The 57,671-nt window shown below is 53.1% G+C and carries 54 protein-coding genes and 1 tRNA gene (1 of these 55 running past the window's edge); 8 read left to right on the top strand and 47 right to left on the bottom strand.

What is annotated here, in order from left to right; all coding sequences use genetic code 11:
- Both frsA and gpt read right to left on the bottom strand, forming a co-directional pair.
- A protein-coding gene (frsA, locus tag V5P19_RS21700) for an esterase FrsA (protein ID WP_334407425.1) crosses the window boundary here: on the bottom strand, positions 1–1,221 show its 5' portion. Its footprint begins 24 nt before the window's first position; only the first 1,221 of its 1,245 coding nucleotides appear in the window; it begins with the start codon at positions 1,219–1,221; its stop codon lies beyond the left edge, outside the window.
- 104 nt (positions 1,222–1,325) lie between these two features.
- On the bottom strand, positions 1,326–1,784 hold the full coding sequence (gpt, locus tag V5P19_RS21695; RefSeq protein ID WP_010427903.1) for a xanthine phosphoribosyltransferase: 459 nt from the start codon (positions 1,782–1,784) through the stop codon (positions 1,326–1,328).
- A 260-nt stretch (positions 1,785–2,044) separates the two neighbouring features.
- Between gpt and pepD the strand changes: the two genes are divergently transcribed.
- A complete protein-coding gene (pepD, locus tag V5P19_RS21690; RefSeq protein ID WP_334407422.1) occupies positions 2,045–3,502 on the top strand; it encodes a cytosol nonspecific dipeptidase in 1,458 nt (485 codons plus the stop codon).
- A 41-nt stretch (positions 3,503–3,543) separates the two neighbouring features.
- On the opposite strand, the gene dinB is transcribed toward pepD, so the two are convergent.
- The 8 genes from dinB to V5P19_RS21650 all read right to left on the bottom strand — a co-directional run bounded on the left by dinB (position 3,544) and on the right by V5P19_RS21650 (position 10,748).
- Positions 3,544–4,602 carry a DNA polymerase IV gene (gene dinB / locus V5P19_RS21685; RefSeq protein ID WP_334407420.1) on the bottom strand — a complete coding sequence of 353 codons (1,059 nt, stop codon included), beginning with the start codon at positions 4,600–4,602 and terminating at the stop codon, positions 3,544–3,546.
- 105 nt (positions 4,603–4,707) lie between these two features.
- Entirely contained in the window at positions 4,708–4,911 is a 204-nt protein-coding gene (nqrM, locus tag V5P19_RS21680) for a (Na+)-NQR maturation NqrM (protein WP_334407417.1), read from the bottom strand.
- Positions 4,911–6,134 carry an NADH:ubiquinone reductase (Na(+)-transporting) subunit F gene (gene nqrF / locus V5P19_RS21675; RefSeq protein WP_334407415.1) on the bottom strand — a complete coding sequence of 408 codons (1,224 nt, stop codon included), beginning with the start codon at positions 6,132–6,134 and terminating at the stop codon, positions 4,911–4,913. The genes nqrM and nqrF overlap by 1 nt, the downstream gene beginning before the upstream one ends.
- 10 nt (positions 6,135–6,144) lie before the next feature.
- The gene (gene nqrE / locus V5P19_RS21670; RefSeq protein WP_334407413.1) at positions 6,145–6,741 is read right to left on the bottom strand and encodes an NADH:ubiquinone reductase (Na(+)-transporting) subunit E; all 597 of its coding nucleotides are present in this window, start codon (positions 6,739–6,741) and stop codon (positions 6,145–6,147) included.
- A 6-nt stretch (positions 6,742–6,747) separates the two neighbouring features.
- Complete coding sequence (locus tag V5P19_RS21665) at positions 6,748–7,386, bottom strand: NADH:ubiquinone reductase (Na(+)-transporting) subunit D (protein ID WP_334407411.1); 639 nt, start codon at positions 7,384–7,386, stop codon at positions 6,748–6,750.
- Positions 7,379–8,173 (bottom strand): Na(+)-translocating NADH-quinone reductase subunit C, encoded by a 795-nt coding sequence (locus V5P19_RS21660; RefSeq protein WP_334407409.1) that lies wholly within the window; start codon positions 8,171–8,173, stop codon positions 7,379–7,381. The genes V5P19_RS21665 and V5P19_RS21660 overlap by 8 nt, the downstream gene beginning before the upstream one ends.
- A complete protein-coding gene (locus V5P19_RS21655) occupies positions 8,166–9,401 on the bottom strand; it encodes an NADH:ubiquinone reductase (Na(+)-transporting) subunit B (RefSeq protein WP_334407407.1) in 1,236 nt (411 codons plus the stop codon). Before V5P19_RS21655 ends, V5P19_RS21660 begins: the two co-directional genes overlap by 8 nt.
- Before the next feature lie 3 nt (positions 9,402–9,404).
- Positions 9,405–10,748, bottom strand: a complete 1,344-nt coding sequence (locus tag V5P19_RS21650) for a Na(+)-translocating NADH-quinone reductase subunit A (protein WP_334407405.1) — start codon at positions 10,746–10,748, stop codon at positions 9,405–9,407.
- A gap of 301 nt (positions 10,749–11,049) precedes the next feature.
- Here V5P19_RS21650 and dpaA point away from each other — a divergent pair, with 301 nt between their 5' ends.
- Positions 11,050–11,790, top strand: coding sequence for a peptidoglycan meso-diaminopimelic acid protein amidase (gene dpaA / locus V5P19_RS21645; RefSeq protein WP_334407403.1), 741 nt, complete (start codon positions 11,050–11,052; stop codon positions 11,788–11,790).
- Here the strand turns inward: dpaA and V5P19_RS21640 are convergent.
- Complete coding sequence (locus tag V5P19_RS21640) at positions 11,761–12,528, bottom strand: class II glutamine amidotransferase (protein WP_334407401.1); 768 nt, start codon at positions 12,526–12,528, stop codon at positions 11,761–11,763. The genes dpaA and V5P19_RS21640 overlap by 30 nt on opposite strands.
- Before the next feature lie 52 nt (positions 12,529–12,580).
- Positions 12,581–13,159, bottom strand: coding sequence for a D-sedoheptulose 7-phosphate isomerase (lpcA, locus tag V5P19_RS21635; protein WP_334407399.1), 579 nt, complete (start codon positions 13,157–13,159; stop codon positions 12,581–12,583).
- Positions 13,160–13,398: 239 nt separating this feature from the next.
- Between lpcA and fadE the strand changes: the two genes are divergently transcribed.
- Both fadE and V5P19_RS21625 read left to right on the top strand, forming a co-directional pair.
- Positions 13,399–15,843 (top strand): acyl-CoA dehydrogenase FadE, encoded by a 2,445-nt coding sequence (gene fadE / locus V5P19_RS21630; RefSeq protein ID WP_334407397.1) that lies wholly within the window; start codon positions 13,399–13,401, stop codon positions 15,841–15,843.
- Between the two features lie 108 nt (positions 15,844–15,951).
- The gene (locus V5P19_RS21625; RefSeq protein WP_334407396.1) at positions 15,952–16,722 is read left to right on the top strand and encodes an amidohydrolase; all 771 of its coding nucleotides are present in this window, start codon (positions 15,952–15,954) and stop codon (positions 16,720–16,722) included.
- A 42-nt stretch (positions 16,723–16,764) separates the two neighbouring features.
- Here V5P19_RS21625 and V5P19_RS21620 read toward each other — a convergent pair whose 3' ends face one another.
- From V5P19_RS21620 to dnaQ, 30 genes are all read right to left on the bottom strand, one after another.
- Entirely contained in the window at positions 16,765–18,366 is a 1,602-nt protein-coding gene (locus V5P19_RS21620) for a gamma-glutamyltransferase family protein (RefSeq protein ID WP_334407451.1), read from the bottom strand.
- Between the two features lie 9 nt (positions 18,367–18,375).
- Positions 18,376–19,251 (bottom strand): ABC transporter permease, encoded by an 876-nt coding sequence (locus V5P19_RS21615; RefSeq protein WP_334407395.1) that lies wholly within the window; start codon positions 19,249–19,251, stop codon positions 18,376–18,378.
- Between the two features lie 2 nt (positions 19,252–19,253).
- A complete protein-coding gene (locus V5P19_RS21610) occupies positions 19,254–20,195 on the bottom strand; it encodes an ABC transporter permease (RefSeq protein ID WP_334407393.1) in 942 nt (313 codons plus the stop codon).
- An 18-nt stretch (positions 20,196–20,213) separates the two neighbouring features.
- Complete coding sequence (locus tag V5P19_RS21605) at positions 20,214–21,728, bottom strand: ABC transporter substrate-binding protein (RefSeq protein WP_334407390.1); 1,515 nt, start codon at positions 21,726–21,728, stop codon at positions 20,214–20,216.
- A gap of 2 nt (positions 21,729–21,730) precedes the next feature.
- On the bottom strand, positions 21,731–22,813 hold the full coding sequence (locus tag V5P19_RS21600; protein WP_334407388.1) for an oligopeptide/dipeptide ABC transporter ATP-binding protein: 1,083 nt from the start codon (positions 22,811–22,813) through the stop codon (positions 21,731–21,733).
- Positions 22,810–23,823 (bottom strand): ABC transporter ATP-binding protein, encoded by a 1,014-nt coding sequence (locus tag V5P19_RS21595; RefSeq protein ID WP_334407386.1) that lies wholly within the window; start codon positions 23,821–23,823, stop codon positions 22,810–22,812. The genes V5P19_RS21600 and V5P19_RS21595 overlap by 4 nt, the downstream gene beginning before the upstream one ends.
- On the bottom strand, positions 23,820–24,539 hold the full coding sequence (locus V5P19_RS21590) for an FCD domain-containing protein (protein ID WP_334407384.1): 720 nt from the start codon (positions 24,537–24,539) through the stop codon (positions 23,820–23,822). Before V5P19_RS21590 ends, V5P19_RS21595 begins: the two co-directional genes overlap by 4 nt.
- A gap of 350 nt (positions 24,540–24,889) precedes the next feature.
- Positions 24,890–25,441: a tyrosine-type DNA invertase gene (locus V5P19_RS21585; protein ID WP_334407382.1), complete on the bottom strand. Its 552-nt coding sequence runs from the start codon at positions 25,439–25,441 to the stop codon at positions 24,890–24,892.
- Between the two features lie 837 nt (positions 25,442–26,278).
- Positions 26,279–26,956, bottom strand: coding sequence for a hypothetical protein (locus V5P19_RS21580; protein ID WP_334407380.1), 678 nt, complete (start codon positions 26,954–26,956; stop codon positions 26,279–26,281).
- On the bottom strand, positions 26,953–27,624 hold the full coding sequence (locus tag V5P19_RS21575) for a LuxR C-terminal-related transcriptional regulator (protein ID WP_334407378.1): 672 nt from the start codon (positions 27,622–27,624) through the stop codon (positions 26,953–26,955). Before V5P19_RS21575 ends, V5P19_RS21580 begins: the two co-directional genes overlap by 4 nt.
- Positions 27,625–27,692: 68 nt before the next feature.
- Positions 27,693–28,319 (bottom strand): response regulator transcription factor, encoded by a 627-nt coding sequence (locus tag V5P19_RS21570; protein ID WP_334407376.1) that lies wholly within the window; start codon positions 28,317–28,319, stop codon positions 27,693–27,695.
- Positions 28,320–28,497: 178 nt separating this feature from the next.
- On the bottom strand, positions 28,498–29,043 hold the full coding sequence (locus V5P19_RS21565; protein ID WP_334407375.1) for a fimbrial protein: 546 nt from the start codon (positions 29,041–29,043) through the stop codon (positions 28,498–28,500).
- Positions 29,044–29,077: 34 nt separating this feature from the next.
- Entirely contained in the window at positions 29,078–30,148 is a 1,071-nt protein-coding gene (locus V5P19_RS21560) for a fimbrial protein (protein WP_334407373.1), read from the bottom strand.
- 14 nt (positions 30,149–30,162) lie between these two features.
- The gene (locus V5P19_RS21555) at positions 30,163–32,625 is read right to left on the bottom strand and encodes a fimbria/pilus outer membrane usher protein (RefSeq protein ID WP_334407372.1); all 2,463 of its coding nucleotides are present in this window, start codon (positions 32,623–32,625) and stop codon (positions 30,163–30,165) included.
- A gap of 183 nt (positions 32,626–32,808) precedes the next feature.
- The gene (locus V5P19_RS21550; RefSeq protein ID WP_334407370.1) at positions 32,809–33,495 is read right to left on the bottom strand and encodes a molecular chaperone; all 687 of its coding nucleotides are present in this window, start codon (positions 33,493–33,495) and stop codon (positions 32,809–32,811) included.
- A gap of 76 nt (positions 33,496–33,571) precedes the next feature.
- Positions 33,572–34,093 carry a fimbrial protein gene (locus V5P19_RS21545; RefSeq protein WP_334407368.1) on the bottom strand — a complete coding sequence of 174 codons (522 nt, stop codon included), beginning with the start codon at positions 34,091–34,093 and terminating at the stop codon, positions 33,572–33,574.
- Between the two features lie 493 nt (positions 34,094–34,586).
- Positions 34,587–35,135 (bottom strand): tyrosine-type DNA invertase, encoded by a 549-nt coding sequence (locus tag V5P19_RS21540; RefSeq protein WP_334407365.1) that lies wholly within the window; start codon positions 35,133–35,135, stop codon positions 34,587–34,589.
- A gap of 709 nt (positions 35,136–35,844) precedes the next feature.
- Entirely contained in the window at positions 35,845–36,579 is a 735-nt protein-coding gene (locus tag V5P19_RS21535; RefSeq protein WP_334407363.1) for an SDR family oxidoreductase, read from the bottom strand.
- Between the two features lie 3 nt (positions 36,580–36,582).
- Positions 36,583–36,831 (bottom strand): acyl carrier protein, encoded by a 249-nt coding sequence (locus V5P19_RS21530; RefSeq protein WP_334407361.1) that lies wholly within the window; start codon positions 36,829–36,831, stop codon positions 36,583–36,585.
- 46 nt (positions 36,832–36,877) lie between these two features.
- Positions 36,878–37,690 (bottom strand): MaoC/PaaZ C-terminal domain-containing protein, encoded by an 813-nt coding sequence (locus V5P19_RS21525; protein ID WP_334407359.1) that lies wholly within the window; start codon positions 37,688–37,690, stop codon positions 36,878–36,880.
- Positions 37,690–38,961 carry a beta-ketoacyl-[acyl-carrier-protein] synthase family protein gene (locus V5P19_RS21520; RefSeq protein WP_334407357.1) on the bottom strand — a complete coding sequence of 424 codons (1,272 nt, stop codon included), beginning with the start codon at positions 38,959–38,961 and terminating at the stop codon, positions 37,690–37,692. The genes V5P19_RS21525 and V5P19_RS21520 overlap by 1 nt, the downstream gene beginning before the upstream one ends.
- Before the next feature lie 3 nt (positions 38,962–38,964).
- Positions 38,965–40,359 (bottom strand): TolC family protein, encoded by a 1,395-nt coding sequence (locus tag V5P19_RS21515; RefSeq protein WP_334407355.1) that lies wholly within the window; start codon positions 40,357–40,359, stop codon positions 38,965–38,967.
- Complete coding sequence (locus V5P19_RS21510) at positions 40,356–42,302, bottom strand: ABC transporter permease (protein WP_334407353.1); 1,947 nt, start codon at positions 42,300–42,302, stop codon at positions 40,356–40,358. The genes V5P19_RS21515 and V5P19_RS21510 overlap by 4 nt, the downstream gene beginning before the upstream one ends.
- On the bottom strand, positions 42,295–43,470 hold the full coding sequence (locus V5P19_RS21505) for an efflux RND transporter periplasmic adaptor subunit (protein ID WP_334407351.1): 1,176 nt from the start codon (positions 43,468–43,470) through the stop codon (positions 42,295–42,297). The genes V5P19_RS21510 and V5P19_RS21505 overlap by 8 nt, the downstream gene beginning before the upstream one ends.
- Positions 43,471–43,478: 8 nt before the next feature.
- A complete protein-coding gene (locus tag V5P19_RS21500) occupies positions 43,479–45,620 on the bottom strand; it encodes an ATP-binding cassette domain-containing protein (RefSeq protein WP_334407349.1) in 2,142 nt (713 codons plus the stop codon).
- Positions 45,621–45,682: 62 nt separating this feature from the next.
- Positions 45,683–46,630 (bottom strand): ABC transporter, encoded by a 948-nt coding sequence (locus tag V5P19_RS21495; protein WP_334407347.1) that lies wholly within the window; start codon positions 46,628–46,630, stop codon positions 45,683–45,685.
- Between the two features lie 2 nt (positions 46,631–46,632).
- Positions 46,633–47,304, bottom strand: a complete 672-nt coding sequence (locus tag V5P19_RS21490; RefSeq protein WP_334407345.1) for a DsbA family protein — start codon at positions 47,302–47,304, stop codon at positions 46,633–46,635.
- Positions 47,305–47,443: 139 nt separating this feature from the next.
- Positions 47,444–47,635 (bottom strand): DUF4762 family protein, encoded by a 192-nt coding sequence (locus V5P19_RS21485; RefSeq protein WP_119935421.1) that lies wholly within the window; start codon positions 47,633–47,635, stop codon positions 47,444–47,446.
- Positions 47,636–48,164: 529 nt separating this feature from the next.
- Positions 48,165–48,241, bottom strand: a tRNA-Asp gene (locus V5P19_RS21480).
- A gap of 132 nt (positions 48,242–48,373) precedes the next feature.
- A complete protein-coding gene (gene dnaQ, locus V5P19_RS21475; RefSeq protein WP_334407342.1) occupies positions 48,374–49,105 on the bottom strand; it encodes a DNA polymerase III subunit epsilon in 732 nt (243 codons plus the stop codon).
- Between the two features lie 64 nt (positions 49,106–49,169).
- Here dnaQ and rnhA point away from each other — a divergent pair, with 64 nt between their 5' ends.
- The gene (gene rnhA, locus V5P19_RS21470) at positions 49,170–49,637 is read left to right on the top strand and encodes a ribonuclease HI (RefSeq protein WP_334407340.1); all 468 of its coding nucleotides are present in this window, start codon (positions 49,170–49,172) and stop codon (positions 49,635–49,637) included.
- Here rnhA and V5P19_RS21465 read toward each other — a convergent pair whose 3' ends face one another.
- On the bottom strand, positions 49,638–50,354 hold the full coding sequence (locus V5P19_RS21465) for a class I SAM-dependent methyltransferase (RefSeq protein WP_334407338.1): 717 nt from the start codon (positions 50,352–50,354) through the stop codon (positions 49,638–49,640). It lies immediately after the preceding gene.
- Positions 50,355–50,386: 32 nt separating this feature from the next.
- On the opposite strand from V5P19_RS21465, the gene gloB reads away from it, so the two are divergent.
- The gene (gene gloB, locus V5P19_RS21460) at positions 50,387–51,145 is read left to right on the top strand and encodes a hydroxyacylglutathione hydrolase (protein WP_334407336.1); all 759 of its coding nucleotides are present in this window, start codon (positions 50,387–50,389) and stop codon (positions 51,143–51,145) included.
- 68 nt (positions 51,146–51,213) lie between these two features.
- Positions 51,214–52,578 (top strand): murein transglycosylase D, encoded by a 1,365-nt coding sequence (mltD, locus tag V5P19_RS21455; RefSeq protein ID WP_334407334.1) that lies wholly within the window; start codon positions 51,214–51,216, stop codon positions 52,576–52,578.
- 52 nt (positions 52,579–52,630) lie between these two features.
- Here mltD and V5P19_RS21450 read toward each other — a convergent pair whose 3' ends face one another.
- From V5P19_RS21450 to V5P19_RS21440, 3 genes are all read right to left on the bottom strand, one after another.
- Positions 52,631–53,404 (bottom strand): methyltransferase domain-containing protein, encoded by a 774-nt coding sequence (locus tag V5P19_RS21450; protein WP_334407332.1) that lies wholly within the window; start codon positions 53,402–53,404, stop codon positions 52,631–52,633.
- Between the two features lie 76 nt (positions 53,405–53,480).
- Positions 53,481–54,281: an endonuclease/exonuclease/phosphatase family protein gene (locus V5P19_RS21445; protein WP_334407329.1), complete on the bottom strand. Its 801-nt coding sequence runs from the start codon at positions 54,279–54,281 to the stop codon at positions 53,481–53,483.
- Between the two features lie 137 nt (positions 54,282–54,418).
- Complete coding sequence (locus tag V5P19_RS21440; protein ID WP_334407327.1) at positions 54,419–55,594, bottom strand: MFS transporter; 1,176 nt, start codon at positions 55,592–55,594, stop codon at positions 54,419–54,421.
- 104 nt (positions 55,595–55,698) lie between these two features.
- On the opposite strand from V5P19_RS21440, the gene yafC reads away from it, so the two are divergent.
- Positions 55,699–56,613: a DNA-binding transcriptional regulator YafC gene (gene yafC, locus V5P19_RS21435; RefSeq protein ID WP_334407325.1), complete on the top strand. Its 915-nt coding sequence runs from the start codon at positions 55,699–55,701 to the stop codon at positions 56,611–56,613.
- 22 nt (positions 56,614–56,635) lie between these two features.
- Here yafC and dkgB read toward each other — a convergent pair whose 3' ends face one another.
- Positions 56,636–57,439: a 2,5-didehydrogluconate reductase DkgB gene (gene dkgB / locus V5P19_RS21430; RefSeq protein ID WP_334407323.1), complete on the bottom strand. Its 804-nt coding sequence runs from the start codon at positions 57,437–57,439 to the stop codon at positions 56,636–56,638.
- Between the last annotated feature and the right edge of the window lie 232 nt (positions 57,440–57,671).

Raw genomic sequence — 57,671 nt, 5'->3', positions numbered from 1 at the left:
GCAGGTAATCTCTTTTAACGCTTTGTCAAAATTCTGATACACCGGGCTGAACGGAACCTCAAGCAGCTTGCCATCCGCAGATGACGAAGTGATTAACCTCGACTCTTCTTCCGGGCTGAAAGGATCGTTTTTCCAGTAACCTGACAGCATCGGCGTTGGGCATCGGCGTCCCAGTAAACCCTGCGTTTTTAACGAATAGCGATTGAGCTCAACGCGCAGCGCTTCATCTGATGCATCATGCATGCCAAGACGGCTGGCCAGCACGTCGAGATACATCTCTGGCACGCTGCCCTGACGCGCCGGGTCGCTAAGCAAGGCGTGGACCACCGGGCCAAGGCAGGCTACGGCCTTCAGGCGCGACGATTCAAGATACGCCAGACGTACCGCGACGTTAGCGCCAAAACGGAAGCCAAATGCCGCCACGCGCGTATGGTCAACCCAGGGAATATTTTCCAGCGCTTTTAACGCATGCTGGTGCAACAGGCTCGAATCCTGAGTCAGCTTCCACTTTGATGAGAAACCAATTGATGGCATATCAAGCGTCAGCATCGCGATCCCTTTTGGTGCGAAGTAACGCTCAAACAGGCTGTAGTAGTCGATTTGCAGAGAATCCAGACCGCCGCACATGAGCACGGTCGGGAATGGGCCGTCGCCTTCGGGCATATGCAGGAATCCGGTGACGGGCGCACCGTCGGGGATCGTGAACTCAAGCTCGCGCATTTGACCCGGCAGACGCTGGGCCGCCTCTTCATAGGCACGATTCGCCAGCGCCTGAGCCTGTTCAGCCAGTTCATCACCTTTTAAATGCGGATACGCGGCGATGGCGTAGAGGTTGGCCGCATGCAGCCACTGTTTTCCGCTGAGCGCGGCGTCCTCCTCCTGGCTGGCTTTCTGCTGCCAAAGCATCGCCTGTTTGGACCATTCATAGATCCAGTTGCCGCCGCGATAGCCGACAACCGTATCATAGAGTTCGCTGTCGGTACGTTCGGCTTCACTCATGACGATACGCGCCTGCACGTCGAGGATTTCACGGGGATCAATGCCGCGCCAAATCCACATCAGACGGTTAATCATGCGATACCAGTGGGGCACATTTTTACCGTCTAAGGCAGACTGGACGGCAGGCATGGTACCCGGATTAAAACGACGCACCAGCGTCGACGTTTCAGGGTGCTTAAAACGGGGTTTGAAGAGAGTCTCGGTGAGATTCGCCTGCGTCATTGCGTTGCCTCCATGGATACGTCATATAGAGACTATTGTAACGCGCTGCAGACTAAAAAGAACAACGCCCGGCATAGCCGGGCGTGTAAAGTTACGTACTGGTATTAACGGCCTGAAATAGGCGGTACGAAGACCACGCCCATATCCCATGGCTGTTCAATCCAGGTATCCTGTGGGATATCAATCACGTAATCGTCAACCAGTGGGCGACCCGCAGGTTTGGCGAAGATAGTAACGAAATGCGCTTTTGGATACATTTCACGGATCGCAACCGCGGTACCGCCGGTATCGACCAAGTCATCGATAACGATGAAACCTTCACCGTCGCCTTCTGCGCGTTTCAGCACAGTCAGCTCGCGCTGGTTGTCATGGTCATAGCTGGAGATGCAAACGGTATCGACATGACGAATACCCAGCTCACGTGCCAGCAGCGCTCCCGGTACCAGACCGCCGCGGCTAACGGCAATAATGCCTTTCCACTGTTCGGAAGGCATCAGACGCGCAGCCAGTTTGCGTGCATGAATCTGCAACATGTCCCAGGTGACGACGTATTTTTCGCTCATGTGAAGTGTCCCAGCCTGTTTGTATACGGCTTAAAAAGTGTTCGAGGGGGAAATAGGTTGCGCGAGATTATAGAGATCTGACGCACTAAAAACCAGTGTTTAGGGCCCCGGGCCTGAGTTTTTACATGCTTTATGCTACCAGCCACTGGAGAAAGTGGTATTCTCAGTTGCATCTCGCAAGCCTGACTTGTGGTAACTATTAACCTGCTAACCCTGTGACCTGCAACCCCGTTTGCAGTGCATCGACAAGGAGACTTATCGTGTCTGAACTGTCTCAATTATCACCACAGCCGCTGTGGGATATTTTTGCCAAAATCTGTTCCATTCCGCACCCGTCCTATCATGAAGAACAGCTTGCCGAACATATTATGGTCTGGGCGAAGGAAAAAGGCCTGCACGCCGAGCGTGACCAGGTTGGCAACATTTTGATTCGCAAACCGGCGACCGCAGGTATGGAAAACCGTAAACCGGTTGTCCTGCAGGCGCACCTGGACATGGTTCCACAGAAAAACAACGACACCGTTCACGACTTCACTAAAGATCCTATCCAGCCGTACATCGACGGTGAGTGGGTGAAAGCACGCGGTACCACGCTTGGCGCGGACAACGGTATTGGCATGGCGTCTGCTTTAGCAGTGCTGGCTGACGACAGCGTTGAGCACGGTCCCCTGGAAGTGCTGCTGACCATGACCGAAGAAGCGGGCATGGACGGTGCATTCGGTCTGCAGGCGAACTGGCTGCAGGCGGATATTCTGATCAACACCGACTCTGAAGAAGAGGGTGAAATCTACATGGGCTGCGCGGGTGGGATTGATTTCATCACCACGCTGCCGCTGTCCCGTGAAGCCATTCCTGCAGGCTTCCAGACCTTCAAGATGACGCTAAAAGGTCTGAAAGGCGGCCACTCCGGCGGTGATATTCACCTGGGCCTGGGCAATGCCAATAAACTGCTGGCACGCTTCCTGGCAGGACACTCGGCCGAGCTGGATCTGCGTCTGGTCGATTTCAACGGCGGTACGCTGCGCAATGCTATCCCGCGTGAAGCTTTCGCGACCGTCGCCGTACCGGCGGCAAACGCGGACGAGCTGAAAAAACGCTCCAGCGTTTATCTGGATATCCTGAAAAACGAACTCTCTGAGAAAGAGAAGAACCTGACCGTGGTGCTGGAATCCGTGACGACGGATAAAGGCGCGCTGACCGCGCAGTCTCGTGACAGCTTCATTCAACTGCTGAATGCCACGCCAAACGGCGTGATCCGCAACTCTGACGTCGCAAAAGGCGTGGTTGAAACGTCACTGAACGTGGGTGTCGTCACCATGGGCGACGACAGCGCAGAAATCATCTGCCTGATCCGTTCCCTGATCGACACCGGCAAAGAGTACGTGGTGAGCATGCTGGAATCTCTGGGTACCCTGGCGGGCGCGAAAACCTCCGCTAAAGGCAGCTACCCTGGCTGGCAGCCGGACGCAAGTTCTCCGGTGATGGCGCTGGTGCGTGAAACTTATCAGCGTCTGTTCAACAGCACCCCGAACATTCAGGTGATCCACGCGGGTCTGGAATGTGGTCTGTTCAAGAAGCCGTATCCGGATATGGATATGGTGTCTATTGGGCCAACCATCACCGGGCCACACTCTCCGGATGAGCAGGTTCATATTGAAAGCGTGGGTCATTACTGGACGCTGCTGACTGAACTGCTGAAAGCGATTCCTGCTAAGTAATTCGCCGTCTGATGCCCGGTAGCTTCGCTTACCGGGCTTTTTTACAACCCTAATACCAGCTGCCGTTCCAGCTGCGGGTCAAGTAATGTGACGTGCAATCCCACCAGCCTTACCCCTCGCCCACCCCGCCGCTCTTCCCACGCTTTTTTCGCGGTAGCAATAAGATCCTCTTTATTCAGGCGTGGCCAGACGTGCTCCTGCGTGGTCTGCTGAAAGTCATTAAACTTGAGCTTGATGCCCTGACGCGCGATAAGCAGGTCCGGTTTTACTTTTGCCAGGCGGCGCTCCAGCTCAGGATAGAGCTGTTCGGTAATAATGGTTTCGCACTCCGACCAGTCATGAATATCTTCAATTAGCGTGCGCTCCACGCCAACGGATTTACGCAGACGTTCGTTGTTGACGTCACGGTCGTCAATTCCCTGGCTGCGCTCCCACAGCACGCGACCAAACTTGCCAAAGCGCTTAAGCAGCATGGCCAGGTCGCTCTGCTGAACGTCTTCACACGTCCGTAGGCCCATGCTTTCCAGCTTTGCCGCAGAGACTTTCCCCACGCCGGGTATTTTGCTGAGTGACAGCGTTTTTAAAAAGGCCGGAACGTCCTCAGGGGTGATGACGTACTGACCATCAGGCTTGTTTAAATCAGAGGCAATTTTGGCGAGGAACTTCACCGGCGCGACGCCCGCCGATGCGGTGAGATTTAGCTCCTTGAAAATAGTTTGGCGGATCTCCTGGGCCATTAATGTGGCTGACCCGTGGCAGTGCATGCTGTCGGTAACGTCCAGATAGGCTTCGTCCAACGACAGCGGTTCAATGAGCGAGGTGTACCGGGAGAAGATCTCCCGGATATGCAGCGAGGCCTCTTTGTACGCCTCAAACCGCCCGGGCAGAAGCGTGAGATGAGGGCAGAGTTTCAGAGCCATCGCGGTCGGCATGGCGCTGCGCACGCCAAATTTACGTGCAGGATAGTTAGCGGTGCTGATCACACCCCGCTGAACGCGGCTGCCGCCAATTGCAATGGGAATGTCCCGCAGCGCCGGATTGTCACGCATCTCCACTGCGGCAAAAAAGCAGTCCATATCGACATGGATTATTTTGCGCATAGTAAGCCCTCACTCATTACTGGATAAGTATACAGTAAATAAATAAGGATTGAGAAGCAGATGTGATAACGCCGGGTGTCGGCTTGCCTTACCCGGGCTGAATGATTAAATAATTCGCTGCCGATCCCGCGCCATCCGCTTTTTCCGGGCGTCGCACGGTTCCGGACAATCGCAGACTTTTTCCATTCCAATGGAAGAGATACCGCCGCAGCTCCCCTGGATGCTTTTGCGTTTAACGATCCAGCCTAATGACATGCCGAACATCACCAGTAAAAAGACGGCAAAAGTTGCCAGAAAGGTCACCATCATCAGCCTCCAAAATCATCGAGCATGATGTTCTCATCTTCCACGCCGAGATCGTTAAGCATCTTAATCACGGCGGCGTTCATCATGGGTGGACCACACATGTAGAACTCGCAGTCTTCCGGTGCAGCATGCTGTTTGAGGTAGTTTTCATACAGCACGTTATGGATGAACCCCGTGTAACCAGTCCAGTTATCTTCCGGCTGCGGATCGGAGAGCGCCACATGGAACGTAAAATTCGGGTTCTCGCGCGCCAGCTGTTCAAATTCATCGTCGTAGAACATTTCTCGCCGCGAACGCGCCCCGTACCAGAAGCTGATTTTACGCTTGCTGCCAAGCCGCTTAAGCTGGTCAAAAATATGCGAGCGCATCGGAGCCATACCCGCCCCCCCACCAATAAAGACCATTTCCGCGTCGGTCTCTTTGGCAAAGAACTCCCCAAACGGGCCGGAGATCGTCACTTTATCGCCCGGTTTTAGCGACCAGATGTAAGAAGACATAATCCCCGGCGGCGCGTCCGGCACGTTCGGTGGCGGCGTGGCAATACGCACGTTGAGCATGATGATGCCCTTCTCTTCCGGGTAGTTGGCCATAGAGTAGGCACGCAGCGTTGGCTCTTTAACCTCGGAAACAAAACGGAAGAGGTTGAATTTATCCCAATCGGCGCGATACGCCTCCGGCACGTCAAAGTCTCTGTACGCTACGGTGTGCGCCGGGCACTCAATCTGAATATAGCCGCCCGCGCGGAACGGTACGCTTTCCCCTTCCGGCACGCGTAGCCTGAGTTCTTTAATGAAGGTCGCTTTGTTATCGTTCGAGATAACCTCACACGCCCATTTTTTGACGCCGAAAATCTCTTCCGGCAGTTCAATCTTCATGTTCTGACGTACCGCGACCTGGCAGGCCAGACGGCAGCCCTCTTTCGCCTCGCGTTTCGAGATATGCGCCAGCTCAGTGGGTAGGATATCACCGCCGCCCTCTTTGACCGTGACGCGGCACTGCCCGCAAGATCCCCCGCCGCCGCAGGCTGACGAGACAAAAATCCCATTGCCGGAGAGCGTGTTCAGCAGCTTATCCCCCGCCGAGGTACGGATCTGATTTTGCGGTTCATCGTTGATATCAATGACAACGTCACCGGCGTTCACCAGCTTTGCGCGCGCGGCCAGAATTAGCCCCGACAGTACCAGTACAATCAGCGTGAACATCACCACGCCAAGAATAATTTCCATCTGCTTTCCCTTATAGCTGCACACCGGAGAAGGACATAAAGCCCAGCGCCATCAGCCCGGTGGTGATAAAGGTGATCCCTAAGCCGCGCAGGCCCGCAGGCACGTTGGCATATTTCATTTTTTCGCGGATCCCCGCCATGGTGACGATCGCCAGCATCCAGCCGATACCGGAACCAAAACCATACACAATGGATTCGCTGAAGTTGTAGTCACGCTGAACCATAAACGACACGCCGCCGAAGATGGCGCAATTCACCGCGATCAGCGGCAGAAAGATGCCCAGTGCGTTGTAGAGCGACGGGAAATATTTATCGAGGATCATCTCGAGGATTTGCACCAGCGCGGCAATCACACCAATAAACGTAATGAAATTCAGAAAGCTCAGGTCAACGCCTTCCATCAGCGCGCCATCGCGCAGCACATAGTTAAACACCAAATTGTTAATGGGAACCGAGAGCCCCAGCACCACGGTGACTGCCACCCCCAACCCAAACGCCGTCGACACTTTTTTGGACACCGCCAGGAAAGTACACATGCCCAGGAAAAACGCGAGCGCCATGTTTTCAACAAACACCGCGCGCACAAACAAACTCAGGTAATGAGCCATCCCCGGTTACTCCTTTTCCTGCTGCTCTGGCTTCAGCGTACGAATCAGCCAGATCAGCAAACCGATAATGAAAAATGCGCTTGGGGCCAGCAGAAACAGTCCGTTAGGCAGATACCAGCCGCCGTTCTGTACCGTGTCCAGCACCGTGATGCCAAACAGCTTGCCGCTACCGATCAACTCGCGCAGGAACCCTACTGTCAGCAGGATCACGCCGTACCCCAGGCCGTTGCCGATACCGTCCATCAAGCTCGCCAGCGGCGGCATTTTCATGGCGTAGGCTTCCGCACGCCCCATTACGATACAGTTGGTGATAATCAGACCGACAAACACCGAGAGCTGTTTTGACGTTTCATAGGCGAAGGCGCGCAGCAGCTGATCGACCACGATCACCAGCGAGGCGATGATCGCCATCTGCACGATGATCCTCACGCTGTTTGGGATGTGGTGGCGGATCATGGAGATAAACATGCTGGAGAATGCGGTGACCAGCGTCACCGCGACGGTCATCACCAGCGCCGTTTCCAGTTTCGTCGTTACCGCCAGCGCCGAGCAGACGCCCAGCACCTGCAGGGTGATTGGGTTATTGGCTAACAGCGGGCCAGTCAGCACCTTTTTAACTTCTTTCAGTTCACCCGTATCAGCCATTGTTCAGCGCTCCTTCACGTACGTTTTTCAGGAAGGGACCAAAACCCAGCGCCCCCATCCAGAAATCAAAGCTGTGCTGCACCCCGTTAGAGGTGAGCGTTGCACCGGAAAGCCCGTCAATGGCGTACGCGTCACCAGGGCGTGCAGCCCCTTTCATCACTCTCAGGGCTGGTTGACCGTTGTCGTCGAGCACTTTTTTACCGACAAACTGCGCGCGCCAGTTAGGGTTCTCAATTTCCCCACCCAACCCCGGCGTTTCCCCCTGGTCATAATAGGTAATACCTTTAACAGTGCGACCGTCCGTATCAAGCGCCACAAAGGCATACATCATCGACCAGAGGCCGTTGCCGTAAATGGGCAGCACCAGCTCCTGTACGCGCTTTTGCTCGTCGCGTACCAGATAGATCTCCGCCAGATTGCTGCGACGCTTAATGCCCGCCGGATCCTGAGATGCCTCAAGCGTCAGGCTCATCTGGGGATCTTTCAGCGCCTGGGCCTGGTTATATTTCGCCGGATCTTTATCCAGAAGCTGGCCGGTTTTTAAATCCACCAGACGTGCGGATATGCGCTCAGCGAAAACGGAAGAGACATCCTCTGCGCTCATCCCTTCCTGCATCAGTCCGGCAACGGCAAGGATATTGCGCTGCTTATCCAGCGCGCGCTGTTCCTGCTGCAGCGCCTTTAGCCCAACGGCAGAGCCGGCAACCACAATGGAACAGACCAGGCAAAGCACCAGCACCACCAGCAGCGTTTTGCTGATGCTGTCATTATTTTTAATATCAGCCACGCGCCTTCCTCCGCTTAATGTTGGCGCGCACAACCAGATAATCGAAAAGCGGCGCGAACAGATTGGCAAACAGAATGGCCAGCATCATCCCCTCCGGATAGGCCGGATTGACCACGCGAATCAGGACACACATCACGCCAATGAGCACGCCATAACTCCACTTACCTTTGTCAGTAAACGAAGCCGAGACGGGGTCGGTGGCCATGAACATCATGCCGAACGCAAAACCCCCTGACACCAGATGCCAGTACCAGGGCATTGAGAACATGGGGTTGGTGGCTGAACCGATGACGTTAAACAGCGTGGCGGTGAGCACCATGCCGATCGTCACGCCGGCTACAATCCGCCAGGAGGCCACGCGACCAAAAAGAATGATCGCACCGCCAATCAAAATCATCAGCGTAGAGACTTCCCCAATCGAGCCTGGAATAGTGCCAATAAAGGCATCGAACCAGGTCACGGGCTGTCCCGTCGCGTTATTAACCAGCGTTTCGCCCCCGTGCGCGGCCCACTGAGAAAGCGGCGTCGCGCCGGAAAATCCGTCCGCCGCCGTCCATACCAGGTCGCCCGAGATTTGAGCCGGGTAGGCAAAGAACAGAAATGCTCGCCCCGCCAGCGCCGGGTTGAGGAAGTTACGCCCGGTCCCGCCGAAGATCTCTTTTGCGATCACCACGCCGAAGCTGATACCGAGAGCAGCCTGCCAGAGCGGCAGCGTGGGCGGTACAATCAGCGCAAAGAGGATGGAGGTAACAAAGAAACCTTCGTTGATCTCATGCTTGCGAATAATGGCAAACAGCACTTCCCAGAAGCCGCCCACGATGAACACTGTGAAGTAAATTGGCAGGAAGAAGACCGCCCCCAGCGTCATCATGCTCATCCAGCCCGCATCCGCCGCAAAGCTCACACCCAAGGACTGCGCCAGGCGGTAGTGCCAGTCTGACTGGATCACCTGTGCCAGCTGCGGGGCATCGTACAGATGGTGCAGCGCAGGGATCGTCTGCAAGCCCACGTTGTACATGCCCCAGAACATTGCCGGGAAAACGGCAAACCAAACCAGAATCATCATCCGCTTCAGGTCGATGGCATCGCGTACGTGCGACGCGCCTTTCGTCACCAGCCCCGGCGTGTAGAAAATGGTCGCCGTCGCTTCATACAGCGGGTAATACTTTTTAAGCTTACCTAGCGTAAAGTGCGGCTCAATTTTTTCAAAGAGGTGTTTTAAGCCCATCGGTTATCCTTCCTGCTCAATGCGGGTTAACACCTCGCGCAATACGGGTCCATATTCGTATTTACCGGGACACACGTAGGTACAGAGCGCCAGGTCCTCTTCGTCCAGCTCAAGGCAGCCGAGCGCCTGCGCGCTATCGGAATCACCGGCAAGCAGATCGCGCAGCAGCAGGGTCGGCAAAATATCGAGCGGCATGACGCGCTCGTAGCTGCCGATTGGCACCATCGCGCGTTCACCGCCGTGGGTACTGGTAGAGAAGTTAAAGAGTTTGCGACGCAGGAAGTGGCCCAGCGTGGTGCGGGTTACTGAGTATTTCTCTGCCCCTGGCAGAACCCAGCCGAATAACTCTTTGTTGCGCCCTTCCTCGACAACGCTTATCTGCAGGTGAAAGCGCCCCAGATAGGCGTGGTGACCGACAGCCTGGCGGCCATTGAGCACCGAACCCGAAATCAGGCGATTTTCGCCCTCTTTCACTTCCCCCTCGAGCAGTTCATTGATATCTGCGCCCAGCAGCGTACGCACCAGCCGCGGGTTGACCGCCTGCGGTCCCCCTATCGCGACCACACGTTCAGCGCTGAATTCTCCGGTCGTAAAGAGCTTTCCGATAGCAATGACGTCCTGGTAATTCACATGCCAGACCTGCTTTGTCAGGCTTACGGGCTCAAGGAAGTGAATATGGGTGCCGGCCAGGCCAGCGGGATGTGGCCCTGCGAATTCATTAAACGTGACCTGGCCCTGCGGATGCCCGCCGAGCTTGCCGCCGCTGGCCTGACACACATGGACTTTGCCAGGCGTCAGGCGCGATAAAAGGGTCAGCCCGGCATCAAAGGCTTTGCGCTGCGCCAGAATAATGGGCTGCGGATCTGCGCTGAGCGGGTTGGTGTCGATTGCCGTCACGAAGATAGCGGCCGGCGCTGTGCCAGGCACGGGGGACTTGCTGTACGGGCGCGTGCGAAAGGCCGTCCACAGGCCGGAGTCCAACAGCTGAGCCTGAACGGCCTCACGGCCAAGCGAGGCGAGATCTGCCGCGTCGACAGGGGCAAATTCGCGCTGTTCGTCTCCTTCGATGCGGATAACAACCGACTGGAGAACCCGGCGTTCGCCGCGATTGATGGCCACAACGGTGCCGCACGCTGGCGCGGTAAACATCACGCCAGGATTTTTTTTATCTTCGAAGAGCGCCTGCCCTTTAATGACGCGATCGCCCTCCTGCACCCGCATGGAGGGACGCATCCCCACATAATCGTCACCCACAATGGCGACATGGCGAACGCTTGCGCCAGTCGAAACGTGCTGTTCAGGCACGCCTGCAATCGGCAGATCAAGTCCTTTTCTGATTTTAAACATGTGGTTAGCAAGTTTCCATGACCAACAATCCAGAGGGGGCCGAGTGTACCATTTCCGCCCGCCCGGAAGGCAGGTAATCCGCCATTGCACGCGCCAAATTGCGAGCTATTACGCAAAGTTCCTGGAGTCAGCGCTATTTGAATAAGATATAAAGTAAAACTAATTTGTAAACTAACAGCTCCGCTCTTGCGAAAATCTATAGCGATGCTAATGTGAGCGCTCCTAATCCAGATTAATCTGATTTCGGGTCTCTTTTGCCGCCCTGGCAAGTTGGTCTTAGTTTTATCAAGGAACTAGTAGTATGCGTAAAATCGCATTGTTCATTGCGATGCTTCTGATTCCGTGCGTGTCGTTTGCGGGACTGCTCAGCAGTAACAGTTCAACCACGCCGATCAGCAAAGAATATAAACAGCAGTTAATGGGATCGCCGGTTTATATTCAAATCTTCAAGGAAGAACGCACACTCGACCTATTTGTGAAAATGGGTGAGACATATCAGCTGCTCGACAGCTACAAAATTTGTAACTATTCCGGTGGTCTGGGGCCTAAACAGCGTCAGGGAGATTTCAAAAGTCCGGAAGGGTTTTACAACGTTCAGCGTAGCCAGTTAAAACCTGACAGCCGCTTCTATAAAGCGATTAATATCGGCTTCCCGAATGCGTATGACCGTGCCCACGGCTATGAAGGTAAATACCTGATGATTCACGGTGCCTGCGTGTCTATCGGCTGCTATGCGATGACCGACTCCGGCATTGATGAGATCTTCCAGTTTGTAACGGGTGCGCTGGTCTTTGGTCAACCTAACGTTCAGGTAAGTATTTATCCGTTCCGCATGACCGATGCCAACATGGCGCGCCATAAGTACTCTTACTATTCCGATTTCTGGAAACAGCTGAAGCCAGGTTATGACTACTTTGAGCAGACCCACAAGCCGCCAGTGGTCTCTATCGTCGATGGCCGTTACGTGGTCAGCAAACCGCTGAGCCACGAAGTCGTCCATCCGCAGCTGGCGTCAAACTACGCGGTCCCCGAGACAAAATAGTACCCACTCGCCTGGCATAATCTTTTGCCAGGTTTCGTTGCCCGTCAGCGGCTGCGTAGCGATAACAGAGACCACATCATTTGGCGTGGTCTCTTTCTGAAAATCGATTTCCACATCCTGATCCAGCAGCTTTGCCACGCCAAACGGCGCACGGCGGGTTATCCAGAACAAATTTGTCGAGCAGAACGCCATTACGTAGCGCCCGTCTGACAACAGCATGTTAAACACGCCTTTCTCCCTCAGCTCTGTCGCCAGCGACGCGATGTACTTAAACACGGCTGCCATATTGCTGGGAGTACGTGGATAACGCTCGGTTAATTTGTGCAGCATCCAGCAAAAGGCTTTTTCACTGTCGGTTTCGCCGACCGGGCGGAAATTGCCCGTCTCAAGAGACTTATAGCCCGTGAGCTGTCCGTTGTGCGCATAGGTCCAGTTACGGCCCCAGAGTTCACGGGTAAACGGGTGTGTATTTTCCAGCGCCACTTCCCCGCGGTTTGCCTGGCGGATATGCGCGATCACCGAGCGGGACTTTATCGGATAGTCCTGCACCAGCTTCGCTATCGGTGAGTTAAAACTGGGTTGTGGATCTTTGAACGTGCGACACCCTTTGCCTTCGTAGAAGGTTATGCCCCAGCCGTCTTTATGCGGCCCTGTCCTCCCACCGCGCTGAACCAGCCCGGTGAAACTAAAGCAGATATCGGTTGGCACATTGGCGCTCATCCCGAGCAGTTCGCACATAGATTACCTCCACTCCACAACTGCGGGGGGCACCAGGCCCCCCAGCGAAGTCTTACTTAACCATCTCTTTTTCGATCAGCTGGATCAGGATATGGATCACTTTGATGTGAATCTCCTGAATGCGGTCAGCATAGCCAAAATGCGGAACGCGAATTTCGATATCCGCCGTACCGTCCATCTTACCGCCGTCTTTACCGGTCAGGGTGATCACTTTCATCCCCTTTTCACGTGCCGCAGCAATGGCTTTGATCACGTTCGCGGAGTTGCCGGACGTCGAAATACCCAGCAGAACGTCGCCTTCACGACCCACCGCTTCCACATAACGAGAGAAGATGTAGTCGTAACCGAAGTCGTTGCCCACGCAGGAGATGTGGCTCACGTCGGAAATCGCAATCGCCGGGTAGCCCGGACGATTTTCGCGATAACGCCCGGTCAGCTCTTCTGCGAAGTGCATGGCGTCGCAATGGGAGCCACCGTTGCCGCAGGAGAGCACTTTGCCACCGGCTTTGAAGCTGTCGGCCAGCAGGACCGCCGCGCGCTGAATAGCGTGAATATTGGCATCATCTTTCAGAAAGTTAGCCAGCGTTTCCGCCGCTTCGTTCAGTTCGTTACGAATAAGATCCTGGTACATGAGGATAATCCTTCAGTATTGATGAAATAACACAGTGGAGTGTACCGGATAGCGCGAAAAGCGAGAAGCTAAAGCCATGCGAATCGTCCGGCGTTTTGATTTTTCGTGCCGTAGAAAACATGAACAATGTGAACCAGGTTGTAATTATTTTGTGAACACATTGCTAAAAGAAATAACATCCACTACAACCATATCATCACAAGTGGTCAGACCTCCTACAAGCAAGGGAGCTTTTCTTTATGATGATTTTGAGTATTCTCGCAACCGTTGTTCTGCTCGGTGTGTTGTTTTATCACCGCGTAAGTTTATTCCTAAGCAGCCTGATTCTGTTGGCCTGGACCGCTGCGCTTGGCGTCGCCGGTCTTTGGAATATCTGGCTTTTAGTGCCGCTGGCCCTCATCCTTCTGCCGCTTAACCTTACCCCGATGCGTAAATCGATGATCTCCGCGCCGGTGTTCAAGGGCTTCCGTAAAGTGATGCCGCCGATGTCGCGTACCGAGAAAGAAGCGATTGATGCGGGCACCACCTGGTGGGAAGGTGACCTGTTCCAGGGCAATCCGGACTGGAAAAAACTGCATAACTATCCGCAGCCGCGCCTGACCGCTGAAGAACAAGCCTTTATTGATGGGCCAGTGGAAGAAGCGTGCCGCATGGCAAACGACTTTGCCATCACCCATGAGATGGCTGACCTGCCGCCGGAGCTGTGGGCGTATTTGAAAGAACATCGCTTCTTCGCGATGATCATTAAGAAAGAGTACGGCGGCCTGGAGTTTTCCGCTTACGCTCAGGCTCGCGTGCTGCAAAAACTGGCGGGTGTCTCGGGGATCCTGGCAATCACCGTTGGCGTACCGAACTCCTTAGGCCCGGGCGAGCTGCTGCAGCATTACGGGACTGAAGAACAGAAAGATCATTATCTGCCGCGCCTGGCGCGCGGTCAGGAAATCCCGTGCTTCGCGCTGACCAGCCCGGAAGCAGGCTCTGACGCAGGCGCTATCCCGGATACCGGCGTAGTGTGCATGGGCGAATGGCAGGGCGAACAGGTATTGGGCATGCGCCTGACCTGGAACAAACGATACATCACGCTTGCCCCTATCGCGACCGTACTGGGGCTGGCCTTTAAGCTCTCTGACCCGGAAAAACTGCTGGGCGGCGAAGAAGACCTCGGCATTACCTGCGCGTTGATCCCAACTTCTACGCCTGGCGTTGAAATTGGCCGTCGCCACTTCCCGCTGAACGTACCGTTCCAGAACGGTCCGACCCGCGGCCAGGATATCTTTGTGCCGATTGATTACATCATCGGTGGCCCGAAAATGGCCGGGCAGGGCTGGCGTATGCTGGTTGAATGTCTGTCCGTCGGGCGCGGCATTACCCTGCCATCGAACTCTACCGGTGGCCTGAAGTCCGTGGCGATGGGGATTGGCGCTTACGCTCACATCCGCCGTCAGTTCAAAATCTCCATCGGTAAGATGGAAGGTATCGAAGAGCCGCTGGCGCGTATCGCCGGCAACGCCTACGTGATGGACGCGGCCGCATCGCTGATTACCTACGGCATTATGCTTGGCGAGAAACCGGCCGTGCTGTCCGCGATAGTGAAGTACCACTGTACCCACCGCGCGCAGCAGTCAATCATTGACGCGATGGATATTGCGGGCGGTAAGGGCATAATGCTCGGCGAAGGCAACTTCCTGGCGCGCGGCTATCAGGGCGCACCGATTGCCATCACCGTTGAAGGGGCCAACATCCTGACCCGCAGCATGATGATCTTTGGTCAGGGGGCGATTCGTTGCCATCCGTACGTGCTGGAAGAGATGGCCGCCGCACAAAATAACGACGTGGATGCTTTCGATAAGCTGCTGTTTAAACACATCGGCCACGTGGGAAGTAACAAAATGCGCAGCTTCTGGCTGGGCCTGACGCGCGGTCTCACCAGCGCGACGCCGACCGGTGATGCGACCAAGCGCTACTACCAGCATCTCAACCGTCTGAGCGCCAACCTGGCGCTGCTGTCTGATGTCTCGATGGCGGTGCTGGGCGGTAGCCTGAAGCGTCGCGAGCGTATCTCTGCCCGTCTGGGCGACGTGCTGAGCCAGATCTTCCTGGCCTCTGCGGTCCTGAAACGCTACGACGACGAAGGCCGTCAGGAAGCGGATCTGCCGCTGGTGCACTGGGGCGTGCAGGATGCGATGTATCAGGCCGAGCAGGCGATTGACGATCTGCTGGCGAACTTCCCGAACCGCTTTGTTGCAGGTGCGCTGCGCGCGGTGATTTTCCCGACCGGTCGCCACCATCTGGCACCGTCCGACAAGCTGGATCATAAAGTGGCGAAGATCCTGCAGGTACCGAGCGCAACCCGCTCCCGTATTGGCCGCGGCCAGTACCTTGAGCCGACCGAGCATAACCCCGTGGGTCTGCTGGAAGAGGCGTTGCTGGACGTGATGGCTGCCGACCCTGTTCACCAAAAAATCTGCAAACAGCTGGGCAAAAACCTGCCGTTCACCCGCCTGGACGAGCTGGCGAAACAGGCGCTGGCGGGTGGCATTATTACTAAAGATGAAGCGGCTCTGCTGGTGAAAGCGGAAGAGAGTCGTCTACGCAGCATTAACGTCGATGATTTCGACCCGGATGAGCTGGCAACACAGCCGGTAAAGCTGCCGGAGAAGGTCCGCAAACCTGAAGCGGCATAACCCGTTTCGCTCTGACAAACCCCGCCCTGTGCGGGGTTTTTTATTGCCACATTTTCTCGGTATGACGTGCTACAGTGTCAAAAAGCGGTCGTTTGAGGAGTCTGTATCGTGCCTGGTCTGAAGATTTCGATTTTGCAGCAACCTTTAGTGTGGATGGATGGCCCTGCCAACCTGCGTCACTTTGATCGTCAACTGGAAGAGATTACCGGACGCGATGTGATTGTCCTGCCGGAGATGTTCACCACCGGCTTTGCTATGGAAGCCGCTAAGCAGTCAATGCCTCAGGAAGAGGTCGTTGCCTGGATGCATGCCAAGGCGCAGCAAACAAACGCCCTGATAGCCGGGAGTGCCGCGCTACAAACCGATCGCGGGCCGGTGAACCGCTTCCTGCTGGTTGAGCCAGAAGGGAAAGTGCACTATTACGATAAACGCCATCTGTTCCGCATGGCGGATGAGCATCATCACTATGAGGCGGGTAACGCGCGCGTGGTGTTTGAGTGGCGCGGATGGCGTATTTTGCCGCTGGTCTGCTACGACCTGCGCTTCCCGGTATGGTCACGCAACCGCAACGATTACGACCTGGCGCTGTACGTCGCCAACTGGCCAGCGCCGCGTTCACTTCACTGGCAGGCGCTGTTGGTGGCGCGCGCGATTGAGAACCAAGCCTATGTCGTGGGCTGTAACCGGGTAGGCACTGACGGTAACGGGCATCACTATCGCGGTGACAGCCGGGTGGTAAATCCACAGGGCGAAATTATTGCAACTGCCGAGCCGCATCAGGCGACGCGTATTGATGCCGAGCTGTCGTTAACGGCGCTGAAGGAGTATCGGGAGAAGTTTCCGGCGTGGCAGGATGCAGATCCGTTTAGCATTGGATGAATATTTGCCCCGCTCCCCACAGGGGAGCGGGGCAATAAAACGTTAGCTCACTAACGCCTGCCCGTCTTTGCGGCTTTCCGTCGCGGCAACGTAGTGCCCTTCCGGCATACGGTAAATCACCTGCGCACCACCGAAGTTATAATCCTGCAACGGATCTTCCACCACGATCTGATGCCCGCGCTCGCGCAGGGCGGCAATGGTATTGCGATCGAAGGTCGACTCGACGATCACCTCCCTGCCCTGCACCACGCGCCAGCGCGGGGCATCGATTGCCGCCTGCGGGTTTTGCCCGTGCAGCATAATGCGCAGCGCCATCTGCATGTGCCCCTGCGCCTGCATTGGCCCACCCATTACGCCAAATGACATCAGCGGCTTGCCGTCAGCGTCCATCGCAAAGCCAGGAATGATGGTGTGGAACGGACGCTTGCTGCCCGCCAGCACGTTCGGGTGTTTGGGATCCAGCGCAAAACCGCAGCCACGGTTTTGCAGGCTGATCCCAGTGTCCGGCACCACAACGCCAGAACCAAAGCCCATAAAGTTTGACTGAATAAAGGAGATCATCATGCCGCTGGCGTCGGCCGCACTCAGGTAAACCGTTCCGCTCTGCGTCGGCGAACCGTAGACAAAGTCAGACGCGGTATCATGATCGATCAGCGCCGCACGCGACTGCAGATAACGATCGCTCAGCAGCTCTTTGGCGGCAAATTCCATATGATCCTCATCCGCCACGTAGCGGTCGAGATCGGCCAGCGCCAGCTTCATTGCTTCAATGGACAAGTGCAGGGACTGCACGGAATCTGGGTGATGCTTTTCGATACCACACTGCTCCAGGATGCCGAGCGCTATCAGCGTGGCGATCCCCTGACCGTTTGGCGGCAGCTCCTGTACTGAACCGCCTGCAAACTCGCGTGACAGCAGTTCTACCCACTCCACGCGATGGTTTGCCAGATCCTTGGCGGTCAAATGCGCACCGTGTTCTTTGGCAAAGGCGGCGATTTTCTGCGCCAGTTCGCCGCGATAAAACGCCTCGCCGTTGGTTTTCGCAATCAGCTCTAGCGAATTTGCCTGCGCTGGGTTACGGAAGATTTCTCCAACGCGCGGCGCGCGCCCTTCCGGTGCAAAGCAGGCGCTAAAGCCAGGCTGATCTTTGAGCTTGTTATAGCCGCGCTGCCAGAGATGACCAATTAGCGGGGAGACAGGGAAACCGTTGCGCGCATAGTCAATGGCAGGCTGCGCCAGCGTAGTCAGCGGCAGCGTGCCGAAACGTTCAGCCAGGGCCACCCAGCCCGACACGGCACCTGGCACGGTCACCGCATCCCAGCCAATTTCCGGCACGGCGGTTTTTCCGGCAAACAGATCCGCATGCCAGCTCGCGGGCGAACGACCGGACGCGTTCAGCCCGTGAAGCTTTTCGCCATCCCAGACAATCGCAAAAGCGTCGCTGCCGATCCCGTTACCGGTTGGCTCGACAACCGTCAGCGCCATCGCGGTCGCAATCGCTGCATCGACGGCATTGCCGCCCAGCTGCAGCATTTTCATGCCCGCCTGTGCCGCCAGCGGCTGTGAGGTGGCAACGGCGTTATGACCCATCATCGGTGGGCGTCGTGAATCGTAGCCGGACGTAAAATCAAGCGCTTTGGTCATCATGACTCCTTAGTCGTGGCGCGGATCGAGCGCATCGCGCAGCCCGTCGCCGAGTAAATTAAAGCCCTGCACGGCAAGGAAAATCGCCACGCCGGGGAACACAGACATCCACGGTGCCTGCTCAAGGAACCCTTTGGCGGTATTCAGCATCGAGCCCCAGGATGGGTTCGGTGGCTGCTGCCCTAATCCTAAAAAGGAGAGGCTGGCTTCCGCGATAATCGCGGAGGCAATCGCCAGCGTGGCCTGCACCAGAATCGGGGACATCACATTGGGCAGGACGTATTTAATGATGATCCAGCGATCCGGCAGGCCAATCGCCCGCGCGCCGTCGATGTACTCTTCGTTGCGAATGGCGATCACCTGGCCGCGCGTGAGGCGGGCGAAGATCGGCATCGCCGAGAGACCAATAGCGATCATCGCGTTGGTCAGGCTTGGGCCTAAAAAAGCGCCGAGCGCGATCGCCATGATCAGGAACGGGCAGGCCAGCAACGCTTCAATAAAGCGCGAGATCACCCCATCCCACATCTTCTGGAAGTACCCCGCCACCAGCCCCAGCGGCACGCCGATGACCACCGCGATAATGACAGACATACAGCCCGCCATCAGCGAGGTTCGCGCCCCCCAGATAATGCGGGATAAAATGTCGCGCCCCAGCTCGTCAGTGCCGAACCAGTACATTACCGACGGCGCTTTACGTACCGCCAGGAAGTTAGCTTTCACCGGATCGAACGGCGCGATCCACGGTGCCAGCAGCGCCACCAGCACAAAGAAGCCCACCACCACCGCACCCATCACCGCACTTTTATTGGCGAGGAATTTCTTCAGCACCCGGTTCTGCGCGCGCGGCAGCGCGGGCACAACGGTTTGAGTGGTCAGTTCCGCCATGATTAACCTCGCATTTTCGGGTTGATAAGGACGTAGAGCACGTCGGCCAGCAGATTGAGCATCAGGAAGCCGATTGCGACAATCAGTACAACGCCCTGCACCACCGCATAGTCGCGGTTAAATACCGAGTCGACGATCATCTTGCCGAAGCCAGGAATGGTGAAGACCTGCTCAGTCAGCACCGCCCCGCCCAGCAGCTCGCCGAACAACAGCGTGGTGAGGGTAATCACCGGCACCAGCGCATTGCGAAACGCGTGCTTTAAGATCACCGCTTTTGGCAGCAGCCCTTTTGCGCGCGCGGTACGGATGTAATCCGCTTTCAGCACCGCGATCATCGAGGCGCGAGTGTGGCGCATCAGCGTGGCCGCCAAGCCTGTCCCCAGAACAGAAGCGGGCAGCAGCAACGTGCGCAGATTCTGGAGCGGATCTTCGTTAAACGGCACATAGCCCGACGCAGGCAGCCATTGCAGGTTCACCGAGAAGACCAGAATCAGCAGGATCCCAAGCCAGAAGTGCGGTATTGAGATCCCCGATATCGCCACAAAGTTGGCCCCGTGATCGACCCAGCTGTTTTTGTTCACCGCGGCGAGGATGCCCATGCTGATGCCGAACACCAGGGCGATAATCATCGCCAGCAGGGACAGCTCCAGCGTCACCGGCAGCTTACTGGCAATCAGCTCCGTCACCGGTTCGTGAGTGCGTAAGGAGACACCAAGATCGCCCTGCAGCGCACGCGTCAGCCAGTTGTAATACTGCACGGGGATCGGCGCATCCAGGTTTAGCTCAGCGCGCAGCTGGGCGATCACCGCCGGATCCCGTTCCTCCCCGGCCATGGCGATCAGCGGATCGCCGGGCAGCAGCTTTTGCAACCCGAATACCATCATGCTGACCAGCAGCAGGGTCGGGATAGCCAGCAGCAGACGTTTGCAAATCAGTTCCAGCATGGTTTCTCCTCAGGACGTTTATTTCGCCAGCGTCAAACCGGCCAGACGCACAATGCCGTCCGGGTAAGGTTTAAAGCCCTGCACGCGCTTGTTCAGGCCGAAAATACGGGGTTCGAAGTAGAGATAAGCAATCGGCATGTCGGTCTGCAGCTGCTTCACCACTTTGTCGTACAGCGGCTGGCGCGCGGCCTGATCGGTGCTCTGGCGCGCCTGGATCAGCCACTCATCCACCTGTGCATTACTGTAGCGGCCGTCGTTCAGGGTGCCTTTGCTGTTGATAAAGCCATAGATGCTGCCGTCCGGATCCGGGCGACCCGACCAGCCGGAGAAGCTCAGCTGATAATCACCGCTCTGCTGGCGATCGAGCAGCGTGGCAAATTCGGTCATCTGCAGATTCAGGGTAAAGCCAGCCTCTGCCACCATAGCCTGAAGCACCTGCCCGACCTGCTGAGAGGTTGGGTTGTTCGGCACCAGCAGATTGACGGTCAGTGGCGTGGTCACGCCTGCGGCTTTCAGCAAGGCTTTCGCTTTGTCGACATCGCGCGGCGGCACCGGCAGGTTGACGTGATACGGGCTGACCGGCGAGAACGCCTGATTTGCTGGCGTGTAAAGCCCTTCAAAGACCACCTGGTTTAACGCGTCGCGGTCAATAGCCTGCGAGAAGGCTTCGCGCACGCGGGCATCTTTGAACGGATCGTTGGCCGGAACTTTGCCGTTATTGATGTTAAAGGTGATGCCCTGATAGCCCAGTCCGGTCACCTTCGCCAGCGACAGCTTGCTGTCGGCTTCGACGGTCTTCACGTCGCTTGCCGCAATGCCTTCGGTCAGGTCGAGATCGCCCGCGCGCAGGTTAGCCAGGCGCACGGAAGCGTCCGGGATCGGCAGATAGATGATTTTGTCGAAGTGATAGGCGTCTTTGTTCCAGTAGTTGTCGAAACGGGTCAGAACGATGCGGTCCTGCGACACGCGGCTGTCGAATTTGTACGGGCCGGAACAGACCGGATGAGCGGCAAAATCAGGCTTTTTCGCTGCTTCCGGCGCCATCATGGCCCCGGCACGATCGGTAAGCTGCATCAGCAGCGCGGCATCAGGCGTTTTCAGGTGCAGGGCAATCTGCATCGGGCCGGTGACGTCAATCGACTCCACCGACGAGATCTCGCTTTTACGCAGGGAGCCTTTCAGGGTCAGGGCGCGGTCAAGGTTGTATTTTGCCGCTGCCGCATCGAATTTTTCCCCGTCGTGGAAGGTCACGCCTTCGCGCAGGTTTAGCGTCAGGGTTTTGCCGTCCTCACTCCAGGCCCAGTCTTTTGCCAGGCCCGGCACCACTTTCAGGTTTTCGTCTACGTCCACCAGCCTGTCGCACAGGGAAGCAAACACGAAGCGGCCATAATAGGTGCGCGCCAGATGCGGATCGAGCATGTCCGGGTCCGCGCCGAGACCAATCCGCAGTACGCTTTCAGATTGCGCGGGCAGCGCCGCGCCGAGCAACATTACACTTCCCAGTACGGTCAAAAGAGAATTACGCATTGTCATTATCATGAGTTCCCTGAAGGAAAGGAGGAGTGAGAGGCCGCGAGTTCAAACAACGCGCGGCGGCGAAGAAATGCGGCGGATGGCGGTGCTATCTGGATAACACTGCGATCGCGGTTAATCTCCTGCCAGCGGTGGCAGGCAACCTGACGTCCGCCGTCGAGCACCTGATTAATGGGTTCGACCTGGCGGCACTCATCCGTAACGTACGGGCAGCGCGTATGGAAACGGCACCCGGACGGCGGGTTCGCCGGATTCGGCAAATCGCCCAGGAGCAATGGAGCCTCGCGATTGGCGCCCGGCTGCATCTGCGGCGCGGAGGCGATCAGCGCCTGCGTGTAGGGATGCAGCGGCGCATCAAAGATCTCATCGACGGTGGCAAGCTCAACAATTTGGCCGAGATACATCACCGCTACGCGATCGCTCATATGGCGGATAACCGCCAGACCGTGGGCAACAATCACCATTGTCAGCCCCAACTGGTGCTTCAGGCTTTCCAGCAAATTGACGACCTGCGCCTGCACGGAGACATCCAGCGCGGAGACCGGCTCATCCCCGAGCAGCAGTTTCGGGCCAGAAGCCAGCGCCCGCGCAATCCCGATACGCTGACGCTGGCCGCCGGAAAACTCGTGCGGATAACGTCCGGCCCAGGCGGCAGGCAGCCCAACGGTTTTGAGCAGTTCGGCGACGCGATACTGACGGTCGGCTTTTTTCATGTTCTGGTGAAGCCACAGCGGCTCGCCGACAATCTGCTCCACCGTCATGCGCGGGTTCAGCGACGCAAAGGGATCCTGGAAGATGATCTGCAGTTCACGCCGGAGCTGGTTCAGACGCGCGCCAGATGCGTGAGTGATCTCCTCACCCTGATAAAAGACGCGCCCTTCGCTGGCGGCCAGCAAACGCAGCAGCAGACGGCCGAGGGTGGATTTCCCGGAACCGGACTCGCCCACAATCGCCAGGGTTTCGCCCGGCATCACAGAGAGAGAAACGCGATCCACCGCGGTGACAAACGGCGCCGGAGTAAAGAGTTTTTTCGGGCCGGGAAAAAGTTTGCTGAGATCACGGGCTTCAAGAATGGGCGTCGTCATGCGGTTTCTCCCAACGCAATATGGTGCTCCAGCGGCACGCGGAAACAGGCGACCTGATGGCCGGCGGCAAGCGGCGTGAGCGGCGGCTTTTCATCGTGACAGCGCGTCTGCGCAAACGGGCAGCGGGTCGCAAAACGACAACCTTTCGGCATAGACTCTGGCAGCGGCACCGCGCCAGGTATGGTGGAAAGCTGCCCTTTTCGTGCGCCAAGAGAGGGAATCGATCCCATCAGGCCAATGGTGTACGGGTGCTGCGGATCGGCAAAGATGGCCTCTACGCTCCCCTGCTCTACGACCTGCCCGGCATACATCACCGCCACCTGCTGCGCGACTTCTGCTACGACGCCTAAATCGTGGGTGATCATCAGCACCGCCGTGCCGGTCTCTTCTTTTAAGGTATTGAGCAGCGAAAGAATTTGCGCCTGGATGGTCACATCCAGCGCGGTAGTAGGTTCATCGGCTATCAGCAATCGAGGATGGTTAATCAGCGCCATCGCAATCATCACGCGCTGGCGCATGCCGCCGGAAAGCTGGTGGGGGTAGGCTTTCAGGCGCATCTCCGCGGCCGGGATCTGAACTTTCTCCAGGATATTCAACGCGGCCGTCATCGCCTCTGCGCGCGAAAGGTTCTGATGACGCATTACGGCTTCACTGAGCTGATCGCCCAGCGTGAAGGCAGGATTGAGCGACGTCATCGGCTCCTGGAAAATCATCGCCAGCTCGCTGCCGCGCAGATCGGCATACTCACGCGGAGAGAGTTTTCGCAGGTCGTGACGGCGGAACTGCATGTCACCGCTGACGATTTGCGCGCTGGCGGGCAGCAAACCCATGAGCGCTAATGAGGTGATGCTTTTCCCGCAGCCGGACTCGCCCACCAGCGCCAGCGTTTCGCCCGCTTTGACCGTCAGCGAAATGCCATCGAGTACACTAACCGGGGAGCCAGAGAATCTAACGTTGAGGTTTTGCAGCCGCAGTACAGGAGTAACTTCCTTAAACGGAATCGTCGTCATAGGGTGAAATCGTCCTCAAGGTGAATCGCCTGAATCAGGGCGTTTTGCAGGCTAAGCAGGTGTTCGCGCATGGCGGCCGCAGCTTCATTAGGCTGGCGATGGATAATTGCCGACATGATGTTGTGATGGTGGTCGTTGTAGCTGTCGACGCGTTCGGGGGTTCGGGCAAGTTCTCGAAGATGTTGCCAGCCGGGCTCACGCCGGACAGCATCAATGGCATCAAACAGCCCGAGCATCAGGCGGTTGCCTGCTGCCTCTGCAATGGCGCGGTGAAACGCACTGTCCCACAGTTCGTTGAGATCGCGGTCATCCGGGCTGACCTTATCAATGCGTTCCAGCATGCGCTGCATAAGCGCGAGGTTTTCCCTGGTGGCACGCAGTGCCGCAAGCCGGGCCAGGCCGGGTTCAAGCTGTAGGCGAGCTTCCATCACTTCCAGAAGGTTGGTTTGTTGAACCAATCCCTGAAGGGCCAGCGGTTCAACAGGTGCAGCAGGTCCAATAAATGTCCCTTTGCCCTGTTTACGCCAGATACGCCCTTCTTCTTCCAGCACGTCCAGCGCGCGACGCACTTCACGTCGTCCAACGCCGAGAGTTTCCGACAGCTCACGTTCCGTGGGCAGCGGAATGCCTGGTGTTGACTCATGCTGGTGGATTAGCCCGCGCAGCTGCTCAAGCGCGGTGCTGGAATTGGCCAGAAACCGTGACGGTTTTTCCATATTGGTTCGCTCGCTTTCATCATTACTTTATTTTTATTAACGATAAGTTATTGATATGACGTGCTACTTATCGCACTAATGATTAAGCAATAAACGAACCAATAAATGATTGGTTCAGGAACTTACTGGAAAATGAGCGGTAACCAAATGATTTCCTATGAATTATTTTTACATAACTATTACATTTTAGTGTGTAAGCACGAGGATAAAAGCGGGCTGAAACGCACCAATACAGTGCATAAAATGAACTACAATAGTGCATTTGTTAAATAAATGCACTACTATAGTTAATGTGATGTAACAGCAAGAAACTCACAAGCACGCTGTCAGAAAAACGATGTAGTCATAAATTAAAAAACAACGGATTTAAAACGAGCAGCATTTGATGCCGTATAAATAACCGTGTTTTGAATATTTCTGTGTCCTAAATAATCCTGTATTAGCCGGGTATCACATCCCTTATCGGCAAGAGCATAACCACATGCATGTCGAAACATGTGCGGATGCACATCAATATTAATGTTAGCGGCCTGTCCAGCCTCTCTGAAAATACGATACAATTGCTGCCTAGATATTTTCTTTCCATGCCTCGATAAAAATAGATATTCAGACTCTGAGCCCAAATAGCCTGATCGTTTCTGCATCCATGCTTTTAATGCCACCAATTCGCGATGTTGTAGAGGATGCTGTACTGAAAATCCATTTTTTAATCTTGAAATATAGATTATTTTATTGGAAATTTCGACATCTCGCAATTTCAACTGGGATAGCTCGCTCACGCGGAGCCCATGGATGAAACACATTAACAACATGCATTTATTTCGTTCACTGTTTTTTGTGGTAGCAACAGCAGAGATTAATCTTTCAACCTCATGCACGGTCAGGTATTTTCTTCTCTTCATTGTCATATTTCTTTTTTATTTTCATCTTTCCGTCTACAACCTTACACCTTTATACATAAATTGCAGGCAAGGACATAACTGACATATGAAAAACCTCTTCACTGAGTTCATTATTAAATATTGTTATTGACGACTAAATACAGATATTATGAAAAATACCGTTAAAAATATTTATCTATCCAATGGCATTGTAAAGCTGTCATGTTCAAATCTTAGTGAGGTCAGGTTTAAACCTTCTACAAGCCTGCCCTTGAAAGATTAAATCACATTGAGATGGAAAGTTGGAAGTGCAATTTTTATAAATATAGCACAATCATGATCTTCACACAGGAGCAATCAAATAAAATTAGTTTTTTATACTACAAAACAAGAAACCTAAAGACTTAAACACCAAAAACAAACAGAAAAAAGCCCAAAACAAAGAACATCACACTGATATAATCTAAATGACAAACTTTTATGGGAAATGACTTAAATTTTAATAGGAAAAAATTAAATCTTTCCTTTAAGAGATAATACCGCTGGGAAAACAATAAAATGCAAGTCAACTAAAACAAGAGGTTACAAAAGATGCTTTGCACTAATTTTTAATTTATAAAAAATAATTGCACACATGAGTCCCTCGCAAGAAAAGAGAGAGAAATCTTATTTATTCGGTTTTTTCTGAGGTAATGACTGCCAGTATAACAATCGGGAGTTGTTACGAGTGTGAACTTTCGTGAGCTATCTCAGGTTACTGAGGGAAAATACACAGAGGATGTCAGTAAGCAGCACGTTATGCACAGTGAGGCCCTTGACCATAACACTCCTTTCATACAGACCTCACAATGCCTGTCTTCATTGGTTCACGATAGACGCAGTAGAAGCTTGTACTTTATGGGTAAACGACGGGAAGAGTATGTCGATATTTTTAAAAAGTATAAACTGGAAAAAACATGCATTCTCAAAACCAAATTTACTCATGAGCGTAGACCTCACGTGATAGATAGACTTTAAGGATAAGCATGCATTCGTTGAAATAGATTTAACGTTATGTTCGGCTGCGAGGTACTTGATCATTGAGCATTCACTTTTTGTTAAACGCGTGCAGCGCGTTTTGCCAGTCAGCGATTCGCGCCCGCAGAAAATATCATTCAGGTTACGCAGGAACTCCTTCAACGTTTTTTTCTTTTCAACAAGGTAGCTTTTCCCAGGTTTGAAAGGCGTAAAGGAACCGGTTTTATCGCTTTGAAGCCAGATTATTTTTTGAAAGGTGCATATTTCAAACAAACTCATCAATGACAGCCAAGCCCCTTGAATAAAGATATCGTTATCAACAATCAATACCACGGAACTGGCATTCCCCCATAACTTACGGTGAAGTTCTTCATCGCTTAACCTGACGTGAATAACATTAGATTGTGGATACAATTGAGATATACCAAAATACAACCAATAGTTATCAGTAAGAACAATTACAGGATGATGATTGCTGATACTGCTAGCCACGGTGTTGCCGCTTTTGTGGTTAATCATGTCAGTTCCCCCCTTTGACTAAACGCACTGCTTAGCTGTAAAAAAAGCTCCGAATCCGTTCTGACATCAAGCTTACGCATAGCATTACATTTATGTGCACTGATGGTTTTGATACTTAATTGCTTCATCTGCGCAATTTGCTGCAGATCCATACCGTGGAAAAGATGCTTCAACACATCAATTTCGCTACGGGTTAATTTGGCGGTGACGCAGGGATGCGTTTCATTCATCCGCGCGAGATCGCTGCAGATTTTCGGGCTCAGCACATGTTTTTTATCAAACGCCTGCCTGAAGAAATCTTCAGTATCGGCAAGTGGCTCCGCGCGTGCGATCATGCTGATGTTGTAATGCGTCAGAAGATTTCGCAGCACGTTGCTGTCGTGGCACGAGGTATAAACCACGATAGTCATGTCGGGAAACTGCGCATTCATTCGCAGCAGAATGTCGAGTCCTTGCTGAAGGTCTTCCTCCGAGCTTTGCAGGTCGGTGACCAGAAGATCGACAGACTGATACATCAGGGCCTCCTGCATTTTGCCCAGGCTCAGTTCCTGAAGAATAATTTTATGATCTTTATTAATGGATTCGATCAGCGTCGAGAGCCCTAAAAGCGTCAGGGGATGGCTATCCATTAACGCCACGGTTTGATATGGGGTGCATGTCTGATTCATCAGGCTATTGCTCCTTGCAGGCCGGGGCTCCCGGCATTAATCCATTTAAAAAAACAGTACGGCTATGTTTACAGTCCCGAAGTGGGCCCCACTTTTGCCATCCACGTTCCCTGCGCAAAGAGTTCACTGTCGTTATGAAAACCCAGCTTCATCATGGCATTACGCTTGTGTGTACTGATGGTACGAATATCGCGATGCAGAGTCTGAGCGACTCTGGATACGCTTTGACCGGAGAACAAACAGGCGAGAACGTCCAGCTCTCTGGCGGTCAGTGCAGTATTTTTTGGGGTTGTTTTGGCAAGCAGCTGTTGCACTTTTGGGCTAAGCCACTGCCGACTCCCCAGCATGCCTCTGGTGATACATTGCGTTAGCGCCAGTGCAGGCTCATGTTTCAACAGGATGCCGTGCGCTTTTGATGACGCAAGCAGCTCAAGCACGCGGTAGTCGCTAAAATCAGTGCAAATGACAATCTTCATTGCAGGATGCGTTTCACGCAAATGCGCCAACAATCGCAGCCCATCCAGCATAAGTTCATTTTCGCCACAAACGTCCATGATCAGCAGACCAGGCGGCGTAAGGTCTATTTGCGATGAAATCTCAGCAAGGGTTTGTACAACGTTAATCGTCTCGCTAATCCCGCAGGACGCGATCAGTACCTGCTTTATCCCTAACGCTGTGACAGAGCATGCATCCATGATCAATACCCCTTTCCCTTCTGAACACCTTGGGGAGATACGTGATGCGGTTAAGTTGTTGACATAGTTCATCCTACCTCCTTGTTTTCTCAGTCCCGCTCCCTTGCGGGAGCACTTGCTGGAAAAGATGCCTTACGTAATTGAGGGGGCTCTCCTGACGACCCCTATCCTCCCTCAGCTATTGATAGGTAAAGGTGACCTGCATTGTTCCAACGACAGTTCCCGCTGTCGCATTTCCCTGGGCGCTATGCACACGCGCGCGCATGTCAAACGTTGTGCCGCGGCTTGCGGAATCAATGTTCTTCTGCAATTGCGCCGCATTTCCCAGCGTCGTCCCCTCGGTGTCCTGTACCTCGATTTGCACCTGAGATGCCGTGCCGGTGTTCGCATACATGCTGGTTTCGACCTCATCCGGCGTGCCGTTCAGCGTCAGGGTCGCAACCGTTGTCGATACGGGACATTCGCTCAGGACAATCGAAAACGGACTCCAGGCAGCCGACGAACCGGCTTCGGCCAGAGATGACGCCAGAATGTTCTGGCCTAAATCCACATTCAGCCCACCAGCAGGCAGATCGAGGCTGCACGGTGAGGCTTTAATGTTGCCGGTGATGTTAAGTTGCGTATCAGCACTCGCCGGAGATGAAAGCACCACCGCCGCCAGCAATAGCATCAAGGCGGGCATTTTCGTCTTGTTGCTCAAATTGAACGTTGCTTCCTTAACCATTTCTTTTCCCTTCCCGTTTCGTTTCGTCGCGGAATTACTCTATTTCAGCGCGTATCGTCGCTGTCGCATTGAACTCACCTGTCGTAGGCGCATTTCCCGTGGTGTTAATCGGGAATAAATTAATTGCGGAGGTCCCCAGCTGTGCGGCGTAGTCCATCGTGAGCGGCAGACGCCCGCTCAATGGCGCCACGGTAGCCCCTGCGGTATCCTGAATTTTGACGCCTACGTCGCTATTGGTGGTGGAGAGTACGGTCGGATCGTTCGCATCCGGTGTTCCCTGGAATGAAAGGCTTACCTTCACCCCCTCAGAAATATTGGTGCAGGCAACGTTGAAATTGACGTTTTTTGGCGTGAAGTTTTTCGCCATTTCGCCCTTCGTGGCGATATCGCCTGACATAATGTCGCCGAATGGCACGTTGATCACCCCACCACCGTTGATCTCACACGATTGCGGCACGGTAACTGACCCGCTCATCCAGACGGTGGAGACCGGTACGGTAGACTGTGTGGAGGCATCAGAGGCAATATAAACATCAACGACTTTGGTCAGCGGGATGGTTTGAACCCCAACAAACGGACGTTTAAAGTATAACGATATCGAACCGCGAGCCCCGGTAGCGTAAGGATATCTGGCACAGTTAACGGCGGTGTTCAGGTTACTTACGCTGGTAAACGGGGTCGCTTTATTCGCGCCATATCCGCCGGCGATATACACCTCACTCGCCACCGCCAGATACTCGCTGATGCTGTAATAATTGAGGTTCCCGTCGGTATAGGCCAGCCCGGTGTCCGGCACTTTTGCCGTGACATACGCACCGGTATACGTACCGGTACAAGAACAGGTCACGTTGTAGTTTCCGCTCAGGTTCCATTGATAGGCATTGTTAATAATTCTGCCCGTGGTGTTTTGCGTCGGATCCTGTAATAAATAATCCATTGGGAAGTTGTACGTCTTCGTGCCATCGGTCGGTGCACAGGCACTTGCGTGTGCACGGGCACTCAGCATTACGCCTGCCAGCGCCAGAAGAAGTAACGCCGCTTTTTTGCCGCCGAAGGAACGGCGTGAGGTGAAAGTGGCAATAAACATATTCATGCGATTGATCATGTCCGTGTCCCGCCTTAACGGCAGTCTCCATTAATAAGTTGAATACCCGACGTGGCCGGCTGGTCAGGCAGGCGATAATTCACCAGGCAGCTCTGGGTTGCCGAGGCCCCCCATTTCACCTTAAGCGTCCCGCTATCCGGCATACCTGAGAGATAAACCTGACCGCCATCACCAACGATGCTGCCGTTGTTTTTCTTATCGTCATCAAGGCCAGCCATCGCGCCAAACGGCACCGGCTCGCCATTCGCACGCGCGATCGTCATGAGCACACGCTGCCCGACGTTCGGATCAAAGTCTGCCCGTACCACGGCGCCGCGCGTTGGGATGACCGACGTACTCGTCAGCGTCATATCCACGTTGTCGGGTAAGGTGGCTGTATCGAGAGAGACCTGGTTACGGCGATACGCAGTGGCGTAAGGCACCACGGCATATCCGCGCCAGTCGGTTCTTACCCCGGTATTACTGGCGATGCTCACGTCATCCGCGCCAGGCGCTTTGACCAGAACGACCGTTTCGCTCAGCGGTTGCGAAAGGGTTACGCCATTTTCATGGACCACAATGCCCCCCTGGAGGCCGTAATCCATACGACGCTGGCTACGGTCATAGCCATAACCGGCATTCACTTCACCGTACGTTCCTTTATAGTCTGCGCTGGCGTATCCGTTCGCGCCCTGGCCCTGCGTGGTATAGCCCTGGCTGATGTTGTAGTTAAGGTTGTCGTCACGTAATGCGGTACCGCTCAGCCCAACGTTATGGGAGGTACTCCCATTTTTGCTGCTGTTGAGGTTATAGGTTGCATAACTCCCCGGCAGCCACTTGCTGAGCGGGACGCTGATATTCATGGCAACAATTTGATCGGTGTAGTAAGTCCGGTGACCGTAGCTGTCCATGCCGTTACGGTTGTAGGTGTAGTTAACCCCCCAGGAAATACCGGACCAGGTGTTGTTATAGCCAACGCTCGCGGATTCACTCGAACGATCGTTGTTCCAGTATTCTTCTTTTACAAGGCTCAACGAGAGCGCGCCGCCCTGTTGCCATAAGTTCTGGCTGAGGGTCAGTTCTGCCCGGCTCTTCTTGTGGTCGCTGTAATACCCGTTGCCGCCTGCATAACTTTCCAGCGCCTCTTGCAGGGTATAAAAACCTGAAGTCGAATAACGGTAGCTGGCCAGGCTGAAGTTGGTTCCCGTTTCCACGAAACTCTTACCGTAACGCAGACGCCAGGATTGGCCGTTTTCTTTCTGAGCCTCTTTCTGCTTGGTCCACGCCTGCGTCACGTCAGCAGAGAGCGCACCAATGCGACCGAGGTTTTGTCCAATCCCGACCGCCACAGACTGATATTTACTCGCAGCCTGAACACCACCATAAACGGTAGCGCCGTGCGACAAGCCGTAAATGGCAGTGCCCTGAGTAAACGGGGTCTTTTCAACATCATCGTTATAGGAGCGATATTGACCGCTGGTGAAACTGTATTTCAGGTGACCTTCACGCTGAAGCACGGGTACGGAGGCGAAAGGTACGACCAGCGTCCGCTCGGTGCCGTTCGCTTCTTTAATCGTTACGTTAAGATCGCCACTGCCCGCCGTAGGGTAAAGGTCGGAAATCGCAAACGGCCCGGCAGGGACATAGCTTTGATAGATCACATACCCGTTCTGACGAATAGTGACCTGCGCGTTACTTTGCGCAATTCCCCTGACGACGGGTGAATAGCCTTTCATGCTGTCAGGCAGCATATCGTCATCCGATGCAAGCTGAACGCCGCGGAATGGCACGGTATCAAAAACTTCCGTGGGTGAGTTACTGTCGCCCAGCGTCAGCTGGCTTCGCAGTGCCTGAATGTCACGTTGCAAATAGGTATTGATAGAGTCCCAGCTCTGGTTCCCCTTGCTGTCACGGTTCCATGTCGAATAGTTTCGCAGGCGCCAGGCACCGAGGTTAGCCCCGGAACGCAGGTTCAGGTAATAGGTGTTGGAATTATTCGTGTCACTGTTCCGCGCATCGGTGTTCGCACCGCTGAAGCTGTAATTAAGCAACAGGGCCGGAATACCCGAATCCCATTTATCCGGCGACACATAGCCGCGGGCCTGAGAATTCAAGGCAGCCTGCGGAATGCTGAGATCCAGCCTCTGCTGGTCAAAGCGGAAGTTAGCGGAAGACTGCGCAATCGCACCGGTAAAATTGGCACATTCATCTGTGGCTTGAATGTCCGGGTACATCCCTATCTTCACGCCCATATCGCGCAGCAGTTCACCGCTCAGACACGGCTGAAGGCTTTGCTTACCGGCAGCGTCAGTTGCCAACGTGAATTTCACGTCGCGCGTATCAACCGCCGATCCATTAAGATAAATATCAACACGGTAGGTGCCGGGGGGCTGTAAATCGCCGTCTTCAAAAATGGATAAATCAGCGTTACCCTGAACCGGATTATCGATTTCTAATAAGGCTGGGTTGAAATATTCTGCCGCATTGATCGTACCCATTCCGCCGATTAAGAGCGTAACTTGGCATGCTATAAGGCGCGCAAGACGGGATAGCCTAAAATTGGCTTGAGCAGGAATCTTCGTTATTTCGTTCATTTTCGTTGTTCCATGTGTTAACGCCGCTTGACGCTTGCGTTCATCACTTCCTTATTGACAGACGTAACAGTCCCCCTGACGGCACTATCAGATAGTGCCCGTCATCGCTTTGCTGGTACCGCCATAGTCATTGATAAACTGCCAGGTCAGTGCCCCACCGGCTACGTTGGCAGGTAATTCAAAAGAGGCCTGAGACTGCGGCGCTACCATGTTTGCGCTCTTCACGGCCGTACCGTTGATTTTGACGTTGAAAAAAGTGATGTAATGCGCCGAGGGATTGGTTACCTGAAGCTGGTTACCGGCACGTTTCCAGGTGAGGGTTTTCGCCGCCTCATCAAGCGTGCTTTTCACCCCAGCGGGACGGAAAATTAGTTTTATGCGTGTTTTAACAGCAATCTGCAGCGTGTTTTGTCTCTTCTCTGCAGAGGGAATCGATTTGATATTCAGCCAGAACAGCGACTCTTTCGTCTCTGGCAGATCCCCACCCGCGCGAACCACGCGCAGAATATTTTGCTGGCTACCGTCCAGACGGAATAAAGGAGGAGTGACAATAAACGGGGCTTTGCTGGCCTGAACGCCCGCGCTTGCTTCCCCGCCGTCTACCCATGACTGAATGAGGTAAGCATGTTTGTCAGGATTACTGATATTGATGGCTGACTCTTTCTTTGCACCGTCATAGATCAGACGCGTACCGCCAACCACTACACCTGCCTGCACTAACGTGCTGAAGGTCATTAATACTACTGCCACCGCTGCTGCGCGCCATGTATTCATGGTGTCTCTACCTGTCTTAACATTCAAAAAGATCAGAGGCACAGATGGCCTCCGATCTGATTTAGCTCTGTCGAAATTACTGATAAACGACAGTGAACTGAGTTACACCGTTCGCTTCACCCACGGTGACTGAATCAGTCAGGGAGATGTAGCGAGCGCTGAAGTCCAGGTTGTTAGGACCGGTGCTTACCAGAGGGTAAACAGAGGAGTCTTCGTACAGTGGAACAACCTTGTTCTGGCTGTCAGAAATCTGAATACCCACGCCAGTAGCAGTGCTGTCACCCGCAGTCAGTGCCAGAATGCTGTTATCACCGGAAACCTGGTTACCATCGAAACGTACGGTCGCACCGGTTACAGTGTCCGGGCAGTCGGTCAGTACCAGGGTGAATTTCTTAGCCGCAGCCAGAGAGCCCGCCGCTGGGAAAGCGGTACGCGCAATGTTGCCCAGGAAAACATCCTGATTCTTAGACGCGGTATCGATAGTACAAGCCGCATCAGTGATGGTGCCGGTGAAGTTAACTGCGCCATCAGCAGCGAAAGCAGAAGAAGCGATAGTTGATGAAGCCATCAGAGCAATAGCAAGAAGAGTCTTTTTCACGAGTGTTATCCTATAAACAATGAAAAACGATATACCAGTTGAACGGCTACCGAATTAGTTATGACAAAACCATCTGTCATTCCTTTATTTAGTCCATGAGGTTCCACCTCAATTAATAAATCGCCGCCCGGTTGTACCCGATAGAGAAACGATTCATTTTGAACTAAAGTGACTCCTTTGGTGTTAAACACCAAAAAAGTAAAATCATTTAGAATAAAACACTAAAATTACGCATTAAAACAGATAAGTACAGAGGCAGTTTTTAATCAATTGTTAAATGGAATGGGTGAGTCGGCAGGGGTATAAGAAAAAACCGAGGGGAAAAGTCTGACGATTAAATAGAGATCTTGCTCATAACGCATTGAAAGTACGATATTAACGGCAAAATATTACGCATAAATAGATTGTCAGTTGACAGAAATTTACCGGTTCACTAAAGTATGTTCCAATTTAGTTCAAAATGACTCCCTTGAAATAATTAATTACAACTCAATTACCATACTTCTTTAAACCGATTAGCGTTGCTTGCCGTATAAATAACGGTATTCTGTATATTCCGATGGCCTAAATAATCCTGAATTAAGCGCGTATCGATTCCTCTGTCAGCCAGAGCAAAACCACAGCCATGTCTTAACATATGTGGGTGAGCATTAATTGTCAGATTGGCAGCCTGACTATAATTTCTGATTAACCAGTAAATTCGTTGCCGGGATAATTTCGCTCCCCGGTTAGAAAGAAATAACCAGTCGGTATCCGCCCCCCGATATTCTTTCCTTTTATTCATCCAAAGCATTAACGACTTTCGTTCGCGTCTGTAAAGTGGATGAACGGTTGAAAAGCCATTTTTTAATCGATGGATATAGATATTATTACCTTCGATATCGATATCAGACAGTCGCCAGCTGCTGATTTCACTGACCCTACAGCCATGGATGAAGCACATCCAGATCAGGCAGTAGTCCCGCTCCGCATGTTTACCGCGCAGCGTGGCCTCAAGGAGTTTCTCAACTTCGAACGGCGTCAGATATTTGCGATTTTTCATAGTGCCTCTTCATGTTCATGGTGGTCCCAGATAAGCATTAATTTCGGTGGTACTCATCCCAAAATGCTATTCTGATATTGAAATTACCCTCCCCAGAAAAAGAGAGGTCATGATGTATTATGTTATAATAGCGCCAGATTTACTCAACGCATTTATAAGCCCTCCTTTTGATAAGGTATAAATTATAAGAATACAGATAATCCCAATATACGTCTTAAAGAGCAATACAGCAAATAAATGGGAATAAAAGTCATTCTTGCCAGTAAAACAAGAAAGATATATGTAGAGATAAAAAAGTAATCGAAGGGGAGCGTAAAAATCGCACATAATTTAACCTGAGATAAATATTTATCCAGCCGAGTGCTTGATTTAAAAAATGCTATAAAGGACTCAGTTCTCGCTATTTTTTCATCCTTTACGAGCCTTTGAAGGGATGATATTCCGCCAACACCCCGTTTTTTATAAGGATTTTTCTGAGGTTCGGCATCTGCTCATATCAGAATATGCACATGATTTTTCAAGAACGGACACGAATGGCAGCGGAAAGGGCTCTTTCCAGCTGCAGACAAAGAGATATCCTACCGGGTTGAGTATGATTTAACTGAGTGCAGCAAGAATTAAGACAGGAACAACCTGAGGAAGAGTCGGGAGCAAAAAAAAACAGGACGTGTTACGTCCTGTTAGCGTCATATCATATGAACACCCTGGATCAGGCAGATAGCCCGCCATCCAGAATGAGCGTCTGCCCGGTCATGTAGGTGCTTTCTTCGCTGACAAGCCAAGCGGCGGCGGCGGCTACTTCACCCACTTTCCCGAAGCGTTTCATCGGGATCGTTTTTCGTAGGTCTGCCAGCTTATCTTTGGGGATACTGCTCATGATGTCAGTATCGATGTAGCCCGGCAGTAGACAATTAACGCGTACGCCAAAACGACCCAGTTCGACCGATAATGTTCTCGCCAAACCAATCATTGCCGCCTTGCTGGCGCCGTAGGCGCTCTGCCCGCTGTTGCCTTTCACCCCCGTCACCGACGACATCAATACCACCGATCCTCCTCCCTGCATCATCATGGGTTCGAGCAGCAGATGGTTCCAGTAAAATATGGCATTAAGGTTGGTGTCCATGACCTGACGCCAGTTCGCCGGGCTCTGGTGAATGTGCAGCGCATCAAGGGTTATGCCGGCGTTGTGTATAACACCATAAGGAGCCCCGTAGCGCGCCAGCAGATCGGCCGCCAGTCGTGTAACCGCCTGCTCATCGCTTCCGTCGCACTGATAGCCCTCCACCATGCCGGGAAGGCTCTCACATGCACGCACCACGTCATGTGCCGCATCGCTATCCTTGCACCAGGTGAATATCACATTCCACTGCTTCGCCAGACGTAATACCGTTGCACGCCCTATTCCACGGCTGCCGCCGGTGACTAAGATCCATTGATTACGCATAGTTTATTGGCTTTTTTCGCTGAGATAGTGGCACAACTCACCCAGAGTCATGTTGATGTTATTAATAAAGACATCGGCTTCAATGGTGACGCCAAACGCCTTTTTCGCCAGGACCATCAATTCCACGTAATCCAGGCTATCGAGCTTAAGCTGATACAGCGGCATGTCTGGCGTCAGGTCCGCCTCCTTCAGATCTTTTGCATCACATAGCATCTCGCAAACTTTGCTGTAAACTTCATCATATTGAGCCATGTTTTATTCCTTTAATTCAGTCAGTTAATAATGTTGATGTATGTTCTTATTCAGCCAGCGGCCCGGTTTTTAACGTCGCGGAGACGGAGAGCAGCGGCTGATTGTCCCGCCATGCCTCAATGCCTGCGACCAACACCAGTCCGGCCCCTTTTTCTCCCATGACCAGCGTCGGCAAGACCGAATAATGTAAAGGTTCAAATGCTGAACCTTCTTCCGCGTTTGCGAGCAACAGTGGAGAAAAACGGGTTTCGTGATGGGTCTGTACCACCCGCGCCAGGCTGAATACGTCCTTCAGGCTCGTCGCCTTATGCCCGGGCAGCAGGCTTTGTACGGTTGCGAGCGTTTCCGGTGCGTTTACCAGCTGGCGAAAAAGCACCGCGTCATAAAAGCTCCAGAGCGGGGCACTCTGACTGTCGATCGTCTGGAATTGACGATATAGGGTGGATAATGCCTCCCCTTGCAGCGTGATAGCCTGCGTTCCCGGGGTTAACGCCAGGGAGTGACTCTCGCTGAGCTTGCTGCTGAGGCTGAGAGCCTGAGTGTGAGCGTGGCGTAGTTTGCCGGTAACCTGCTGTAAACCGTCAGACTGCGTATGATTTAACGCAAGCTGATAAGGGTTTTCGCATGCCACGGGATCGCGTAGACGACAGCTGAAAAGCAGGCCGCCTGACGATAATGTCTGTTTTTCCAGCGCACGGCTGAGGCGTGATTTCACGTCCAGCATCGCGCGCATACCGTGAACACACACATCCTCCATGCCCAGCAGCTTCGCCTCGGCGGCATCGAAATGAATCGGGTTGTAATCCCCAGAAAACGCGGCCCAGCGTTCGGCATCACGCAGCGTGTAGTGCAGAGACATTATTGCCCCCGTCCAATAACCAGTGCCGCATTCGCGCCGCCAAAACCGAAGCTCAGATTAAGCGTGAGAGCCAGCGCGGCAGGACGATGGATATTGGGCACATAGTCCAAATCACATGCCGGATCGGGCGCATCCAGGTGACAGGTGGCAGGCACAATTTGATGCTGCAATGCCTGCAGGCAAATAATGGATTCAAAGCTGCCCGCGGCGGCAATCAGATGGCCGGTATAGGACTTGGTGCTTGAACATGGCGTGGCATAGGCCGCCTCTGGGCCCAGCGCAATTTTAATCGCCTCGGTCTCATTGAGATCGTTTAGCGGCGTTGAGGTTCCGTGCGCGTTAATATAATCCAGCTCACCGGGCGCGATGCCGGCCTGGTCGAGCGCGCGTCGGATGGTCTGCACGCGCGCAATTTTATCCTCGGCTGGTGCCGTAAAATCAACGGCATCTGAGTAATTCCCGTACCCGAGAATTTCGCCAAGGATTGTCGCACCGCGCACAACGGCGGACTCATACTCTTCAAGGCATAACACGGCAGCCCCCTCGCTGAGAACAAAACCGTTTCGATGCAGGCTGAATGGACAGCAGGCGCGCGTAAGATCCTCTTGCTCACTGGCTAGCGCACCAAGAATGTCGATATTCCACACGGCCGAATCAGAGCGCAGGGACTCGCCTGCCCCCGCCAACATCATGTTTGCACGCCCGTTACGGATCAGCTCAAACGCGTCCCCAATAGCGATAGTGCCCGTTGCACAGGCCGCGACTGGCGTGTTCTGATACCCACGCAGCCCCCAGAAAAGGCTTACGGCAGCAGTGGCGGCGTTAGGCATTGAGAAGAAACAGCCAAAAGGCGATCCCATCCCCGTGCGCATATAGTCTTCATAATGGAGCTGGGTTTCATCCTGCCCTGCCCAGCCGGTGCCCATGATGACGCCGCAATCCCGCAGATCGTAATACTGCTCTGGTTTTTCATCGCCAAACGCCATGTTCATCGCCTCACGTGCCGAGGCCAGCGTCAGGCGCGCAAAACGCGGCAGCCGTCGACGGATCGCTGCGGGCACGCCCTTGAGCGAAGGTTCTTCATCGATCAGCCCGTAAAAGCGAGACTTGATCCCCGCGGCAGATTTGTCGCAATAGCGGTATCCGGGCGTGTAGTTCATGATGGCCGCCCAGCTTTCAGCGGAATTCATCCCCAGCGGGGTGACCGCGCCATAGCCGGTGACCACCACCCGACGTGGCATAGTCGTGGTCTGTAAAATGTCCGTTTGCATGATTTATCCTTGTAGATTCACGGTGTCGTTTTCCCCGCCCCCCAGCGCCAGCCAGAGCTTCATCGTGGAATACAGGTAGTTGTATTGCGTTTTCACCAGCGTGTTTTCGCTATCCAACAACGCGTTTTGCGCATCTAGCAGCGTTTGGTACGCCACGGCACCGTGACGATACTGGCTCTCCACCAGCCTCAGCCGCTGCTGGCTCAACGCCAGATCGTCCAGCTGATGCTGTTTTTCCTGCTGCCAGGTCAGGCGCTGTGACATGGCGTTATCGATATCCTGCAAGGCGCTATAGGCAGCATTCCTGAACTGGATCGCCGCGGTTTGTACATCCAGCTCGGACTGTTCGATGGTCAGACGGACTTTATTCCACTGGATGAACGGCAGCTCCACGGCAGAACCCAGCGTTCTGGCCGGATTACTGAACCACTGTTGAAAGACTGTCGCCCCCGCATTGAGCGATGCATCCAGCGTCAGAGAGGGATAAAAGCTCAGCCGCGCAACGTCCGAACCGGCCAACGCCGCGCGCAAATTAAGTTCCGCCGACTGCACGTCTGGCCTTTTGGAAATCACCTCCAGCGGCAGGCGCTGTGCCACCGGTACGCGTTGATGAATATCCAGCGAGGTTCTTTCTGCCGGGTACTGTCCGGGCGGACGACTGAGTAAAATAGCGAGCGCATTGCGGCTCTCATCACGCTGCTGACGAAGATCCCGCAGGCTAACTTCCCGACTGAGTACGGTTTGCTGCGCCTGGAGATAATCAAGCTGGCCGAGATCGCCCGCGCGCCAGCGGGAAGCCACCATCTCAAGCGTATCCTCGGCAATATGCAGGCTCTGCTGCATAGCCGCGATTTGTTGATTCAGGCTGGCTATCTGCCAGTACAGCTGAGAGGTTGTGCCAATGAGCGTCAGTGCGGTAGCCCGCAAATCTTGTTCCGATGCTTTAGCCAGCCAGTCGGACTGCTCTCGCGTGCGCGCCAGCTTCCCCCACAGGTCCAGTTCATACGAGGCCGTCAGGGTATTACTGTAACTCTCCGCTGGCGTGGTATTGCGGCGCATGTTCTGGGTATTACTGGCGCTGGCGCGGGCGGAAACATCCGGCGTCACGTTAAGGTCTGAAATGCCTGCGGCAAGCCGCGCCTGCTTAAGCTTGATGCCCGCCAGCGCCAAATCGTTATTACTTTGCAAGCTGGCAACGATAAGCCCGGATAACTGCGGATCGCCAAAGTTGTCCCACCAGTGCGGCGTGAACTTCGCGACACCTTCACCGGTATCCTGCACGCGCCAGGTATCAGGGACTGAAAGTAGCGGCCGCTGGTATTCGCTTTTCAGTGCCTGACCACAGCCGGCAAGCATCAGCGCCATTGCGGCCGTTAAGGATAGTTTGAACGTATTCATTCGCGTGCCAGCGCCTCCGTCGGGTGTAAACGGGCGGCGTTTCGTGCCGGGAAAAAACCAAAGCCAAGCCCGATAAGCGCCGAGAACCCGCAGGCCAGAAGAATGGGCGGCCAGGTGAAAATCATGGTGAATTCGTGGGTGATTTGGGCAAACAGGAGTCCGGCCACGCCCGATCCGACGATGCCAATCAAGCCACCCAGCGTGCAAATGACCATCGCTTCAATCAGGAACTGACGCATTATGTCTACCGGGCGGGCCCCCACCGAGAGGCGGATGCCAATTTCATGTGTTCTTTCAGTGACGGAGACCAGCATGATGTTCATCACGCCGACGCCCCCGACCAGAAGAGAGATCCCGGCAATCGCGGTGATCAGCAGCGTCATGGACTCAGACGTTTTGCGGATCGTTTTGGTCAGCTGATCGTTGGTCATGGTAAAGAAATCACGCTTGCCGTGAGCGGTATCGAGCAGTTGTTCCACCTGTTGCTGCGCAATCTCAATGGGGTAACCGTCAACAATACGCAGCGTTATGGACTGCAGCGGCGTATCGCCAGACATCCGCTCCAGCAGCGAGGTGTAGGGGATCCACGCGCCAAGCTGATCGCCGACATACTTCGGCCCTTTTTTATCCGCTACGCCAATAATCCGGAAGGGAACGCCGGACAGCTGGACGATATCGCCCAGTGGATCCTGCCCATCGCTAAACAAGGTGCTGCGGATGTTAGGATCAATAATCACCACCGGCTCACGATCCTCGAGATCGCGTGGCGTAAAACGGTTTCCGGCAACAAACTGCAACCCCTGGACGCGGAAGAAACCGTTGCTGACGCCCGACAGGGAGACCAGAACCTGTTTGCCCCCCCGGATCGCTCTGACGGTCTTACTAACAACCGGTGAAAGGCTATCGATGAAAGGCTGCTTGCCGAGAAGCTCTACGTCGTCCAACGTCAACGAGCGTTCAAAATCTGGACGCGGCTGATCCCAGCCCAAACCGGGCCGAATCTCGATCGTGCTGGTTCCCAGCTGGCTTATCTGGCTAAGGATATTTTGGCGCGCACCTTCCCCCACCGCCATAGAAGAGACGACGGAAGAGATACCAATAATAATGCCGAGCATTGACAAAAAAGCACGGATACGGTGGCCCAGAAGCGATCGCCACGCCATGCGTACCGCTTCTTTGATGCTCTGCCAAAGCGGCGTACGTCCGGTGGTGGTAATCGCCGGTAAACCCTGGCAGACCACCTGAGGTATGGCAGGGTTAACGCGATCGGCGATAATCTGGCCGTCATGAATTTCAACGATGCGCTGGCATTGCTCGGCAATGCTGCGGTCGTGGGTCACGATAATCAAGGTATGCCCTGCCTGATGCAGACCATGTAAAATCGTCATTAGCTCTTTACCGCTGGTACTGTCGAGCGCCCCGGTAGGCTCATCCGCGAGGATCACCGGCGCGCCGTTCATCAGGGCGCGCGCGATGCTGACGCGCTGCTGCTGCCCCCCCGAAAGCTGGGCCGGGCGGTAGAGCATGCGGTTACCTAAACCCAAACGTTGCAACAAAAACGCTGCGCGCGACCGGCGCTCGTGAGCGGGCATATCCGTATAGAGCGCCGGGATCGTGACGTTCTCAATGGCCGTCAGATAAGGCATTAGGTGATAGCGCTGAAAAATAAACCCAAGATATTGACTGCGAAGCTGCGCGAGCTGTTCGCTGCTGGCCACCTGCGTAGACACATCCATAATGCGCATTTCGCCTTCCGAAGGCTTATCGAGGCATCCAAGAATATTCATCAGCGTCGATTTCCCGGATCCGGACGCGCCAATAATGGCCAACATCTCTCCGGCGTTCACGCGCAGGGAAATATCCTTTAAGACGGTGACGGCCGCATTGCCAGAACCAAATCGGCGAGAAATGTGCGAAAGCTCGATAACAGGAGTATTAGCCATTTGCGGTTCCTGCAGCATTGAGCATCACCACCCGCTCGCCTTCATGAAGACCCTCAATAACCTGGACATACTGTCTGTCGTTAATGCCGACGCGAACAAGCCGCTCTTCCGGGGTATTTCCCTTCATTACCTGGATTTGGTACTTGTCGCCTCCCTGCGGCTGGCCGAGGGCCATCACCGGCAGACGCACGACGTTTTTGGCCTGCTCGGTGACGATAAACACCTGTGCGGTCATTGAGGTTCGGAGCAGATGCTCAGGATTCGGCACGGTGAACACACCGTTGTAATACACGGCGGAAGGCTGTTGAGACTGAGCGCTCACGCTCTCATCCTGTAAAGCATCGTTGGGGGCATCCTGAAGGGCGCCCATCACGCTTTGGTAACGATGCTTAGGATCGGCAACGACGTAGAACGACAGCGGCTGGCCCGGATGAACCTTCAGAATGTCGGTTTCTGAAATACGGGTTTGCACGGTCATGGTATCGACATTTGCCAGCACGAGGATTGTCGGCGCAGTTTGTGAGGAGACCACCGTTTGCCCTTCTTTGGTGACAATCCCCAGTACCTGCCCCTCTACGGGAGCAAGAATGCGCGTATAGCCCAGGTTGGCCTTCGCGGTTTCCAGCGCCATCTGCGCCTGTACGATCTGCGCCTCATTAACTTTAATCTGGGCCTTCTGGGTATCGACTTTGGCCTGCGCCTGCTCCAGGCTGCTTTTCATTCCTGACCCATCACGATCCATCTGCTGCTGTCGCTTAAGCTCAAGCTGGTATTGCGTTAAGGTGTAGAGTGATGCCTGCTTTTGCGCCATTGCGCTCTCCAGCTCGGCCTCAGATTTGCGCAGCTCGCTCTGCTGCAGCGTGGGGTCAATTTCAGCCAGCAGCTGGCCTTTATGCACTCGGTCCCCGGCGCGGACATACAGTTTCTTAAGCTGCCCGTTAACCTGTGCCCCCACGTTGACCTGTGAGGAAGGTTTGAGGATCCCGGTCGCCAGCACGGTTTTTTCGATGTCACCGCGATCGATAACGTGCGTCACCACCGGCGCGACGCTACCCGACATCATGGTATGCACTCTCCACCCTCCGGCCACCAGCAGGGTGAGCACCAGCACCAGCGAGGCCACAAATGCCTTACGGTGGCGAGTTACACTCACCAGGATCTTTTTCATAGACACGCTCACGCCAGCGCTCCCTGAGTCTCATTGGCAACGGACGTTGAACTCTGAAGCGGGTTGACCTGACCCTCTTTCAGTACGTAGACGCGGTCAAATAAGGGCAGTGCCGTTTCGCTGTGCGTCACCGTGATGAGCGTTTTTCCATATTCATGGCAGTGCTCAATGAGGGTTTGCATCACCTGCAAAGCGGTTTGTTCATCAAGGTTAGCTGTCGGCTCGTCGAGTACCATGACCGGACAATCGCTATACATCGCCCGGGCCAACATCAGACGCTGACGCTGTCCAAGGGAGAGGGCTGGATGGCTTTCGCGGATCAGCGCATTTTGTTTCCCGGGCAGACGATCGATCACCTCGGTGAGATTCAGCCCGCGTAAGGATTTATCAATACGCAGTTGTTTCACGGCATCGTGGTGAGGATCAAAAAGCGTAATATTTTGCAGAACGCTGGTGTTGAACAGAATGTCTTCCTGACTCTGCAGGAAAAAAAGCTTGTGCGCCTGACGGGTGCTCACCTGCTGCCCATCTGCAAGAATTTCGCCTTCCTGAGGCTCAATGAGCCCCGCAATCGCTTTCAGAAGCGTGCTTTTACCTGCGCCAGATTCGCCGACGATGGCCAGGGTTTCTCCACGGAAGACGCGCAGAGAGAGATCCTGGAGGACGGGTTTGCCCGGTTCATAGGCAAACTGCACGCCACGGTAGCTGAGCTGCTGAGTAAAATGGGCCGGTGCCTGTAATTCAGCAGCGTCCTCCTCTTTTTTCACCTGCGGGAACAGGTCGGCAGCGCGCGTATCAATAACGTGCAGCTGGTTCTTCTGCAGAATCGAAAAGAATATTTGCGTGATATAGGCGGTAAAAATCTGCCGCACGAAGCTGTAGGCAAAAAACTCGCCTAGAGAGATGCGATTGTCCTTCAGCAGCGGTAATGCCAGAAACATAAAAAAGACCATTTCAAGGCTGCCAATCAGCTGATAAAGACTGCTTTTAACCTGTTCGTACACTTTTTGCTTCTGTCGAGAATCAAAAAGCGATAACGCATATCCAGCGAAAGCTGCCTGACGCTGGCCCGTCAGGCCTGCGGATTTAAGCGTCGCAAAACCCTGAATGGATTCCAGCAGGAAGTCGCTTTGCTCCGCGCTTTTTACCTGAATTTGCTGCGTGTAAAAACGATCTCGGAAAATGGCCCAAACGCTCACCAGCCCCATTAATGTCACACCCGCTGCAGATATAGCGGCAAGCAACGGGCTGATATAGCACATGACGGCTAATGCAATGACCCCAACTACCCAGTCAATTCGCAGGCCGTTATCTAGCTCAATCTTTTGAGCAGCCGCCATCTGCCAGTTGGAGAAACGGCTGTAGATTTCACCCGGGCTGCGTTTTTCGAAGAATGAGAGTGAGTTCATCAACAGGCTGGCGAAGCCGCTCACGCTTTGCATCACGACAAACCGCTTGATAACGCGCTCTGTAATACTGCGAACGAGAAAAGCCAACAGGGTCGACACGACAAACGCCAGAAGGTAATAGAAATACGGGAACGCCTGCTCTCCGCCTGACGAAAAGACGTTGTTGATAGCAGTGCTGACCATTACCGGCATGATAAACAGGGTCAGTGACACCACAAATGCCAGCATCATCAGTCGGTAGATGCCCGGAATGGCGGCGGTCTGTTTCAGACTCATACATTCCAGCGCGCGGAAACGACGGGTCCGCTTGTGTGGTTCCACTGACGGTTTGGTCTTGCCGCTATCCTGGTCAAGAACCAGCGCATAGCCGCTGATTTCTGTTTTCAGTGCAGCAATCGGCAGGAGCTGTTCCCCAATGGCAGGGTTCATTACACAGACATAACTCCCCTGCCGATAGGCCAGCAGGACATAATGGCTTGCACCGTAATGTAAAATCGCCGGCAGAGGGAGTTCAGCGAGTTCATGAAGATCGAACGCGACCGGATAGGCCGGGATGGCTAACTCCGCAAGGATGTCACACATCGTTGAGAGCGCGGTACCATGGGGGGATGCAGGGAAATGTTCGCGCAACTCTTCCAGAGGTGCATGAATACCCTGCGTTTCAGCCAGCATGGAAATACAGGCCAGTGCGCATTCATTGGTTTCAGCCTGATAAACTATTTTAGGAATAATATTTTCCATAATTTACACCCCACAACACCTGTTCTTTTTTGTCATTACGCTAATCGCCTTTTTATGCATTTTTAATCATTGATAAAAAAGAGCGAGTGTGAATGCCATAGCATCCAGTCAGTTGAATGATCACGAATGCTTTGCTCAATAATTCGCGGCATTTCAGCCTTCAACCTTTTTGCCGTTACAGGTTCATGGATATAAATTCTCAATCCCTTATCAAAATAAAGATGATAAAAAACCACCTTCGCCGACATCATTCTGGCTAACCTGATAATGCCACTGTGTAAACTGGCCGGTCGGTCGAACAAACGGCAATGTAATTTTTCGGCCTTATCTTTACTGGCAAAATGGGTGAAGTCAGGGGTGATATCCGGGAACAGGATGATATTGCGCGTGTTCTCTGCCGCCTCCATCACTGATGTCATTAAATTACCGGCAATATTTTTATTATCTTCATGAATCGAACAATAAGTGAGATCCACGCCCCCCAACTGTCGCTCAGCTTCTGAATGGGCGTCAGCGCTGCGCGAGGTGATCACCGTTGCTTTTCCTGGGTAAACCGCCGCGCCAACCATCGTGGTCAGGACATCCGACACCATATGCAGTGGGGCAAGGATCACCGGTTGCCCTGCCCGCTGAAGCGGCTCGACAACGCTATTAAGCTGTGCCGAACAGGCCGCCAACTCGCGTAATAGCCGCCGGTTCTGCCCGTAGGTCACAGCCTGAATCAGCAACTGCCTTCTTTGCGTCAGCCAGACATAATCAAATTTTTTTTTATCGTTAAGCAGGCATTGACGGTTAGACTCTGCCACGGCTGCACGCAGTTTCACATCGCGTGGAATGAGTTTCAAAAATCGCCTGACGTGAGCAAACGCAAACACAATTCGATAATGCAAACGTCGGAATAACAAACAATGCGCCCTGTAGACAATCAGCTGCAGTTTATATACTAACCACTGACACCAGGCAGTGAAATTCCGCCAAAACAGCGCGCACCACAGGGCATAAAATTTCATGATTACTCCGGTGCTTTACCTGTTTTTAAAATAGAAAGCAGTTTTTCAGAAAATGACGGGAAATCACGGTCCTGAATAGCAACCCATTTTTTCGCAACAATAAAGGTCGGGGTCGCATTGATATCATAATACTGGGACACACGGGTCATATAATCGAGACGCGCTTTGACTTCGGCAGACTGGCTAACTTTACGGTATTCAGCAACGTCAATATTATTGTCTTCCAGCCATGCATCACGCTTTGCCGGATCGCCTAAATCTATGTGATGCTTCATGACCGCATCATAAGCGCTCTGCCGATGAGCCTCTTCAATGCCCATGACCTGAAGGGTCGCGAATACCGGTGCATAGCGTGCCAGACCGCCCTGATTGTCCAGACTGAAATGCAGGCGCACCAGCTTTTTACCGGCAGGCATACTTTTTTCCAGCGCATCGACATTTTTTTCGTTTATTTCACAATAGTGGCAGCCGTATGAGAAAATCTCAATAATGTCATCCCCATCCGCTACTGGGCTTTGGGCCAATTTTTCAGCCGAAATTGCCGTCAATACCTGCTGCCCATCATCACTGGATTGGTTTAAAACAAAAGTATGGAACCAGGCTGTAGTAATCACTGCTGAAATAACCGCAACAAAGACGGTATAAGCCAGCACGTAGAGGATTCTTTTTTTCATGTGAGGCATTCAATCCTGAATATGATAAAACGATGGCTGTTTTAGATATCATTTTTCACAAGGGCGTTGTATGTAAGAAACAACGCCCATAAGAATAACTCGTAAAGAAATTTACTCTTATTTATTGTGAAGCTAACGTTTAGCCTACATTACCGCAGTTGATGATTGCTGCAGCTGTGAAAGTTTTTGTCACAACGCCATTCTTGTCAGTACAGGTTTTCACGGCATTACAAACGGTAGCGTCGCCAACCAGGTTCAGTTCGAAGCTGTTAACACACGTAGTAGTACCACCGACAACTGCGCTTGCTTCAGACATATTGATTTTTTTCATCTGTGATTTCCTTATTTGATTATTAAAGTATGTAGTATGAGCTAATATCGTTTGGTATATGAAGAGATATACCACGCAGAGATGACATATACCGTTATCATTTCTGCATCCCACAATGGTAATACTGAAGCATAGTGCTTCAGTGCCATTATCGGATAGGGCGCATAGTAGTAGCGTTTTTTTGAATAGGCAATATGCTGAAACGGCTTATATCAGGCAAAAAAAGGTACTTCATTATCATTGATACAAGATATTTCTTACATTCAATGCTGCTTTATTCTGACAATAAAAAATAATCCTTACCCTATTAAAGATCTACCCGGCCTTTTGTGCAGGATATTTCTTAGGAATAGTCAGGACTTCAGGATCCTAATGTCGAAATTTTTTTTGAAATTTTTGTGCAAACAGTACAGGGGAAAGAGATCGGAAGCACGCACTGGGGAGAGAGGAGAAGCCAAAGTTTTGTGGTTTTTTTTGAAAGCAGAGAAATGAAAAAGGGCCACGTTATAAATAACGTGGCCCTGAATAGTGGCGGAACGGACGGGACTCGAACCCGCGACCCCCTGCGTGACAGGCAGGTATTCTAACCGACTGAACTACCGCTCCACTGTTCCCGTGTGGGGAACGAGGCGAATATTACGGTTTGCCGTCGAACTCGTCAACGCTTTTTCTTGTCTTTTGAATCGTTTGCTGCAAAAACCACCCAAACGGTGATTTAAACGGCATTTCAGCACTTTTTCAGGCACGCCACATGCAGCTTCCGCCCTTTTTCTGGACTACATCGAGACGGGATTCATGATTAAGCAGCTCTTCATCACTGGCTAACACGACCCGCAGGCGGCTGGCCTGACGGACAACGCGCTGAATACCGGCTTCGCCCTGCATCTGCTGAGATTCACTTTCCGTACTGAATTTCATCGACGTTTGACCACCGGTCATGGTCAGGTAGACATCGGCCAGGATCTGGGCATCGAGCAATGCGCCGTGCAGCGTTCGCTTGGTATTATCGATTTCATAACGCGAGCAAAGTGCATCAAGGCTGTTACGCTTGCCAGGGAACATTTTCCTTGCCAGCGCCAGGCTATCGGTCACTTTACAGAAGGTGTTCGTCTTCGGAATATCGCGATTAAGCTTGCTGAACTCATAATCCATAAAGCCGATATCGAACGACGCGTTATGGATGACGAGCTCTGCGCCTTTGATGTATTCCAGAAACTCGTCCGCCACGTCAGCAAAGGTGGGTTTATCCAGCAAGAACTCATCCGCAATACCGTGGACGCCGAAGGCTTCTGGATCCACCAGCCGATCGGGTTTGAGGTAAACGTGGAAGTTGTTCCCCGTAAGACGACGGTTCACCACTTCAACGGCCCCGATCTCAATGATCTTGTGCCCTTCGTAGTGCGCGCCTATCTGGTTCATACCGGTGGTTTCGGTATCGAGGACAATCTGGCGAGTAATTGCAGTGCTCATAGCGGTCATTTATGTCAGACTTATCGTTTAACTGAACGTTTCGAATACAGGAAGTCTACCAGAGATGCGTAAACAGGTAGAAATTTTCACCGATGGATCTTGTCTCGGCAACCCAGGGCCTGGTGGTTATGGTGCGATAATGCGCTATCGCCAGCACGAAAAAACTTTTAGCGAAGGCTATTTCCTGACCACCAACAATCGCATGGAGTTGATGGCGGCAATTGTGGCGCTGGAAGCCTTAAAAGAACATTGTGACATCGTATTAAGCACCGACAGCCAGTATGTGCGCCAGGGTATTACCCAGTGGATCCACAACTGGAAAAAACGCGGCTGGAAGACGGCAGATAAAAAGCCGGTCAAGAACGTCGATCTGTGGAAACGCCTTGATGCGGCATTGGGCCAGCACGAGATCAAATGGGAATGGGTAAAGGGCCATGCTGGCCACCCGGAAAACGAACGCTGTGACGAACTTGCACGTGCGGCCGCGTCCAATCCTGCCCATGAGGATGTTGGGTATCAGCCAGAATCCTGATCAGGGTTTACGGTATTGACGCGTAGCGCCGACGGTCTGACGGATCCGCGCTTTCGACTTGCTCTGCTTCATCGGGTTTAGCGTAAGGGGAATTGTCCGCTTACGCGCAACGATAAACTGCATGCAACCTAAGGCAGGCAGATGGGTACTCAACACAACGCCCCCCTTCCTCGCCCAGGGCAGTACCTGAAACCCCCCGTAGCAGAGCACTTCAAAGTTTAGCAATGAAAGCCAGTCCAGCTGGCGCATCATCGTGAACATCCGGCTGTTATAGGGTGGCGTACGACGCAATACGGGCACCAGCTTGCGTAAGCCCATCAGGCTCAGAGGATTGAACCCACTGATAATCAGCCAGCCGTCATCAATCAGCACGCGATCGGCTTCACGCAGCAGACGATGGGGATCGCTACACCAAGGCAACGTATGGGCAAGCAAACACGCATCAACCGATTTTTCCGCAAACGGCAGATGCAACGGGTCAGCTTTCACATGAACCGGGGAGCCATTGAGAGAAACATCGACCTGATGCGAGATAGCGCAACTTTCGGTATTGATTTCTGCGCTGAGATTGCCAAGCTTAAGCAGGTGAAAACCATACATTTTCGCGAGCCACGGCTTTAACTGTTGCTCTAACGCTTCACGATAGTATTCACCCCAAGGCAATTCCGCCCAACGTTCCGGTGCTACGACAGTCTGAGGTATCCTTGCCGGTTTCATCAACACATCCGCCACGCTGTAAGAGGTAATGTATGAATCTTATCAGTATTCCTGCTTTTCAGGACAATTACATCTGGGTTTTGGTTGAAGACGATCGCCGATGCATCATCGTCGATCCCGGAGAATCGACGCCGATTTTACAGGCTATAGCGGAAAATGGCTGGCGACCTGAGGCCATACTGCTCACTCATCACCATGACGATCACGTAGGCGGCGTGCCCGATTTGCGCACAAAATTTCCGCATCTGGTGGTTTACGGACCGGCAGAGACACAAGATAAGGGAACGACGCAAGTAGTCGAAGAAGGCGAAAATGTCCTCATACTCGGGTGGGAATTTTCCGTAATTGCTACACCCGGTCACACTTCCGGACATATTTGTTTCTACAGTAAACCTTATCTATTTTGCGGCGACACGCTGTTCTCTGGAGGCTGTGGTAGACTCTTTGAGGGTACGCCAGCCCAGATGTATCAATCCCTACAGAAGATTAGCGCCCTACCTGACGATACCGTCATTTGTTGCGCACATGAGTATACATTAGGGAATATGAAGTTTTCTGCCAGCATCTTACCTGACGATCGCGCAATTCAGGATTATTACCACAAAGTGAAGGAGTTACGTGCAAAAAACCAAAAAACACTCCCTGTAATTCTGAAAAAGGAGCGGCAAATAAATTTATTTTTACGAACTGATGACACTGATTTAATTGACAAAATTAACCAAGAAACAAAATTGCAACAACCAGAACAGCGATTTGCATGGTTAAGGTCAAAGAAAGATAACTTCAGATAATTGCGGGTTGCCTTTTCAAAATTTCGCCGTTATTATCGCTCGTCTTTTAAGCAACTATTGACACACACATGAAGGCAAAAGCGATATTACTCGCCTCTGTCCTGCTTGTAGGTTGCCAGTCTCAAAACGGCAGCAATGTACAACAGCACGCACAGAGCCTTTCTGCAGCTGGTCAAGGGGAAGCAGGGAAGTTTACAAGTCAGGCGCGATGGTTGGACGATGGGACATCTTTCGCGCAGGAACAAGACTTGTGGGCCTCTATTGGCGACGAGCTAAAGATGGGAATTCCGGAGAATACCCGGATTCGCGAACAGAAACAGAAGTATTTGAGAAATAAGAGCTATCTCCACGATGTAACGTTACGGGCAGAGCCGTATATGTACTGGATAGCCGGGCAAGTTAAGAAACGTAACATGCCGATGGAGCTGGTACTCCTACCCATAGTGGAGAGCGCTTTTGACCCACACGCGACGTCTGGCGCCAATGCCGCAGGCATTTGGCAGATCATTCCGAGCACAGGGCGCAATTATGGTTTGAAACAGACCCGCAGTTACGACGCGCGTCGTGATGTTGTCGCTTCAACGACAGCCGCTCTCGACATGATGCAACGTCTGAACAAGATGTTTGACGGTGACTGGTTGTTAACAGTTGCTGCGTATAACAGCGGTGAAGGTCGTGTAATGAAGGCAATGAAAGCGAATAAAGCGCGTGGTAAGTCCACTGATTTTTGGTCGCTCTCATTGCCACAGGAAACGAAGATTTACGTACCGAAGATGCTGGCCTTGAGCGATATTCTCAAGAACAGTAAGCGTTACGGTGTACAACTGCCAACACCAGACGAAAGTCGTGCACTGGCGCGCGTTCGCCTCAGCAGCCCGGTTGATATTCAACAGGTTGCCGATATGACAGGTATGTCGGTAAGTAAATTGAAAACCTTTAATGCAGGTGTTAAAGGCTCAACGCTGGGGGCAAGCGGCCCACAGTATGTAATGATTCCGCAGAAGCATGCCGATCAGTTACGCGAGTCTTTGGCTTCAGGTGAAATTGCTGCTGTTCAGTCAACGCTGATTGCAGACACCTCACCGGTAAGCAGCCGAAGTTATAAGGTTCGTTCAGGTGATACCCTTTCGGGCATTGCATCACGCCTTGGCGTGACGGCAAAAGATCTGCAGCAGTGGAATAATCTGCGCAGCTCAGGCCTGAAAGTGGGTCAGACACTGACTGTAGGAGCGGGTAGCAGCGCACAGCAACTTGCCAAAAACAGCGATAGCATTACCTATCGCGTGCGTAAAGGCGATTCGCTGTCCAGTATCGCTAAGCGTCACGGCGTTAACATCAAAGATGTGATGCGCTGGAACAATGGTACTGACAATCTGCAACCGGGTGATCAACTGACGTTGTTTGTTAAAAACAACGCAACGCCAGACTCCTGATAACACGATCTAACGATAAAAAGGCACCGATTCCCCCGGTGCCTTTTTTGTTTTATCCCACTTTGTACGCCTCTGCCATGATGGTATCGCTGGTAAACGACCCGTCATTCTGCAATTCAAAGTACGCTTTCACTTCCGCAGAAGCACTGTCTTGATACAGACGGATGACCTGACTCAAGGCATCTGGCGTCCGCATACGTTCGATCCACGAGCTGTATTCCAGCGGCAGTCGGTCGGTTATCAACGAACGTGAAATCAAACCGGCTTCAGTAATCAACGATAACCACTCTCCGCTAGAATAGTTTTGTACATGCGAGGTGTCGCGCAGTGCTTCTACGGTCTGCAGCCAGATATTGCGCACGGGATGACCCGGCGACATCACATCCATGATGATGAAAATCCCACCCGGCTTCAGAACGCGTTTCACTTCTCGTAACGCCTGGCCAACATCATGCCAGTGGTGCGCTGAATAGCGGCTGATAACAACCTCAAACGACGCATCTTGAAAAGGTAAGGATTCTGCATAACCCTGGCACGTAGCGACGTTATTCAATCCTTTGGCTTTTGCTGTCTCTGCTACCACCTCTAACATCTGGCTCGATAAATCATACGCAGTCACCCGTGCAACCTGGTGTGCGGCAGTGAAGCTGGCATGCCCTGCTCCACACCCTAAATCCAGAACATGTGCCTGCGGGAATGCAGCCAAACGCTCGCTGAGACGCACCAAATCCCGCCCAGAGGCGTGCACGGCGCTGCTCAGATAAGCGCTTGCCTGAGAACCAAACTGTTTTTCTACGTTGTCATGGTGGGAGTGTGTTGTTGTCATTATGCTGTCCTTTGGTTGATTAAACATAAAGGGCAGCACCAGCATAGGTCTGCCCCACGGCAGACCTGACATACCATTATTTATCAGGCTTGCCGGGACTGAATTCTACTAGCAGAGGATTGTGATCGGAGGCGCGCGTCACCAGTACGGAAGCGTCGTGCACGCTCAAACCACGATAGAAGACAAAATCGAGAGGACGACCAAAGGCTTTTTTACGCTGGTCATCGTTAAAACGGACTTCACGCAGCGACATTTCACGCGCAAAACGATACAGCGCATTCATGCGTGGACGGCTCCAGGCGTTGAAGTCCCCGGCCATAATGATCGGCCCGCTGTGATGGGCAATCTGGTCGCCAATCGGAAGTAATTGCTTGCTGTAAACATCCACTCCAAGACTGAAGTTCACTGCATGGATATTCACAACCATCAGCAGTCGGGTGTCTGGTAACGGATAGACCGTCACTAGCGCCGATTTCGCCAGACGCAGGATCGGCTCACGTTCCCGCAACGGGCAACAATAAACCGGATGCGCAGCAGAAAGCGTCATTACCCCGGACGGGTGTTGCGGTAACACAAACGCGGGAACCTGGTCAGCAGCAAGATAGTTAGTAGTCGCAAATCTTACCAGCTCAGGCGTGGTTTGCGCCTCCTGCAACAGCACCAGATGGGCATCCTTACCAAAGTTCTTAAGCACGGATAACCACTCTGCCCGCTGCTGCTTAAAGATATTCCACACCAGCACCCGAATTTTTTCATCGCTGCTTAAGGGTGTACCTGCGGGCAATGCCTGGCTGATGCTCGCAAACGACCCCGGAGGCAAGATCCTCTCCGCGGGCAGTCCGGCAACGTAACGCATGGCATAGGTATTTTTTCGCACTTTTGGTAACGGCCTCTATAACATAAACCAGTCCGGAAAACGGACTGGTTCTAATGTTATAGGGACTTTAGGTCACACTTTCAACGCAATTACTGCAAAACATCGTTCTTGTTTTGTAAGCAAGCACTTACCGCTGTTTACCCAAGTGCGAGGCGAGTGGGTTTATCAAGGCGGCCACTCAGGCCAATTAGCAGGAAGGCAACAAGCACGATGACAGCTCCAATCCACGGGGTCTGCGCCAGCCCATAATGCTCAACCGTCTGGCCGCCTACGATAGAACCGATCGCGATACCGATATTAAAAGCGGCAATGTTCAAACCGGATGCGACATCCACCGCATTCGGGGTATACAGCTCTGCTTTCTGTACCACATATACCTGGAGCCCCGGGACGTTACCAAAGGCAAAGACCCCCATGACCAGAACGGTAGCCAGGGCAGCGTACTGCATGGATGCCGTGAACTGGAATACCAGAAGCAGTACAACCAGCGCGGCGAAGATAAACTTCAGAGCCGGTACTGCGCCATGTTTATCAGCCAGTTTACCGCCCCAGATATTACCGATAGCAACGGAGATACCGTAGCCCAGCAAAATCCAGCTCACCGCAGTCGGGGAGAAACCCGCGAGATCCTGCATCATCGGCGCGAGGAAGGTGAAGGCTGTGAACACGCCGCCATATCCGAGCGCCGTAACGGCATAGATGAGCAGTAAACGCGGGTGAGTAAGCACCTTCAGCTGATCGCGCAGGCTGGCACTGGCCCTGCCCGGGATAGTCGAGGGGACCAGCAGCAGGCTTGCTACCAGAGCAATCACACCCAGTAAAGAGACCGCCAGAAAGGTTTCACGCCAACCGAAATGCTGTCCAATGAATGTCCCGAGCGGTACGCCGGTCACCAGTGCAACGGTCAATCCGCCAAACATGATCGCAATGGCCGATGCCGCTTTCTCTTTTGGCACCAGACTGGTGGCAATGGTGGAACCGATGGAGAAAAACACCCCGTGCGCGAGGCCAGTCAGCAATCGAGCAATGACCAGCGTGGTGTAATCCGGGGACTGCCAGGCCAGAATGTTGCCGGCAGTAAACAGGACCATCAACGCCATCAGCAGTTGCTTACGCGGGAATCGTCCGGTCAGCGCCGTAAGTACAGGCGCACCGACGGCAACACCCAGCGCGTAAATGGAAACCAGCAGCCCGGCAGAGGGCAGTGAGATAGCAAGCTGGTTGGCGATAGTAGGAACAAGGCCTACGATAACAAACTCGGTCGTGCCAATTGCAAAGGCACTGATCGTCAGGGCAAGTAGCGCCAGTGGCATAGAATACTCCGTCTCTTCAGTATTAAGATGACAAGCAGTATGCGCCAGTGTTTAAATAACAAAAATGCTCAAAATATGAATAGAATTTTGCAGGTGGTGCAACAATGAAAGCAACATCGGAAGAGCTGACTATCTTTGTCGCCGTCGTCGAAAGCGGCAGTTTTAGTCGTGCTGCAGAACAGTTAGGGCAGGCCAACTCCGCCATTAGCCGATCGGTAAAAAAGCTGGAGATGAAGCTTGGAGTGAGTTTACTCAACCGCACGACGCGGCAGCTGAGCCTGACGGAGGAAGGTGAGCGTTATTTCCGTCGTGTGCAGTCAGTCCTGCAGGAGATGGCGGCTGCGGAAACGGAAATTATGGAAACCCGCAGTACGCCGCGTGGATTGCTGCGTATTGATGCGGCAACGCCAGTCGTGCTGCATTTTCTGATGCCGCTGATCAAGCCTTTCCGTGAACGCTATCCGGAGATGACGCTTTCTTTAGTTTCTTCCGAAACGTTTATCAATCTTATCGAACGCAAAGTCGATGTGGCAATTCGGGCAGGAACGTTAACAGACTCCAGCCTACGTGCCCGCCCCCTGTTTACCAGCTACCGCAAAATTATCGCTTCGCCGCAGTATATTGCTGAACATGGCAAACCAGAGACCGTTGAAGAATTGAAACAGCATCTGTGCCTGGGCTTTACAGAGCCGGTGTCGTTGAACACCTGGCCTGTTGCCTGTCATGACGGGCAGCTGCATGAAATCATCTGCGGGATATCCTCCAACAGTGGAGAAACATTAAAGCAGCTGTGCCTTGAAGGGAATGGGGTAGCCTGTTTGTCCGATTACATGATTGATAAAGAAATTGCACGCGGCGAACTCGTGGAGCTGATGGCAGATAAACGTCTGCCGGTGGAAATGCCTTTTAGCGCGGTATATTACAGTGACAGAGCCGTTAGCACGCGTATTCGTGCTTTCATCGACTTCCTGAGCGAACATATAAAAACAGCTCCCGAAGGAGCTGTACGAGGGTTTTAGAATACAGAGGATCGGGTCAATATTAATCCCAGTTTGGTGCTAACCCTTCCGGGCTGACCAGGCGATCGTTGCAATCCAGAGCAGCGATCGCTTTTTTATCGTCGTCATCAAGCTGGAGACCCAGCGCTAGCAGATTACTGGCCAAATTTTCACGTTTGGTCGAAGACGGAATGACGGCATACCCTTCCCCTATCGCCCACGCCAGGACCACCTGTGCAGCCGTTGCATTGTGCTTCTCAGCAATGCGTACAATGACGTCATCTTTCAACGCCTTACCATAGGCCAGCGTCATGTAAGACGTAATGTGAATGCCATGATCTCTGGCCCAGTCCACAACTTTACGGTTTTGCAGATATGGCGACAGTTCAATCTGGTTGGTGGCAATATTTTCTGCGCCAACGGCTGCAATCGCCTTTTCCATTAGTGAAATAGTGAAGTTAGAAATACCGATTTCACGCGTTAGACCTTGCTCTTTCGCTTCCAGCAGCGCCTGCATGAACTCTTCGACTGAAACGGCATCGTTCGGTGATGGCCAGTGGATCAGGGTCAGATCCACATAGTCAGTACGCAGTTTTTGCAGGCTCGCCTTCAGGCTTGGGATCAGCTTGTCTTTACTGAGATTCTCAGTCCAGATTTTAGTGGTGACAAAAAGCTCGTCACGCGGAATGCCGCTCTCTTCAATAGCCTGGCCAACGGCAGCTTCGTTTTCATAAATCTGTGCCGTATCAAGAGTACGATAGCCAAGCTCAAGAGCCGTTTTTACTGATGCGATAACAACGTCGTCTTTCAGGCGGAAAGTGCCCAGACCAAATGCAGGGATAGTCATGTTATTCCTCGTTAATTATTGTGTTCGTAAACTGAGGAAGATTATCGCTGTTGCTGTTATGCCGAAAAAGAGCGTAAAACGCAGAGGATTTTTGCTAATTCAGCAATAATTATTCGACTGACAAGAAAAAAGCCCTGAGCGTAAGCTCAGGGCTTTTAATAAGTGGCGGAACGGACGGGACTCGAACCCGCGACCCCCTGCGTGACAGGCAGGTATTCTAACCGACTGAACT

Source organism: Enterobacter sp. UNJFSC 003 (assembly GCF_036903355.1).
Classification (GTDB): domain Bacteria; phylum Pseudomonadota; class Gammaproteobacteria; order Enterobacterales; family Enterobacteriaceae; genus Enterobacter.
The sequence above is the reverse complement of the archived record's forward strand: the minus strand, read 5'-3'. Positions and strand labels throughout refer to the sequence as shown.

Coding starts and splice junctions, on each gene's coding strand:
- gpt (WP_010427903.1), bottom strand. CDS start 1,784: ATGAGCGAAAAATACGTCGTCACCTGGGACATGTTGCAGATTCATGCA.
- dinB (WP_334407420.1), bottom strand. CDS start 4,602: ATGCGCAAAATAATCCATGTCGATATGGACTGCTTTTTTGCCGCAGTG.
- nqrM (WP_334407417.1), bottom strand. CDS start 4,911: ATGATGGTGACCTTTCTGGCAACTTTTGCCGTCTTTTTACTGGTGATG.
- nqrF (WP_334407415.1), bottom strand. CDS start 6,134: ATGGAAATTATTCTTGGCGTGGTGATGTTCACGCTGATTGTACTGGTA.
- nqrE (WP_334407413.1), bottom strand. CDS start 6,741: ATGGCTCATTACCTGAGTTTGTTTGTGCGCGCGGTGTTTGTTGAAAAC.
- V5P19_RS21665 (WP_334407411.1), bottom strand. CDS start 7,386: ATGGCTGATACGGGTGAACTGAAAGAAGTTAAAAAGGTGCTGACTGGC.
- V5P19_RS21655 (WP_334407407.1), bottom strand. CDS start 9,401: ATGGGCTTAAAACACCTCTTTGAAAAAATTGAGCCGCACTTTACGCTA.
- V5P19_RS21650 (WP_334407405.1), bottom strand. CDS start 10,748: ATGTTTAAAATCAGAAAAGGACTTGATCTGCCGATTGCAGGCGTGCCT.
- dpaA (WP_334407403.1), top strand. CDS start 11,050: ATGCGTAAAATCGCATTGTTCATTGCGATGCTTCTGATTCCGTGCGTG.
- V5P19_RS21640 (WP_334407401.1), bottom strand. CDS start 12,528: ATGTGCGAACTGCTCGGGATGAGCGCCAATGTGCCAACCGATATCTGC.
- lpcA (WP_334407399.1), bottom strand. CDS start 13,159: ATGTACCAGGATCTTATTCGTAACGAACTGAACGAAGCGGCGGAAACG.
- fadE (WP_334407397.1), top strand. CDS start 13,399: ATGATGATTTTGAGTATTCTCGCAACCGTTGTTCTGCTCGGTGTGTTG.
- V5P19_RS21620 (WP_334407451.1), bottom strand. CDS start 18,366: ATGACCAAAGCGCTTGATTTTACGTCCGGCTACGATTCACGACGCCCA.
- V5P19_RS21615 (WP_334407395.1), bottom strand. CDS start 19,251: ATGGCGGAACTGACCACTCAAACCGTTGTGCCCGCGCTGCCGCGCGCG.
- V5P19_RS21610 (WP_334407393.1), bottom strand. CDS start 20,195: ATGCTGGAACTGATTTGCAAACGTCTGCTGCTGGCTATCCCGACCCTG.
- V5P19_RS21605 (WP_334407390.1), bottom strand. CDS start 21,728: ATGACAATGCGTAATTCTCTTTTGACCGTACTGGGAAGTGTAATGTTG.
- V5P19_RS21600 (WP_334407388.1), bottom strand. CDS start 22,813: ATGACGACGCCCATTCTTGAAGCCCGTGATCTCAGCAAACTTTTTCCC.
- V5P19_RS21595 (WP_334407386.1), bottom strand. CDS start 23,823: ATGACGACGATTCCGTTTAAGGAAGTTACTCCTGTACTGCGGCTGCAA.
- V5P19_RS21590 (WP_334407384.1), bottom strand. CDS start 24,539: ATGGAAAAACCGTCACGGTTTCTGGCCAATTCCAGCACCGCGCTTGAG.
- V5P19_RS21585 (WP_334407382.1), bottom strand. CDS start 25,441: ATGAAGAGAAGAAAATACCTGACCGTGCATGAGGTTGAAAGATTAATC.
- V5P19_RS21580 (WP_334407380.1), bottom strand. CDS start 26,956: ATGATTAACCACAAAAGCGGCAACACCGTGGCTAGCAGTATCAGCAAT.
- V5P19_RS21575 (WP_334407378.1), bottom strand. CDS start 27,624: ATGAATCAGACATGCACCCCATATCAAACCGTGGCGTTAATGGATAGC.
- V5P19_RS21570 (WP_334407376.1), bottom strand. CDS start 28,319: ATGGATGCATGCTCTGTCACAGCGTTAGGGATAAAGCAGGTACTGATC.
- V5P19_RS21565 (WP_334407375.1), bottom strand. CDS start 29,043: ATGGTTAAGGAAGCAACGTTCAATTTGAGCAACAAGACGAAAATGCCC.
- V5P19_RS21560 (WP_334407373.1), bottom strand. CDS start 30,148: ATGATCAATCGCATGAATATGTTTATTGCCACTTTCACCTCACGCCGT.
- V5P19_RS21555 (WP_334407372.1), bottom strand. CDS start 32,625: ATGGGTACGATCAATGCGGCAGAATATTTCAACCCAGCCTTATTAGAA.
- V5P19_RS21550 (WP_334407370.1), bottom strand. CDS start 33,495: ATGAATACATGGCGCGCAGCAGCGGTGGCAGTAGTATTAATGACCTTC.
- V5P19_RS21540 (WP_334407365.1), bottom strand. CDS start 35,135: ATGAAAAATCGCAAATATCTGACGCCGTTCGAAGTTGAGAAACTCCTT.
- V5P19_RS21535 (WP_334407363.1), bottom strand. CDS start 36,579: ATGCGTAATCAATGGATCTTAGTCACCGGCGGCAGCCGTGGAATAGGG.
- V5P19_RS21530 (WP_334407361.1), bottom strand. CDS start 36,831: ATGGCTCAATATGATGAAGTTTACAGCAAAGTTTGCGAGATGCTATGT.
- V5P19_RS21525 (WP_334407359.1), bottom strand. CDS start 37,690: ATGTCTCTGCACTACACGCTGCGTGATGCCGAACGCTGGGCCGCGTTT.
- V5P19_RS21520 (WP_334407357.1), bottom strand. CDS start 38,961: ATGCAAACGGACATTTTACAGACCACGACTATGCCACGTCGGGTGGTG.
- V5P19_RS21515 (WP_334407355.1), bottom strand. CDS start 40,359: ATGAATACGTTCAAACTATCCTTAACGGCCGCAATGGCGCTGATGCTT.
- V5P19_RS21510 (WP_334407353.1), bottom strand. CDS start 42,302: ATGGCTAATACTCCTGTTATCGAGCTTTCGCACATTTCTCGCCGATTT.
- V5P19_RS21505 (WP_334407351.1), bottom strand. CDS start 43,470: ATGAAAAAGATCCTGGTGAGTGTAACTCGCCACCGTAAGGCATTTGTG.
- V5P19_RS21500 (WP_334407349.1), bottom strand. CDS start 45,620: ATGGAAAATATTATTCCTAAAATAGTTTATCAGGCTGAAACCAATGAA.
- V5P19_RS21495 (WP_334407347.1), bottom strand. CDS start 46,630: ATGAAATTTTATGCCCTGTGGTGCGCGCTGTTTTGGCGGAATTTCACT.
- V5P19_RS21490 (WP_334407345.1), bottom strand. CDS start 47,304: ATGAAAAAAAGAATCCTCTACGTGCTGGCTTATACCGTCTTTGTTGCG.
- V5P19_RS21485 (WP_119935421.1), bottom strand. CDS start 47,635: ATGAAAAAAATCAATATGTCTGAAGCAAGCGCAGTTGTCGGTGGTACT.
- dnaQ (WP_334407342.1), bottom strand. CDS start 49,105: ATGAGCACTGCAATTACTCGCCAGATTGTCCTCGATACCGAAACCACC.
- rnhA (WP_334407340.1), top strand. CDS start 49,170: ATGCGTAAACAGGTAGAAATTTTCACCGATGGATCTTGTCTCGGCAAC.
- V5P19_RS21465 (WP_334407338.1), bottom strand. CDS start 50,354: ATGAAACCGGCAAGGATACCTCAGACTGTCGTAGCACCGGAACGTTGG.
- gloB (WP_334407336.1), top strand. CDS start 50,387: ATGAATCTTATCAGTATTCCTGCTTTTCAGGACAATTACATCTGGGTT.
- mltD (WP_334407334.1), top strand. CDS start 51,214: ATGAAGGCAAAAGCGATATTACTCGCCTCTGTCCTGCTTGTAGGTTGC.
- V5P19_RS21450 (WP_334407332.1), bottom strand. CDS start 53,404: ATGACAACAACACACTCCCACCATGACAACGTAGAAAAACAGTTTGGT.
- V5P19_RS21440 (WP_334407327.1), bottom strand. CDS start 55,594: ATGCCACTGGCGCTACTTGCCCTGACGATCAGTGCCTTTGCAATTGGC.
- yafC (WP_334407325.1), top strand. CDS start 55,699: ATGAAAGCAACATCGGAAGAGCTGACTATCTTTGTCGCCGTCGTCGAA.
- dkgB (WP_334407323.1), bottom strand. CDS start 57,439: ATGACTATCCCTGCATTTGGTCTGGGCACTTTCCGCCTGAAAGACGAC.